Here is a 45869-nt window from a genome sequence, read left to right as displayed (position 1 = left end):
AGTCCTCCGCCCATTTTTATTAATTATATTGAAACACAAAAACCCGGAAAGGGCACTTTTTATCAGTGTCCGCTTTCCGGGTTACAGTTCAATGTAGCCATCCTCTTTTTTTACATTGTTCAATCAAACCTTTATACTTTTATCTGTTAATTTTTCCTCCTGCATAACATCTTTTCGTTTACCCTTTCCTCTTGTGGACAAGATAACCCCTGTTATAACAAGGAAACCACCAAATAGCTGCGCCCAAATAACTTTTTCCCCAAGGAATAATACCGCTCCAATAATCGTAAAGACTGGGAGCAAATTTAAAAATATGGATGCACGAGATGGCCCGATGTCTTGAACGCCTTTATTCCAGAACATAAGCGCAATAATAGAAGGAAATATTCCCAAATATAAGAGTCCTAATATTTTCTCAAGTGTAAATAAACTTTCTATCCCGCGAAGCCATTCCACTAAGGCAAAAGGAAACAAAACAACAACAGCCAAACTAAGCATGATGGTCAGCCCACCATATGCAGGATATTTGCTGTTATGCTCCTTTACGAGAATCGAATATATTGACCACATCAACATAGCGACTAACATAATAATATCGCCAATATTGAATTGCAGCCCAGTAATCACTTGCCATGAACCCTTTGTTATGACCCATATTGCACCGGTTAAAGATAGTACCATCCCGAAATATTGCAACTTGTTTAACCGTTCCTTCAAAAAGAGAGCACCAATAATGATGGTGAATATTGGAGCAGTTGTTTCAACAATCGCTGCATTTGTTGATGTCGTATAAACTAATGAACTGTAGACAAGAAGGTTGAATAATATAATGCCTGTAAATCCCATTCCGATAAGCGGTTTCCATTCCTTTTTAAACAGTTCACGCTTTGCTTTTAGTTGCTTTATTCCAAAAGGTAGTATAATCAATAAGGCAATAAAACATCTAAAAAATGTAATAGTAAAGGCAGGCAAGTCATTTATCGCTCTTCCTACTAATAAATTCCCAGCAAATATAATAACGGTAATAAGTAATAATACATATGATTTGAACATTTTAAACACCTACTTTACAAACTAGGTCGCTCCATTACTAGTTTTGCATTGCTAAAGTAAAAAAGCAAACCGATGAGGTTCGCTTTTTTCAATTAATCTAGTATATTACATAAACCCATGATTATTCAAATGTTCCCTTTACTACTGCCTTTCCATTTTGGACCATTACTTGCCCTTTGGCAATTACTGTATCAATGTTTAGTAGATTTTCATCTAATAAAACAACATCTGCATCTAATCCCGTTTTAATTTGGCCTTTTTGGCTAAGCTTTAATATGGCTGCTGGATTTTTTGTAACAACCTGAATAGCTTGTTCAATTGGAATATGCTCCTGTATTATGGCGTCGCGCACTTCTTCAAATAGACTATTTATTTTTGCAACCTTCAATCCAATAAAATTTCCCTGTTCATCAAAATCAGGCAGGCTACCTTGTGCATCGGAAGTAAATGTCACCTGATCGATAGAAACACCTTCTGCCAACATTCTTTTTAACGCCTTGCTGCTTTTCACGGTTGAGGTATCTAATCCTTTTGGTATTGTACTTGTTGTGAAATCTACATATCCACCCTTTTTTGCATATTGTAGGCCTGCTTCAAGTAGCCTTTCATTTCTATTTATATGTGTGGGATGAAACTGTTTAATTGGAATATCTGTAGTATTTACCACTTCCTCTAATAACGATAAACAGCTTTCACCTCCCCCAACATGAACATTAATGACGCCTGCTTTACCAGATAACATCCCTCCGACACGTGCTTGTGAGGCAAGTCTCGCAAACTCTTCAACTGTTGGTTGAGATGACCTGTGATCAGCAATTGCAATTTCTCCGCATCCAATAATGAGGTCAATTAAAATGATATCGTCTTCAATACTTCCTGTAAGGGTTTTGACAGGTACTTGATAGGAACCAGTATGGGCATAACAGGTGATCCCCTCTTCCGACAACGCTCTTGCCTTAGCCACTAAGTTTGTCATTGTCCTTGTTGTGCCGTCTGTACCAATAACACCTACTATGGTCGTTACACCGCTCAATGTTGCATCGGATAATTGTAATTCGGGGGTCCGAGTTTTATAGCTTCCTTCACCACCACCCCCTGTAATATGTACATGTGAATCAATAAAACCAGGAACTACAATTTTCCCCTTTGCATCAATAACTTCTATATTCACAAAATTATTTGGAACAGTTATTCGATCCTCTATATGCCCTATTTTGCTACCGATTAAAAGTAAATCCTTTACCCCTAAGTATTCAGGTGCATAAACTTGTCCATTTTTAATGAGTTTTAACATATTCCTTCCCACTTTCTCCTCTATAAGTATCCTTTCTTTCATTAAAACATGAAAAATTCTTATAAGAAAAGATATAACTATACATTTAAACATTTTATTAGGGTATTTTTCTAAAAACTTATCGACAAATTATTGTAATTTTCTGTTAATTCGGCAGTTTATTGTCTCTATTTTTTCTAAAGAAAATAACAATAGTAATTATTTGATACCAATACGGAGTACTTTTTAAGAAATTTACTTAAAAACCACATTTTTACAATTTTAGGACAACCTTTTCTTGTAAGAATTTGACTTTTATCAATCGACATACTTCTGCACAATGCTCCCCTGCTTTTATATATACTAAGTGAAACAAACAGATACATAGATAAAACTGTTTTCAATTATTTATTGAAGTGAAGCAGTTAAGGGCAAACCTATTGAAAAATAGGGACGCAAAGTCACAGGTCTAAGGTTTTACAACTAGGATGGCTGGACTGCCTGATATGCACTTGTATTTTAGGAGGGGAATACAGTGGAGCAAAAGGTGAGAGAGTCCTTAGATCAGGAGTGGGTTGTACTTATTTTGGAGGCGTTGCGTATGGGAATAAGTGAGGAGGAAATTAAAGTCTTCTTCGTCGAAAAAAGAACAGCTAGAAGCAGTTACCAGGACTAAACGATTATTTTTCGCAAAAATGTTCTTCATACAAAACAAAACCTTCTGTATATGTTATAATTATCAGGACAAGGAAGGTGAAGAACATGATCGGAGAACGTATTAAACAGCTTCGTTTACAGAAAAAAATGTCTTTGTCTGAGTTAGCGGAAGAAGCAGGAGTTGCCAAATCCTATTTAAGTTCTATTGAACGCAACCTCCAATCAAATCCTTCTATTCAGTTCTTAGAAAAGATATCCTCGGTTTTAGGTGTTTCTGTAAATACTTTTCTTTATGACAGCACGAAAGTATCTGATAATGACATGCTAGATACTGAGTGGGTTAATCTAGTTCAAGAAGCGATGAATTCAGGTGTTTCAAAGGATGAATTTAAAGAGTTTTTAGAGTTCAATAAATGGAAGCTCCAAAACAAGTAAAAACAAAGCTAGGTCCAAATAAGACCTAGCTTTGTTTCGTTTTAGTCAAGATCAGCAGGATACACAATTCCATTCTGCTTTCGAACTTGTTCAGATATTTTAGCTGTCAGGAGAGAATGGTTAAATGAATTACGTGTAGATTCTGTTTTGTGATGTTTTATTAAATCGATAAACTCTTTCGCTTCATAAAACATCGTATTGTCATGCTGAGTTTGTGTAATATCCTCTACCCTTCCATCCCGGTATTTTATTTCGACCTTCCCAAGGTTATTAATTTGATCAATGATGATATTTCCATCTTCCCCTTGTATTTCTGAAGATACATAGGAATCAGCTATTTTTGAATACATAATAATAGCATCCATCTCCTCATACTGTAGCAAGACACTTCCTTCACCATCCACACCTGAACTCAGCATTATCCCATTTGCCTTTATACTTTTTGGTTCTCCAAACAATACAACTAGTGGATATATACAGTAAACCCCAATATCCATTAGAGCTCCATTTGAAAACTTTGGATTAAAAGCATTTAACACAGTCCCTTGTTTATAAGCATCATACCTGGAAGAATACTGACAGTAGCTTGCAAAAAATCGTCTCACTTTTCCAATTTTATGTAAATTATCCTGAATACTTATAAAGTTTGGAAGAAAACTTGTCTTAAGAGCTTCCATTAACAAAACACCATTCTTCTTAGCTGCCTCAACCATTTTCACTACTTCTTTCACGTTAGAAGCTAACGGTTTTTCACACATGACATGCTTACCAGCATTCATACAAATTATCGCTTGTTCGGCATGGAAAGAATTTGGACTCGCAATGTAAACCGCATCTATTTCTTTACTTGCTGCAAATTTTTCTATACTAGTAAAGGTCAAAGTAGCTCCATGCTTTTCCGCAAACTCTTCTGCTTTTTGTTCTGTTCTTGAATAAACAGCAACCAATGAAAAATCTTCTATATTACTTGCTGCATCGAGGAATCTTGTTGTTATCCAGTTGGTCCCAATAACTCCGAAGCGTATCATCTTCACAATCCTCTCTCATCCGTTTTTTCTGCTTACTATTCATAGTAGCAGATTATACCGTGTCATGAATAGAATACATACCCCGTTATCAAACGTATATTTTTTATGTTAAAAAACAATTTTTTTTCATAAGCTATATGGAGTACTTATAAAACGGTAAAAATTACACCTAGGAGGTAATTACATGGCGTTAAATGTAACCCAAAAATTGATTAAGGATCACCTCGTTTCAGGAGAGATGAAACCAGGAGAAGAAATTGGGTTAAAAATTGATCAAACCTTAACACAGGATGCAACAGGTACAATGGTGATGCTAGAGCTTGAAGCAATGGGATTAAATTATGCAAAAACGGAGGCTTCAGCTCAATATGTCGATCATAACCTTATTCAAGTAGATAGTAAAAATCCTGATGATCATCTGTTTTTACAAAGTGCAACGAGAAGGTTTGGACTTTATTATAGCCGCCCCGGGAACGGTGTAAGTCATCCCGTTCACATGCAACGATTAGCGAAACCAGGTAAGACATTACTCGGCTCAGATAGTCATACTTGTGCGAATGGATGTATGGGTATGCTTGCAATGGGTGCAGGTGGTATTGATGTCGCCATGGCAATTGCCGGGGAGCCATTTTATGTGAAAATGCCAAAAGTTTGGGGAATTAAGCTAACTGGGGAGCTACCTGAATGGGTTGGTGCAAAGGATGTTATTTTAGAACTGTTGCGTCGGTATGATGTAAAAGGTGGCGTTGGTACCGTAATAGAATATTATGGTCCTGGATTAAAAAGCTTAGATGCAATGGACCGTCACGTTATCGCCAACATGGGGGCTGAACTCGGTGCAACAGGAACTGTTTTTCCATCGGATGGGGAAATCAAACGCTTTTTGAAAGACCAAGGACGAGAAGATGATTGGATGAAACTAGTAGCAGATCGTGGAGCTGACTATGATTTGCATGAAGAAATCAATTTGTCCGAAATAGAGCCAATGGTTGCCAAACCTTCTAGTCCTGGCAACGTAGTACCCGTAAAGGAAATAGCCGGGGAGCCAATATATCAATCTTATCTAGGGTCTTCAGCTAATCCTGGTTTTAGGGATTTTGCAATAGCTTCCGAAATTGTCAAAGGGAAACATATTGCTGACGGTGTTTCCTTTGATATAAACCCTACTTCTAGGCAAATGTTAATGGATCTTGTAAAGGAAGGACATATCGCAAATTTATTACAATCGGGAGCTCGTCTCCACCAAGCTGGATGTAATGGATGTATTGGAATGGGGCAGGCCCCTGCTACCGGTAGGAATAGCCTTCGTACTACACCGAGAAACTTCCCAGGTCGTTCTGGTACGAAAGAAGATAGTGTGTTTTTGTGTGGTCCGGAAACTGCAGCAGCATCTGCATTAACAGGAAAAATAACAGATCCTAGAACGTTAAATATGAAATATCCAAAGGTGAAAAACCCTAAAAATTCAACTATTGATGATCAACTACTTGATAAGCCATTATCACCAGAAGATGCCAAAAATGTAGAGCTTTATAAAGGACCTAACATTGCCTCTATACCTGAAATGGATGTACTACCTGATGAACTTACTCTTCCTATCTTATTAAAAATGGGCGACAACATATCAACGGATGAAATTTTAGCAGGTGGTGCACGCGTACTCCCATTCCGAAGCAACTTGCCAGAAATAAGTAAATTTACGTTTGAAATTATTGATGATACTTATTATCAACGAGGGATGGCTACACGTAATAAAGGTGGTCACGCAGTAGTCGGTGGATTCAACTATGGCCAAGGGTCTAGCCGTGAACATGCTGCTTTAGCTCCGCGTTATTTAGGATTAAGAGTCGCCCTCGTGAAGGACTTTGCACGTATCCACTGGCAGAACCTCGTTAATTTTGGGGTATTACCATTAACCTTTGCCAGCGAGGAAGACTACAACAAACTTGAACAGGGAGACGTTCTCCAATTTAAAGATTTAAGAGACAAGATAAAGCAAAGCAATGAATTTTCTGTTCGTGTGGAAGATAAAAATGTAGACATAAAAGTTAAGCATGCATTGTCCCCTAGACAAATTGATATTATGCTACAAGGCGGACTAATTAATTGGGTAAAGAATCGTCAAAATAGTACTATTTAAAATGGAATTTTTTTATAAAAAAAAGGAAAACTAATGGTAGTTAAGAAAGACAAGGAGAGATAGCAATGGTTGATCGAAATCATATTTGCAAGGCATGTGATGGAGTAGGGCTTTTAGCTGATGACGAAGAGTGGCAATATACGTGTACTGTTTGTGGCGGAGACGGTATATTTCTGCCTGGAGATAGCCCCGAACCTGATGCACCATTTTCTGTAGATGAAAATAATCGGGTTCTTGAATAGGGTATATCCCAATCGAAAAATCAGTTTTTTAATAAACTGTTCCGTTTTTGAGGTGCATATCATTTAAATGGATTAAAAAAGGCGTGCAAATTGACAAAAGATTTGGCACGTCTTTTTTTTTGAGTTTTTGACATCTAGATTTTAACTTCTTCAACTAAAGGACCGTTACTTGAATAAGAACCTAAACATTAAAAATTGCTATTGAATAGCTCTAAAATATGCTCCTTAATATCTTCCTTTTCCTGTTCCGTTAATTCATTTGCCATTGGTTCATTTTCACCAAACTGTTCGGACAATATAATAGTCATAGGTTCATCAATATATACCTCTTCATCGCCGTTTTGAGTTGTTGAATGTAGTAAACGGGTTTTAATATAATTGCCCTCTTTATCGTAGAAATCTTCAATGAGTCTAGCTTCAACTTTCAGATTTTCACCTGTTCCAAACATTGAAATTTGTGAATTAACTAATTTATAATCTCCTTCTTCGTGAGAAACAGTTTCTGCTTTATATGCCTCTACTTTTTCAGTTTTTTCTTCCTCATTAACTGAATTAGTTGAATTTTGATTTACAACACACCCCACCAGTAAAGCAATGATTAAAACAATAACAAGATATTTTATAATTTCTTTCATAACGCATCCCCCGATTTTATTCGATTGTTCAATTATCCTGCTTAGTTAGCGAAATAAGAGCTGCCAACCGACAACAACTCATTCAGTTTTTAATGTTTTTATATTGCTCTCTTTCAAATCTTTCTTCTAGCTCCCCTGTTATTGCGTTGAACAACAAGTAAATCATGGATTTCTTTGTTTTAGTCCATCCAATTACCATCACAAGTGGAATTTTTTTCTCAGAGTCTTTCTTGATACCAAAATTATATCCCTTAGCAAAAATGTCCCCTGGATATATCTTGGTGATTTTCTTTCCCTTTTTGAGTAATTCAGGTGTATCATACTTGAATTCTTCAATATCAGAGATAAAGTAGTTTTTAGGCATACTGTCTAATTCATTAGGGAAATGTTTTGTTTTCCACACTTCTCCATCACGAATAGATACTAAATACAAATCCTTTTTACCTGGTGTACCAAATTGGAAATTCCAATGTTTTCTTCTACCATCCATTCCTGTTGGCGTTTCATCTCTATCAACACTAATTCCAAGATATAACCTTGCTTCTTTATTCCACTTTAACGCCTCTTTTTGTGCGACTTCCATTGCTTCTTGTAATGTTAAACTCAATTCTGTATTAGAAATTTCTCTTGTTTCATTTTGACTTATTATTTTTCCATGGACTACAAAAGTTAAAGTAATTATTGATAATGCTAAAATTGAAATTACAGTAAAAAGTTTCATTTTATTCTCCTTTGATTTTTTATCAAAGGTTATTTTTCCCTACTATTTATTGGATATGTTGTTTGTTCCTTCTTCAACTCTTTTTGCGAAATGCGAGTACCCTTGTTCAACATTCGCTCCCTTTAGTGAAAAATGTTCAATATGCTTTTTTTAGTCTTCTTCTTTTTTCAAAGCTTTCTTTATACCCGATGAAATAAGTACACCTACACATCCAGCTACACTCAAAATTATAACAAGTTCCCAAGCTACTTTTTCATTAGACGAAATTGCCATAATTACTGCTGAAACGATTATCCCTATAATCCACGTAAGTAAAAATTTAATTGTATACAAATACTCCCCCCTAAAATTGATATAAACTCTTTATTAAATCCTTCTTCTTCGTTACTCTAACAAAGGAAGACTATTACCCTTGTTCAACATTCGCTCCCGTTAGTTGAAAAACTAATTCTCTTTAATTAGATTTCAATTTTTATCGTAATATTTATAATTCCGAAATTCGTAACTATTTATATTTTCATGAGGAAAATCAACCCAAGTAACAGTTGCTTGATAAGGAGTAAAATATTGTTCTAATGTTGTACCATTTATATCAACCTGCATTTTAGCAATTTTATTTTCATTATTCGTTACGAGCATTTTGGACTTCCCTTTAACGGTAAGAACATACTAAAAGAATCATTATTATGAGAACTAAAACGTTGCCAGACATAATTCCCCTTTTGATTTTTATTAAATTCGATATATGACGGACTATTATTAGATAGACCTACAATTCTTAAATCATCAACATCGTTTATATCTAATATTTCAATTTCCTTATTTTTAAAGCTATCAATAGAATTAATCACCTTAACAATAGATGCCTTATTATTTCCATATAGCACTTTTGAATTATAAAAATAATAGGCAGCCAATGAGATCAGTATTAATACAGCTAAAAATATTCCTGTTTTTTTCTTCCCCACCGTTCTTTCACCCCCATAATACTATTCCTTATTACACAATCCTGCCCATTAGTACAATTGGATGTGCCCAACTCGACATCCCTTGCTAAACTCTTGCACAGTTTGTTTAGTATAATGACTGAGGACTATCAGCCATCTATTAGAAAGAATTAAAGCACCAGTTAGTAAAATGAAGATTAGTCTGACTGCCAAAGGAGATATACCGAAATACTCTGCTATCCCTCCACAAACACCACTTATAGACTTATCTGTTGAAGACTTTTTAACTTACTTTTAAATTCAATCCCCCTCTTAACAGAACCTAATAAAAATCCTACTCATAACCAATACTTTTATTAAATATTACTGGTCATTAACACAGAATCCATATGATTAAATTTTAACATAAAATTCCAATTATCACTGTGAAAATCAAAATAAAAAGACCGTCTAATGACGATCCTCTTGTACCCTTTAACATTTTTTATTTTCTGTGCATAACAAATTGAGATTTACTAAACTTAAAGTTATTTTTCTCGTAAAAAGGGATTAAATCCTTTTCACACTGATAATATCAATATCTGAAAGTTCGTCTAGCAGTCGTGAAACAAGTTTTGTCCCTATGCCTGTTTTTTGGAATTCTTTATGTATGACAACATCCTCAATATATGCCCGAAAGCTTCCGTCTGATACAGCTCGTGCAAAGCCTATAAGAACATCATTTTTCCAAATACCAACTGAAATTACTCGTTGTAGCATAAGCTCAATATCTTGTTCTTTTCTTTCACCCCACCACCCTGCATCATGATAGAGTGTCATTAAATCATTAGCCTTAATTGGTCTTTCAGCAAAACTCATAATTTTGAAACTCACAACACCACTCCTTTTTTACTATATTTAATATATACTAGTTTTATTAAAAATGTCTTAAAGTTTACTACTCATTAGTTAAAAACAAGAAAAATGGCATGGGCAATTTCCATACCATTTTCTATGCCATTTTCATTATATGAACCCAAAATAGTTATTCTTTAAGAAAACATGGGTTATCTGAATTGAATAGTTTGTTACTATGATTTTGTTCGCCTAAAAATAAAGTAGACAACAAAACCTATTAAAGCTCCTACTGAGTTTAATATAATATCATCTACATCAAAGCTTCCTACCCGGAAATATAATTGAGACGTTTCCAATATAGTGATCCCTAGTAAAAAAACGACTAAAAAAGATAGGACATTACGCAATTTGATAAACAAACAAGGTAGAAAGATACCAAATGGTATGAACACAACAATATTTCCACCTATATTAATAATCCAGGTTAGGAACGGAAAATGAGAAAAATAAGTGAAATAATTTTTGATTGTAGAAAACGGTGTGAAATTGTATTTATATTCTTCACTTGGAATCCGGGAAAAACCGAAGAACATCCAATAAATGAGTAACGATGTATACATAAAAAATACGATCCAAACTATTTTTCTCACTATAATCACCTATTTAAAATCTATTTTAATTACGAGCAATTTATTTAATAAATTTATTTAACATATAGAAATTTCTTTATAAAAGATCTTTTCTACAATAGTTGTTGCTTGATTTCCTTAAACTGCGAAGTAACTATAGGTATGCATTTTGATGAGTGCTACACGACTGCTTCGGCAGAATACTTTGCTTTCCACGGCCTCAGCCTCCTCACGAAAAACCACCGCTGCGGGGTCTTCAGACACGTGCTATCACGTAGGAGTCTGCGTATTCTGCCTACGCTAAGATTGACTTTCTGATTCAAGGATAGTGGTAAACCATTTAGGCATGTTAGATAATTCTTCCCTACCTCTATGACTATATTTTTAACTTTCTTTTTCCCAATTCATCCGTACATTAAAGATAAGCACATGCTTAGCGAAGGAAATACACGTAGACTCCTGCGGGACAGCGAAGACGTTGAGACCCCACAGCGAGCGATTTTTGCGAGTGAGGAGGCTCAGCGCGAGCCCGTGGAAAGCGTAGTGTATTTCCGTAGCGGCCGTGATTCATACATATTAAGTTACGTCGCATTTTCCATCAACTCTGATACAATTGACAACAATCTTTACGTATAGTGCTTTATAAAAAATGTGCTTTTTCATTATACTGATTTTCATCCATCATTAATAGACGTTACCCTAGGTAAATTTATTCCAATCCTTCTATAAATTTAAGAAAAATAGCCAACTCCATTAACTGGAGTTGGCATCTATTTTAAAAGGAGTGTTCAATGGGTGCTACTAACGGGGAAACTTAAAAAATATTTAATTGTACAAGAAGTGCTACTAGAATTTGAACTAGTACTTGTAGGGAAACAGCTACATCTGTGTCGCGTGTTCTTACATCTACTTTTTCGCAGCCTTCAATTAAAATCTTTTGTTTATTTACTTGGTCGATTTCAGCACGTTGTAAAAGCTCCTTCGTTACAAGCTCTGCACGGTTGCTATCAGCAATAGAAATGTTTACTACTAGAGCAATTGCAACCTGAACTGCTGCCTGAATAGAAACAGCCACTTGGGTATCTGTTGATGTTACGTTAACATCACAAGAATCCCTGATTTCAATTATTTCAAATGAACCTTGAAAAGTTTCTGATTCCTGAACGTCCGTAGAAGCTAGTGCTGCATCACTGTTACCACCACAGAATGCATGGTCCTCAATAGGATCAATATCTCTTCGTCTTCTTCTCTTAGCCATTATTCACCACTCTCCTTCTCTTTCGTTTTGTTTAATAACTTACGAAGGGGACTTTCAACAGCCTGTAAATTTTCAGATATTTTTTCAGGCCCCTCATCATTTTGGGATACATAATCATTGACTATTGATTCTAGGTTTTTAGCTATTTCTCTTAATTCTTGCTTTTGTTCGTCGGATAAGTCTACTAAGCTTTGTTTATCACCAGCAATATTGTGCTTTTTCAAAACACTAGTAACAGTCATCCCCGCTAAACTTTTGGATAGCCTTGATAGCTCTTGGTTCATATCACTCAATATCTTTCACTCCTTTCTGTTATCTTCACTAACTACTATATTAATTTCTATTAATCCGGACAGGGCTGTACCCTATTCTATTGAAAAAAAGGTAGATGTCTTAGTAGATTTGACCCTATGCAAATTAGAAACTTGGCTATTTCGCCATTTAGCAAAATGAGAGTAATAAAAATACCTTAGCTTTTCAGCTAAGGTACATACTTATATGTCTTATATAAAACTATTTCGATTTAAAAACGGAACTCCAAAACCAAAACAAGTCATCTGTAGAAATACCTAAAAGGGATTATAAAAACGATTCCCATCATGAAAAGTAACAATGATTGATACGATAAACAACACCGTTAAAAAAGTAATGGCCATATAATCCCCTACCTTAAAGGGCCTTGCTCTATACCACGTTCTTTTTTTGTTTTTCCCAAACCCTCTTAGGTCCATACTGTTACTAATAACTTCAATTCGTTCTAAGCTAGAAAAAATAAGAGGCACGATAATAGCAGCCGCATTTTTCAGTCTTCGTGATAGCTTTTCTTTTCTGGAAAGATCAATTCCTCTTGCTTGTTGCGCAAGCGCAATGTTGCGATAGTCCCGCTGAATATCAGGAATATAACGCAATGCAATGGCGACAGAATAGGCAATTCGATAGCTTACTCCAATTCTATTTAAGGAGGAGGCAAATTCACTCGGTTGGGTTGTAACCATAAATAACAAGGCAGCAGGAATGACGACAAAATATTTTAATGTAATATTGATCTGATAAAATATTTGTTCTGCTGTTAAGTCATATCTCCCTGGTAGATCCCACAAAACATGTTTTGTACCGTAAATCCCAACGCCCTCTTGAGGAGAGAAAAGGTAAATAGCTATATTATTAAGCATTAAAAAAGTTAAGATTAACAGGAGGACAAAGGATACTTCCTTCAACTTTATTTTTGAAATTTTAAATATGACAATACTAGCTACAAATAAAAATAATAGAATTCTAGTATCGTAGGTGAGCATTGCCGTAAAGGACCATAACAGCAAACAAATTAGCTTTGTGGCACCTGTTAAGGAATGAATGGGAGATTTTTTATCAATATAGGACAACATTTCTACTGCCATCTATGTCGCACCTCCCGGTCATAATGAATAAACTGTTGAACAAATTCTCTTGGTTGTGAAATACCTGACCGTAAAGCTAGTTCGAATAAAGACGTTTCTTTTAAATTTGCCTTTTTGATTACTCTTTCATCTGTTAGAAGGTTTGCAGCAGTGTCATCTGCAATTTTTTCCCCATTTGAAATCGCAATTCCTCTCGGCGTATATTCCAGCATCAAGTGCATATCATGCGTAATCATCATAATGGTCACACCTAGTTTATTTAACTCGACGAGAAATTCCATTATTTCCGTATAGTGTCGGAAGTCTTGTCCAGCAGTTGGTTCGTCTAAAATAAGGACTTCTGGATTCATCACCAAAACAGAAGCAATAGTCACTCGCTTCTTTTGACCAAAGCTCAAAGCATTAATTGGCCACTTACGAAATGGATATAGCCCACATATTTTAAGTGTTTTTTCTACTCGTTCCTCTATTTCTTTTTCCGGAATCCCTCTAACTTTTAACCCAAAGGCTACTTCATCAAAAATAAGATGCTTGGAAATCATGTGGTTAGGATTTTGCATAACGATACCGATTTTTTCTGCACGTTCTTTAATAGAATCATCTGTAATATCTCGACCATTTAACAGTATTTTCCCTGTACTCGGTCTTTCGAAGCCACAGATTAACTTGGAAAGTGTTGATTTACCAGCACCATTTTTGCCTACTATACTTATCATCTCCCCTTTTTGAATCGAGAAGGAGATATTATGTAATATTTGTTTATCTGAATCATAACCAAATGATATATTTTGAAGTTCTAAAGCAATAGGCTCGTTTGAACTATGCTTTTTAGCGTTAATTGCTTCAAACCAACTTTGAAGCTTATCTTTACAGTTCTCCACCTTAACTTTATGAATATGTTCAGGTTCTATTTCCGGTGTCACTTCACACCCAGCATATTTCAGCGCTTTTACATACAATGGTTCCCTTAGATTATTTTCTTCTAATACAGTAGAAGATAAAAGCTCATTTGGGATTGCATCACATACAATTTTCCCTTCATTCACAACGATAATCCGGTCAACCTTTGAATGTAGTACATCTTCTAGCCGGTGTTCGATAATAACAATTGTTTTATTTGTTTCTTTTTGAATGTCATCAATTAAATCGATAGCGTGCTTTCCTGTAGCAGGATCCAGGTTTGCTAACGGTTCATCAAACAATAAAATGTCTACGTTGTCCACCATCACACCACCGAGAGAAACCCTCTGTTTCTGCCCTCCAGACAGATGATGAATAGAGGCTGATAGAAACTCATCCATTTCTACTAATTTTGCCACCTGGCTTACCCGATTAACCATTTCGTCTTGAGGTGTACAATCATTCTCTAAAGAAAAAGCGATGTCTTCGGCTACTGTAATCCCTATAAACTGACTATCTGGATCTTGTAATACAGTGCCCACCATTTTTGAACGCTCAAAAATACTTTGGTTATATACTTCCTGCCCATTCATTTTCAAACTACCCGTTTTTTCACCTTTATAAGAATGAGGAATTAAACCATTTATGCAATGAGCAAGTGTGCTTTTTCCTGATCCAGAAGGACCAACAATTAACACCTTTTCCCCTTCATAAATGGTTAAATTAATATCATGTAGTGTTGGCTGTGCCTGACTACGATACTTGAATCCAAAGTTTTCAAATTGAATGATAGGTTTTTTCATTATGTATCCCCTGCCGTTACTATCTATTGATATATCATTCTATCATTTTTTTGCTAGAAAGGTAAAAACCGGAAGCTAGAGCCTCCGGTTGATGAGGAAATTTAAGCCTCTATATCTAGGCTATTACTTTTACTGCGCGTTTTAGCATATGCAAGTAATAAGATTGTACCAATTACACCTACTGTTACGATGTTTGACGTACCTGCAATCAAACCTTGAACAAAGACTTTATTCGCTGGTTCTGCGTAAATGAGAATATCTAGTATTGGGGCCAATAAGAACCAACCAACCCCTTGTGCAACTACTTGACCAATATTGAAGGAAATAATTTGCTTACGGCCAAATTCTCCCTCTTCAATGTTGACACTTTTTGAGAATAATCCGATGACTAAACCGACAAAAGCAGAAACAACTACCCAGCTCCACCATACAGATCCCCAAACGACAAAATCAGTTAGAGCGTGACCAATAAGACCGATAAGTAATCCAGCTAAAGGCCCGAACACGATAGCCATTAAAGCTAAAAAGGCATAGGAAGTTTGTATGTTTGTATTAGGTATACCAGACGGAATTGCTGCAAAACGGTTTAAAATGACAAATACGGCTGTTCCAATCCCAATCGCTACAATTGTTTTCGTTGCTAATTTTGCATTCATTTATATAACCTCTCCTCTAATTATAAATAATTTTAGGTGCTTTACGTATAGAAATTCGCCAGTTTGATCCAGTTCCGATGTTGTATGCATTGGCAAAAGAACCTTGGTTGATGGCAACTGCCATATTGTCTAACGAATTAACATAAACAAGCGGTTCTCCAACATTAATATCCGCAAAAGAACGACCATACGTCATAATGTTTTTATACACTTTTCTCGTATCATTTTCGATTGTCACTTCCATCGTGTCCCCGTACTCAATACCAAGTGTTAAAAATAATTCTCGGCTTACATTTGTCCAAAGGTTTCCAAAACGAATATCTAATATATCAATAATTCCTGTTAAAACTTCATCCTTTATACGGGCTTCGAAAAAGGGTAAGTTGACAATAGCTTCTAATGATAACGATGGTCCGACTTCTTCAAAGCTGATCACTCCTGCAGCTAACCTCGCACCTGTGTAAGCATAAATGTCTCGCCCATGAAACGTGTGAGATGCTCCAGATTTCGGGAGGCGATTTACTTTTTCATCAATAATTCTCGCTTCTACAATTCCAATACTGTTGTTGATATGTGTGAGTGTACCGTTATCTGGTGTAACGATGTATTGGTCAGACGCAGTTTTTACGACAACACTATTACGGTCTGAGCCTACTCCCGGGTCTACAACAGAAACAAAAACTGCATTTTTTGGCCAATATGTAATGGTTTGTAATAGTCGATAGGATGCTTCCCAAATATTGTACGGGGGAATATCATGTGTTAAATCAAATATTGGAATAGTTGGATCAACAGAATGCGCTACTCCATACATGGCACTCACAGCCCCATCACTCAAACCAAAATCAGATTGCAATACCAATGCATGACTCAAAAAAATACTCCCCTTTCATGATTGTTTTTTGTTACTTGATTTTTTCATTCTTTGTTACCAAAGTCTGTAGTTGAAATACGCTTCGCTTTCCGCTGCTTCCCAATGAACCTCCTCGACTTCGTCTGGTGGATTTCATTTGGGCACGCATCCCGAAGGAGCCTTCGTTTCAACTACTTAGTTGCGTTTTACAAAATAAATAAAAGAAATAAAACCAGTACGTTTTCTTTTTAACCTATCCCAAAAGCTTTCTGTTCCTTTTCATCAATCGCCCCCTAATTAAAATTAAAAAAACCACGCCCTTATCTTTAATAGATAAGGACGCGGTTTTAATCGCGTGGTACCACCTTAGTTCACTGTCAGTTCACACAAACAGTCTCATCAAGTACAAAACATCCTAACACTTTCATCGGTTTTATACTGTGGTATTGATAACGAGTACCAAATCTCGTCGAAACCTACTAATATCTGAAGATACGTTCAGTCCGCAGCTCAGAGCCCATTTTCAAATCAGCATTTTTGCTTCTTTTCAGCTACCGAAGCTCTCTGTGAAAAAATAACTTGATTTTACTTTCTCTCTTCATTGCCTTTATTTGTTATGAGTAATAATACATGAGCTTTAATTAAAATGCAATAATTATTTTTCTAAAAATTCACTTAATAAGGTTAATTTATCATTATTGGGTTATTATCCCTTTATATTTACATACAGATTGATAAATTCTTCCTTTAGCATCGACATTGTAATTGCGTCATGATAAGCAAAATCATAGTATAAGCTTTGCCTTTTTACCCCTTCTTTTTTAAAACCGAGTTTTTCATAAGCTTTTATTGCTCTAGCATTATAAGAAAAAACCTCTAGTTCTATTCGGTGAAGGTTAAGTGTTCCAAATCCATGCTTTAACATTAACTGCATCGCTTCTGTCCCATATCCATTCCCTAGATAGTCTTCGTTGTGAATTTCAATTCTAATGTTAGCGTTTCGGTTAAATGTATCAATAGAATTAATTTCTACATCACCAATTATTGTGTCATTATCTGATGTCACAATAAGTAAAAAGACTCTGCTTGCATCATTCGAAATCTTTTCTGAATACTCATCCATAAAATTTTTGGTGTAAACCCTTTGAAGTCCTGTAAGCTTCCGTATTTTCTCATTGCAAATACCATCATATACGACCTCTATATCCTCTTTTTCAAATGGTTTTAAATATACTTTCTCTCCAATAAACAGTTTTACTTTCTTCGTTTGCATGTCGTACCACTTCTTTCCACTCTATTTTTATAGTTCAATAATAATTGAACAACTTATTAATAGTCAATGGTTTTAGAACAAATATTTTTGTTCTTCATTTGGTGAATGCAAAATGATATACTCATTATATCTATAGGAGGTTGATTTAATGAATTTTCACATCCACTTAAAATATTCACCAATCCACGAGTTAATCATTAGTTTTCTTTTATATAAAAGACAGTCTAAATTAAAGTACATAAATGTCGGGAAAGAATGGACACACGAAATTCGGGAGAAAGTAAGTTCTTCCTTATTAAATAAAATAGATAATTTAACGGATCTGCAGTTATTTGATCTGCTAGATGTTTTGGTTGAATCTACGGATGAATCATCTAGTATTGAAGAAGTTCTACAAAGTATTCAACAGCAAACTCCTGGTGAGCTATACGAACAGCTTGCTCCGTCTTTAATGGATAACGAAAGTCTCCCAAATAATCTTGCAGAAGCTCGAGATGAATTAGTAGAAATATTATCGGGTTGGCATACACAATACTTTTCTAATAAAGAAGGGGACATTTCTCATAAGTTATTAGGGGAATTAGCTAAGGCAAAGCTTTTAGCAGTGGAGAATAATAAAGAAGAGCTACTAGATGCCTTAACGAACGGTGTAAAACTGGAAACAGAAGCGTTTAAGGATGTCTATTTGATTCCAACGTACCATTTCAAACCGTTGGCAACCTATCATACTGTACGAGGAAAATTGTATTGTTTATTCCCAGAACAGCCTGATAACACTACTAGGTTACTAAGTGTCGGGAAAGCAATTTCGGATCAAAAAAGGGTAGACATTTTGCAATTGCTGCTTCATAAAAAATTAACTTTCACGGAAATAGCAAAATGCATTGGCGGCTCTAAAGGTAATGTCCATCACCATCTGATGATTTTACGCTCAGCAGGATTATTGCATACTCATTTTACTAATCAAGATGGTCCTTTTGTCTTTAGTACGAGGACAACCCCTCTTCGACACATAGAGTCATGCCTAATATAAAAACAATTTGTATAAGCCCAAAACTAAGAACGGTTATTTCCATTACCCTATGCCAAAAGACACCCCCAATTTTCTATCGTAGTGGGAGTGTCTTTTATCTATTTCTTATTTTGCTAATTCGTAAATAGCTCTTGCATAAATGGCTGTTGCTTTTAATAAATCCTCTACTTCGATATACTCATCCTTTTGATGGGCTGTCATTTCTTTTCCAGGAAAACATGCACCAAACGCAACACCTTTTTCCATAAAACGAGCATAAGTTCCTCCACCTGTAGACAATAGTGTTGGTTCTAAACCAGTTTCCTCCTGATAAGCTTTTTGAAGAGCATGAATCATAGGATGATCACCATCCACATGGTGAGGATTAGATTGTCTTAAGTCTGTAATACGAAAACCTTTTTCTTCTATTGTAGCTTTTAATTGATTTTTTGTTTGTTCATAATTAGTCGATACCGGACAACGGATATTGAGATAAACAACATTTTCACTGCCTTTTTGATAACTTAGAATTCCTGGATTTACTGTTAAGGGACCTGTTAGGTCATCACAGTAAGTTATTCCAAGATTATTTCCTTCATAATCCTTGTGAAGCGTTGCTATAAATTGAAGAAACGTGATTGCATCCTGCTGAACATCATAATTTTGCAAAAATGTTGCAATCGTTGTCCCTGCATTTAGTCCGATGTGAGGCTCCATGCCATGTGCAGAAACCCCAAATAAAGTAAGTTCTAATTCAGAGTCTCCGGAATCAATATTATATTGTAATCCTTCTTGATCACAAAAAGCCATAAAGTCTTTATGTAATTGCTCCGTAGCTCCTTTAAGTACTACCTTCGCTCTTTCTGGTACCATATTAATTCGGTTACCCGCTTCAAAGGAAACTAGTTCAATTGATGATTGCTCTGCCGATCCGTCGTTTGCCACCGTTAGCTTAACATTAATTTGTCCCTTTTCTGCATGAATAATAGGGAAATCAGCATCCGGAGCAAATCCAACTGCAGGCATATTCTCCACTTCTTTATAGTGACGCATACAGCTCATGCCACTTTCTTCATCAGTACCAAAAATGATCCGGACGTTTTTGCTTAAAGGTAAACCTAGTTCCTTCACTATTTTAAGTCCATAAAACGCAGCTATTGTTGGGCCCTTGTCATCAATGGCACCTCTTGCATAAATTTTCCCAGCTCGAATAGCCGGTTCAAAAGGTGGGCTCGTCCAGGTACCAGTAGCTGGTACGACATCAACATGGCATAAAACACCAATATTAGTTGCATTATCATGACTACCATACTGTCCGTGACCAGCGAATCCATCAATGTTCTTTGTATCAAATCCCGCTTTTTCTGATAGGTTCAAAACGTATTGAAGTGCTTCTCCTATCTTTGCCCCCATTGGATGTTCAGCAGTTTTCGTTTGTTCATCCTTTACACTTTCTATTTGTAATAACCCAAATAGATCATTTATTAGTTCATCTTTTCTTTTTACTACTTCCTCATGCCAGTTAACCATCTTTTCACCTCTTCAATTACTTTCTAATTATTGTTTCCGCCTCCATGTAGAATAACTATTGTAACTTACTAAAAAATGCTATACTACACTCATAACCTAATAATGGAGGATGAATATATGCTCTGTCCAGTTTGTGATTCAGTAAATTTAAGAGAAATTGAAAAACATAATATTCTAATTGATACGTGTCCTAGTTGTAAAGGAGTCTGGCTTGATCGTGGAGAATTAGATAAAATTATAAATGAGCTCCAAGATGACTCGTATGTTGAACCACAAGTAGAATCTAGACGCGAACAAAAACCTTATTATAAAGAGGATTACCCTCAAAAAAGTTCCGATTATTATAAACATCCTAAACATAAAAAGAAAAATAAAGTAGTCGATATTATCGGCGATTTGTTCGGTTAAGAAAAAGCTATCCAGAAGTCATATTCTGGATAGCCTTTTTGTTATCATTACGAGCATTTACAATCCTCCACAGCTTTTGGGAGAACTTTGCTTTTTAATGATTTCATCTCTAATGCCACCATCAGAAAGCTCTTCAGAAAATGCATGATCATTATTTTTCTCCTGATCGTTTTTTCTTTCCTTTTTCTGTCTATCCATTCTGATGATCCTCAGTACCAGTTAAATAACTATTCTCTCCTGGCGCAAAATTAACATTTTGTAGATTTATTTCAGCATCATCCGGGTGTTCGGTTTGATGTTCTATTTCTGGTATTTCAACCTGTTCTATTTCCACATTCTCAACATTTTTCTTTTTCAAGTTAACACAACTCCTTTCACCAATTAGTTTCCCAAGATATGTTTCAATTAATTGGTGGAAATAATTGGTCCAAAAGAAAACCCTTCAAATGAAACTATTTCCACTCCGCATAATGAGTAAGAAGAATTTAGGGGATGCATAATAAAAATAAGATGTGAAGAAAGGAGTACTCCTATGAATAACTTATCGAGAGAGCAATTAATTAATGAGATCCAAGATTCCTTTGTTACCTTAATGGATCAATATGATATAGACGAAATTGGGATTTTTGAAGAAGAAGGACAAGAAAATCAATATTACTTAGGCTATACGGTTAGAAAAGATGGAAAAGCCTATATGATTCATCATCCATATCAAAAGAACCGTCAAGGGGAATTAACCCCTCTATCTGATGAGTGGACTGTAGAAACAGATGAGCCTGATTTAGAGGATAAAAGAGGCTATGATAACTTAGATGAAGTTTTTAATGAGCTTCTTTAAAAATTATTAAAAGCAGGAATTGTTTCCTGCTTTTAATTTAACTTTCGGCAAATAATCTAATAAGCTGTAAACGATCTTTCAATTCTAATTTGTATAATATGTTACTTACATGATTCTTCACCGTATGTTCACTAATAAATAGCTCATTCGCAATTTCTGTATTTCTAAACCCTTTTATAATCAGTAAACAAACTTCTAATTCTCTTTTTGATAATTTTTTAAACAGATCGTCTTTACTATCTAAAACTGTTTGATTAATCTTTCGGTCAGCCTTAATCTTACTTGTACTGGAATCCTTTCTCAAAAAATAAACCTCTTCGTTTTTAACTTCCTGACTTTCTAAAAAGTTTTTCTTTACTAAGCGATTAAGCACCTCATTAACAGTTCCTTCACTCCTACCAATTTTCAAAGAAGTGCTAAAAACGGTTTCATACGAATTTTTATTCTTCTTAAAATAGTCAATACATTCTCTTTCAATGTGTTTCTTTTCTACTTTTTCCATCTTTTCACCCTATTTTTAAGATAGCTCGATAAAAGGATACTCATTTATTGTTTCAATAATAAATGGTTTAGAATTAATATTAAGAGGTGATTTTATTATTTGTAAGTATTGATACCTAACATCAGACCAAATTTTAATAATCCCATCAGATTTACTTTCTAACAATGAAAGTATTTCTTTGTCCACTGTATCTACATTACAATGCATAAGAGTTGTTATAGATAGGGACTTTACTAGAGCTAAAAGCTCCCCATAAATAGAATATAAAAATTCCTTACCTCTTTTTATTAAAATGGTATTTATATCATAGCTCGTAAACCAATACTTATCTTCTAATTTATCCTTATTAACTTCATATCTAATATGTTCATTTAAAAAATTCCAATACTCCTCATTAGTCATTGAAGTCACATTGGCAACTTTTGATTCTATTTCTTTTAAAACCGATCGCCTAAAATGCTCTATAAATAGTCCTTGATCATTTTCTAGCTCTTTTACTAAATCAATGTTATACCGTTTAAATATGTTAATGAATTCTTCAATGGTAGTTGCAATAGATAGGGAATATAAAAACTTTTCACCCTTTTTGATTCTCTGACTAGAAATCGAAACAAGAATTAACTTATATAAAGTCGTTAAACTGTCTGTTTCAATAAGAAATGTTTCTCCCCGAGCAACTCCACCTAACAGTAATTCATCTAGTTTCTGTATCCCCGTCGGTATAATTTCTTGAGGCTTCTTTCTTAAGTCCCGATCAATTTCACCCGAAACATAGGATGGAATTATATGAATCCCCTTATCAGTTAGGAGATAATTATGTTGGTAATTTGATATTTTAGTACCACGCATTTTGATGACTTCTAAAACATATGACCTTATGTTTTCATTTAAGAATTGATAGGACATTTGTATAATTCCATCAACAACAAAATTCTCTATGGAATGGATATTAATATTTGTATCAATCTCTTCGTTAATTAATAAAGCAGTTAAAGAATGTTTGTGGAGAATGTTACGTAATGAATAAATTAATTCTCTGACGTTACTTTCTTCCTTATTAAGATATTTAATTAAGCTAATACTATCTATGACAATACGCTGGCAGTTAAAAGAACGAATCATTTTTTCAAATATACCAGAAGTACTTAACATATCTTCATGCACAATTTGAGGAGAAAAAGAGACTATCTTTATTAAATTACTCTCCTCCAATATATTTATATCCCACTCATAATTACTCATGTTTTCTGCTATCTGTTCAGGTGTTTCTTCAAAAGTTATGTAAATACCAGGCTCATTTTTTTGGGCACCTTTTATTAAATATTGCATGCCCATTGTAGTTTTTCCTGTTCCCGGTGGACCCTCAACCATCACAACATTTCCCTTTGGAATCCCACCATAAAGGATATCATCAAGACCTGCAATTCCTGTTTCCACCTTCGCACGCAAAAAACCACCACCTATATATGTATTTGTAACGTTAATTATGTATTCAATACTATTAAAGTATTTGTTTATTGCTAAGTTTTATTCAGCTAGGTATATGACTTACAATTTAAATCTTTTTACTGCATCTTGAAGCTGGTTGGCCATAGTAGATAAACTTGTTATAGATGTTTTCATATCTTCAATGGATGTTGTTTGGTTTTCAATTGAAGAGGCAACCTGCTGAGAACTTGAACCTGTTTGTTCCGTAATTTCATTAACACTTTCAATAGACAGAACTAAATTGTTATTTTTTTCTGTAATAACGTCAACTGACTTTGTAATTTCCTTCATTTGATTAGCTATATCCTGTATGGAGGAAGAAATTCCTTTAAACAGGTCTCCCGCACCATTTACTAATTCTTTCCCTGTTTTAACAGCCTTTTTTCCTTTATCAATTGACTGTACAGCTATATTCGTATTTTCCTGGATATCTGAAATGATACTGTAAATGTTTTGGGTTGCCTTACTTGATTCCTCTGCCAGTTTACGAACTTCCTCGGCAACAACTGCAAAGCCTTTACCTAAATCACCTGCTCGAGCAGCTTCTATTGATGCATTTAAAGCTAAAAGATTAGTTTGATTCGATATGTCAGTTATTATTGAAAGTATGCTTTCTATATCACGTGATTTTTCACTTAACGTTTGGATGATCATATCCGTATCTTCGGTATTTAAAATAATAATCTCCATTTGCTCCATTGCATTCTCTACAACTGAAACACCGTTATCAACCTGTTTTGATGTTTTCATGGAACTTTCGTTAGTATTTTGAACGTAATTTGATATATGATTGGAATCTTGTGAGACATCTAACACTATTTGTGTTGCACTAGCTACACTTTTCGTTTGGTGATTAGTTCCTAATGCAACTTGTTGGATAGAATCTAAAATTTGTTTGGATGCTTTAAATGTTTCTTCAGAACTTGTTTTTAATTGTTCGGCAGAAGAAGCTACTTGTTCTGATGTTTCGTTAACACTATTTGTTAGCTCCCTTAAATTAAAAATCATGTTATTTAAGACAGAAGAAAGTTGACCAATTTCATCCTTAGAATGGTGGTTAATAGAAACCGTTAAATCTCCGTTCGAAACTTTTTCTAGAGTTTCTCTTGCAGTCTTGATAGGTTTGATTATTGTAAAATGGATAATCATTGTAATAATACCTGTCGTAATAAACAGGCTAATTATCGTATTAATGTATACACCAAAATTACCATCAATCCATTGTTGTACGTATTTATTTATCATTGCAGAAAGTGGAGAACTGATAATTAAACTTATAATTACTGTCAAAATAATTTTTAACCTCAACCCTATTGTTACACGTTTTACTACATTATTTATTAATACATTTTTCTTCTTAATCATTGTTTTTCACCTCTAAATATAAATTCATGCCACTTGAAGGTTTACCAAAATAAAACCCTTGAATGTTTGGTACTTTAAGTTGTTGTGCAACCAAAAAATCATTGCGAGATTCTATTCCCTCTAAAATGAACTTTATATTTTCTTCCCTACAAAATTCCACAAAAAATGAAATCACTCTTTGCTTTTGTTTTGAATGCGACAAACCGGCAGAAAAATATTTATCTAATTTGATATAATCAGGTTTAAATTCTAATACTCTTTGTAATGAAGATTGTCCTGCCCCTACATCATCTAATGCCCATTGAATATTTAATTCCCGCATGGATTGTAATCTTGATTTAAATTCAGGCTTATTCCAAATTAATGAATCGTCATTTGTTTCATTAATTTCTAAAATTATATTTTCTTTATTTTTAAACTGAGACAATAGGTTAATGAATTGATCACTGAGTATAGTCATGGGGAATACATTAATAAATGATTTTACCGTTTCCGTTTTCATCTTTAAATAAGCCAATTTAATTGATTCTAAGTCATAGTTAATTAAATTACCTTCTTCTCTTGCATTTTTAAAAAAGATTAATGGATTAGGTTCATTCACAGATCTTAATAAAGCTTCAAAACCTAAGATCTGATTTGTTTCACAATTTATGATGGGGTGATAAAGATGGTAGAAATGTGGTGTAGTATGAATAATAGCACCTCCTATCAGGGTTATTATTATTTTCTTACAGAAAAGAGTTTCATAATAGGCTCTTCCCTTCCTATTTTCCACTTCTTAGCATAAATCCATAGGACTTTACTCTCATTTATTTGTTGGGGGGTGTCTAGGTAGTAGTAACAATCTTTTTACCATACATAAAAAGACCTCACCAATTAGTGAGGTCTTTAGTAAATGTAGTGGTTTACACCTAATCTTCATCTTTTATATCAATATCTTCAGGAATCGGTTCATTCAAAAATTCCTGCATTTGTTTTCTCCACTTTTCCATTTGATCTAAGTGTGTATTAAATTGCTCCTTGTATACTAAATATTGATCGCCATCATGTACAGCCCTGATTCTTTTTTGCACGATTAAATTTTCAATATAGTCAGGAGGTAAAGATAAATATTCCGCTGTTTCTTGTATAGTGAGATACATCATTCATCAGCTTTCCTTTTTTGAAATATACGTTTTAAGTAAGTCCTTTAATTCTCTCACTTCGTTTTTTAATTCCCGTATTTCTATCGTGTCTTCCTTAATATTATCCGTTTCTTTTTCAATTTCTTCCGAAAGTTTTTGAGCGTTATTCACAATTTCCCCGACGATTAAATTAATCATAATAAAAGTTGCAATGACGATAAAGGAAACAAAATATAACCATGACCAGCCTATTTCCGAAAATACTGGTCTGAATACTCCACTTGCCCATGACTCAAGCGTGAACACTTGGAACAGAGTAATAAGTGTAAGTTGAATGTTTCCAAAATACTCTGGTGATACTCCCGCAAAAAAAGAGGTCCCTATTACCGCATAAACATAAAAAATAATACTCATTAAAACGACAACACTACCAATGGTTGGAATAGCCATAAATAAGGCACTCACAATTCTTCTTAACGATGGCACTGAAGAAATAGTTCGCATTACCCGAAGAACTCTAAAAATACGTAACACGCTCACAAACGGCGTACTGTATAAAACGACGCTTCCAACAATAATTAAAAAATCAAAGTTATTCCAACTATTTTTAAAGAAACTCATTTTATAAACCCATAGCTTTAAAAGAACCTCCACTACAAAAATAAAAAGAATAATATAATCAGCTATTAAAAACATAGACCTGTTCGGTTCATAAATAGTAGGATATGTTTCTAGACCTATTAAAATTGCGTTAATAATAATAAGGGTAGTAATAAAAACATTAAAATACTTATGCTTAATGAAGCTAGCAATTCCTGTATCATCAGCATGAGTCCTATGCTGAACACTCATTCTAGTTGACCCCTTTACTTTCTCAATTTTCACTATGATTAATATAGCATTTTCTACTATGATGTTAAAGAATGAAGTTATGTAACTTGTCCTCTTGCATCTACTGGCCATGTAGTCATTACTCTACCATTTTTATGAACTACATAATGGTCAAATAAGTTGGCGACGGTACATGCATGATTGGGAATTATTTGCACCCTATCATTTAATTTTAACTCTGTTCGGGTTGGAAAAATGGCTACTCCATGCTCTTCTGATAATCTTTCTAATGTAATGTCTGGATGACCAACTATTTTCCCAAACCCTTTAACAGTGTCGTTACCGTGTGCTCCTTTATCTAAAGCAAGCGATTTGCTACCCGTATCTAATACTAATCTACTTTCCTTATAAACACCTACTACTGAAGCGAGTAATGTAAGGGCACATTCCTCCTCCTTTGCTACCCCAAGTCCTACTTGTATGGCATCAAAGAAAGCTGCATTTCCAGGTCGAACTTCATTTACACCCTCGACTTTACCAGCTATCTGATAGGTAGGTGTAGAACCTACACTACGAATAGGTACTGGAATTCCGATATTTTCACAATCAGCTGCACTTTCCGCTATGGCTTTTCCTTCATATACACCAATGTTGTGAATCTCTTCAAATGATTTTGAGGCATAGGAGTGACCGGCATGTGTAAAAATTCCACCTAGCGTTACATTCTTCGACATGGAAATTTCTTTCGCTAACTCTAGTACATCTTTTCCGGGTTCAACTCCACAGCGATTTAGTCCAGAATTTACTTTTATCCATACTTCTAGCTCGAAAGAATCATTCGCAAAGGCTTGTTGAAGTATACGCAATTGCTCTATTTGATCTACAGCAAGCTTTAGACTCACACCACGGTTAATAAGCTTTTTAACTCTAGAAATTTTTGTTTTATTGGCGATTGGAAAAGCAATTAATATATCGTTTATTCCCGCTTCCACCATTACTTCCGCTTCTCCAATTTTCGCTACCGTTATTCCAGTAGCGCCCATATCTAATTGCATTTTAGCAATATGAATAGATTTATGCGTTTTAATGTGGGGTCTTAAGTGCACATTATTATCCTTAGCAAAGCTTGTCATTTTGTTTATATTTTTCTTTAAACGATCTATGTCTACTAGTAAGGTAGGCGTATCTAAATCGGTAATCATTTGATTACAACTTTTCATATTCTTTAACCCCCTTCTACACTTTGTAGTGCTTGAGAGACATCATAGTTTTTTAATGTTAACTCTGTCTCACGACCAAGCACCAGTTTTGTTAGTTCCGCTCCAAGATATGGACCACTAGTCAATCCGGATGCACCAAGTCCATTTGCAACAAAAATACCTTCATAGCCCGGTAAGGGTCCAAATATAGGAAGAAAACCAGGTGTAAATGGACGAAATCCAACTCTTGTTTCTAGCAAGGTGCTTTCTGATAGACCTGGAGCCACTCCCATTGCCTTTTCTAGTATTTCATTTATTCCACCAGCTGTTACTCTATGGTCAAATCCAACATCATCTTCATGAGTTGCTCCAACAACGACTCTATCGTCTTCGAACGAAAGAATATACTGGTTATTTGGTGGCATCACAACTGGCCAATTTCCTGTACTTTTATTGAACACTTCAAGGTGTACAATCTGTGCCTTTTGAGGACTTACAGGAAAGAAAAGATCTAAAGGTTCATATAGTTGCTTAGACCAAGCACCACCTGTATCAATCACTTGATCTGCCCTAAGTCTTTCTTCTTTCACTTGTACACCATTAATCTTGTAACCGTTATGTATAAGCTTGGCATCTCCTTTGATAAAAGTTGCCCCATTTTTTCTAGCGCCATTTAAAAGTGCATTCCGAACTTTTCTTCCATTCACACGAGCCCCACCACTGACGAAAACAGAACCATATTCTTCTGCAAGTGGCGGAAACAACTTTTTCGTTTCCTCTGGTGACAAAATCATGATGTCGCCAATTTCTGGTGCATCTTTACGGCGCTTCCTTGCCCGTTCGGCCATTTTTTCCAGCTTATCCTTCTCCGTATGTAGGCAAATGGCACCGACCTGTTTGTATCCAGTATCCATCTCACCGTCAGCTTCTAGCTGCTTTATTAGTGTAGGGTAATATTTTGCCCCACCTTTTACCAGCTCGTACCAAGCTTTATTTCGACGTTGGGAAAGCCACGGACAAACAATCCCTGCCGCTGCATCAGTTGCCTGCCCTTTATCAAATCGATCCACTATGGTAACGTCCTCACCAGCTTTCGCAAGGTGATAAGCAGTAGAAGCACCTAAAATACCGCCTCCAATGACGATAACCTTTGACATTTACATCACCCTTCATTTTTAAAAAAAGTTACAATTGACAACGATTATAACACGTTCACAGAAGAAAATGGCCTGTAATGGTTTGATTAGAAACTTCTTGTCATGGTTTGTCCCCTATCATGAATATGATTTAGTAAAGGAGGGATAAACATGTACTTTCAATCACTTTCTACATTTAAACTTTTACGTTATGCAGTTGCTTATGTTTTCATATGTTCTGGAATCATGAAATTAGTTAGTGAGAATTTAGGAACTTTTTTTATTTCCCTAGGATTACCTTTTCCGCTTCAACTAATGGTGATTGTCGCCATAGTGGAAATTGCTTGCGGAGTACTTTTGTTGTTAGAAAAGAGTGTTTCTTATGCAACGATACCGTTGATTGTCATTATGATAACTGCCTTTTTATTAACAAAAGTACCAGTATTACACACCGGCTTCTTGCCTTTTGCGTTTGAAGCTCGATTAGATATTGTTATGTTAATTTTACTGTTTATACTATTTTCTCATTATCATAAAAAATAACCAGGTTCAAAAGGGACCTGGTTATTTTGACTCCATCATTCTGTTATTATTTTCTCCTTATCCTTAAACCACTTCTTATACATTAGAATGATAAAAATAACAAAGAGAACATATACACTAAGGCCAAAAATAAACATTCCTATTGATTCAAAAAGCTGGCTTCCACTAAATGCGTAGAAAAACATACTAGGAATTTTACCAATACCAGTTGCTAAAATATATACCTTAAAAGGCATTCTGCTTAATCCTGAGTAAATATTGACAACAGGTGGAGGAACTAGTGAAATAAGACGAACTAAAAGTACAGCTACAAACGCATTTTGTTCAATCATACGTGTGAATTTTTCTAACCCTTTATAATGCTCTATCTTTTTTCTGAAGTTTTCCTGAAAGCCATACCGAGCTAGTAAAAAGAAAAGAGCTGCCGCTGAAACTCCCCCAAACCAATTAATTGCCATTCCCAACACTGCACCATATTTCACTCCCATAACACCTGCGAATAAAGTGAAGGGTACAATCGGGAAAACCGATAGTAACACTGAGGTGAAAAACATAATGGGTAATTGTGAAAGTGTACTTTCCTGAATCCAGGCTAAAATGAGTGCTTTATTTTGAAAACCAACCACTATTGTGATGATGTAAAAAACACCTAGAAAAATCCATTTTTTCAATTCGGACACCCTTGCCTTTACATATGTAATAAAAAAGTAACGTTATAAACTAGACAACGTTAAAAGTAGTATTTTCTGTTCCTTCTTAATCCATTCACAACACCCATCAATAATTTCTTACAATGTAGCCCTCATAGATGGCTTCTATATTTATTTCCCCATCATTATTTGATGCTAGTGTAGCAATTTTTGATAGAATGTTTTCTTCCATCATGGAATGGATATACAATACCTCTTTTTTACCTTCCTCTGTATCATGTAGCTTTTCAGCAGAATTTAATTGATAGTAATGGATCCCTTGCTTAATAATATCTTTTATATCCTGATAGTTATGGGAGTTATAATTCTTTTTTTCTAGTATCCTCTGTTGTACAAACTGATCAAATGAACTTTTTTTATTCATCAATAAAACACTCCTTCAAACTTTTTCTATACGTATAATAGCTCGTTAGGTAAAGAATAATAGGAATGGATTTATTTTCTTTACCAAAATAATTAATTATGCTTTTACTTTTTTCTATTAATGTTAAAATTGACCGGTAAGTAATCCCACCTAATTCATACTATTATTCATGGAAGGAGCTGTTAATTATGACATCTAAACGTCCTATTACTATTGCTCGAGGTGATGGAATCGGGCCAGAAATTATGGATGCCACACTAAAAATACTCGAACATGCAGGAGCTAATATTGAGCCAGAATTTATCGATGTTGGGGAAAAAGTATACCTATCTGGCAATTCTTCTGGTATTAGTGATGATGCATGGGAATCACTTCGCCGTACAAAGGTGTTCTTCAAAGGGCCAATCACCACTCCTCAAGGCGGAGGTTATAAAAGCTTAAATGTTACAATCCGAAAAACACTAGGTTTATACGCTAACGTTAGACCGAATGTTTCTTATGCACCATTTGTGAAAACGAAGCATCCTGATATGGATATTGTTATTATTCGTGAAAATGAAGAAGACTTATACGCAGGAATTGAACATCAACAAACACCTGAAGTTGTTCAATGTTTAAAGTTAATTACTCGCCCAGGGACGGAAAAAATTGTCCGTTATGCTTTTGAATATGCGAGAAAAAATAATCGTAAAAAGGTAACGTGTTTTACGAAAGATAACATAATGAAGTTAACGGATGGTCTTTTTCATAAAGTATTTAAAGAAATCGCAAAAGAATACCCTGATATTGAAACGGAGCATTGGATTATTGATATTGGGATGGCAAAAATAGCCGATTCACCACAAGATTTTGATGTAATCGTAATGCCGAATTTATATGGAGACATCGCATCTGATGTGGCTGCTCAAATAACAGGAAGTGTTGGTTTGGCCGGTTCAGCAAATATTGGGGATCAAGTAGCTATGTTTGAAGCGATTCATGGTAGTGCACCAGATATCGCTGGAAAGGGTATTGCAAATCCATCTGGTTTAATTAATGGTGCTATCATGATGCTCGTTCACATTGGACAAGCTGAAGTAGCAACACGTATACATAATGCGTGGCTCAAAACGTTAGAAGATGGGGTTAACACTGGTGATATTGCAAAAGGTGGTGCCTCTGTTGGAACGATGGAATTTGCTGAGGCTGTTATTGAAAGATTAGATCAAAAACCTAAAACGTTTACAGCTGTAGAATACAAGAATAGTGAACCAACTGATGATTATCAGTTTAAGCTTGAACCTTTAGTAAAAGATCGACCTAAATTAGATGTTGTTCGGGAACTTGAAGGTGTTGATGTATTCTTATTTAATAATGAACTTACATCTAATGAAATTGGCCAAAAGCTAGAGGAACTTGCAGGACAAGAATTTAAGTTAGCTGTAATTACTAACCGTGGGGTAAAAGTTTATCCAGGTGGATTCCCGGAAACGTTTACCACTGATCACTGGCGTTGTCGTTTTGAGGCAGTAAATGGGGTAGGCAGCATTTCAAACAAAGATATTATTACACTACTGACTCGAATCGATGATGCTGGATTAGATTCGATCAAGACAGAAAATCTATATCGCTTTAATGGCGAGCGTGGATATTCTTTAGGTCAAGGACAATAAACCTATTGAAAGTTTATTTAGAAAAAATACAAATGGTAAAAGGCAACGATATTAAAATCGTTGCCTTCTCTACTTCGTTAGCTTTTTCTCTAAATAATACTGTTGCAGTCCATTGTCAGGATAATCTTCCACTATTCCCACTACTTGATAACCATATTTCTGATAAAACTTTGGAGCCTGAAAGCTGAACGAATCTAACTGAATAAGTCTACACTTTTTCTCAACAGCAACTTCCTCAATCTTCTTTAACAACTCGCTTCCAAGACCTTGTCCGCGCAAAGATTCATCAACCCATAGGAAATCAATATGTAAACAATACCACATAATTGTCCCCGTAATACCTCCTACAATTTGCTCTCTTTCCTTCTTAACGATAAAACTAATTTTTTCTATAGGATGCATCACATCATCCGGAACCTTAGACAAATTGTGCTCAATTACTTTTTTGCGAATCAATTCACCATTCTCTGGACTTGTATCACGAATAATTTTCATATGGACTCCACTCCCTTTCACACTTTACGGAATATAACATATATCGCATTCGTTATTCAACAAAAGGAAACCAATTCACTAACCTATATACAAAAAACAGAAGCATGAACCCCAAAAGATTCACACTTCCTGTTAGCTAGCTTCTTATTCTTTTTTCTGAAACTGTTTCACTAATCATATCATACATGATCTCGACACCTTTTTTGGATGACTCGAAATTAAATACATTGTCAGCATCGATTCCAAGATTTTCTCCTTCCTTCGCCACATCTATATTTGCTCCTAAGAAAATAAATTCCCAGTTATGCTTTTCTTTTTGATGAGTAATTAGTTCTTTGACTTTCTCATATGAAAATTCTTTACTCGCGTTTTCCATTCCGTCTGTCGTGATGACAAAAATAACTTTATCTGATTTTCTTTCTTCACTACTTTTTGCTAACCTATTACCTACATCTAAAATTGTTTTTCCAACCGCATCTAATAGAGCCGTGCAACCTCTAACGTAGTATTCTTTCTCCGTAAGCTTTACGTTATTAGCATCGATCCCATTCCATAACACTTCATATTCGTCATCAAAAAGTACAGTCGTTAAAATTGTCTCTCCCTTTAACTCACTTTGCCTTTTCACAAATGCATTAAAACCTCCTACAGTATCACTTTCTAATCCCGCCATTGAGCCACTTCTGTCCAAAAGAAATATAATTTCTGTTACTGATTTACTCATCTAAAAACATCCTCTCTTCATTGTCATGCTATAATAATAACTAGAATTATAGTCGGTGTGGTCGCTTATAAGGCGACATTTTTTGGGGAGGCTTTTTAGATGCTTAGCAAGAAAATGATAGAAGAATTACAAAAATTTATAGATCAACACTCCGTAATTTTAGAATTTAATTTTAGTGAATCTGAAAACTTATATTCTTATGATGATTTAGACCCTCAAGATATAGAAGAATTTATGGAAGAAAACCGTGAACCTTCCTTTGCCGAGGTATTATTTGGCTTTATTGACAAACGTGGTTATAGTGACACAGAAGTTTACAAGAGGGCTGGTATGGATCGTAGGCACTTCTCAAAAATACGTTCAAATCCTGATTATAAACTTCGTAAAAGTACAGTTGTAGCTCTGGCTTTTGCTTTAGAATTAAATAAAAAAGAAACCGAACAACTGTTAGAGTCAGCCGGTTTCTCTTTAAATCATCACGATACTTTTGATTTAATTATCCAATTTCACTTAAAGAAAAAAATATATGATCTAGATCATGTAAATGAAGCGTTGGAATATTTTAGTGTAAAAACTTTGTTCTAGTCCTTAGTTTGTGTTTTCTATTTAACTACCCTGGATAATTATCTTAATATAATCGGATTGCAAATAGAAGCCTACGAGCTTCTATTTGCAGTCAAACCCTTTTACTAATTATAACCATAGAAGCTCTAGTGAAGTGTCTTTTTAAACGCTAGTGTTGTTTCTAAAACCACAAAAAAGAACTGCCCAGATATCAGTTTTTCTGACCCTTGAGCAGCCCTTTTCCATCAATCATATATTTATTTTAATGCTTCTATAACTTCTTTAATTTTTGCAAGTTCAGATTGTAAACCACCGCCACTTAAGTACCATAGTCCGCCATCTAAATAGACGATTTGATCGTTTTTGTATGCAGTAGTTTTCTTGATAATTTCATTTTCCATATCCTCATTTATGTTTGATTCACCATTAACTGCTGCTGTGCGGTCAATAACGAATAATACTTGCGGATCGAATTCTAATATTGCCTCAAAACCGAAATTAGATCCATGACTTGAAGCTTCAATATCCTCTGTTACAGGTTTAAATCCATAAATATCATAAAGGTAACCAAAACGTGAATTTGTTCCAAAGCCTGCTAAACTTCCTTCATTATACATAGTCACTAAGCTGGTTTCATAGTCACCAGCTAAAGCGTTCACTTCTTCTAAAGCAGAATCAAATTGAGTGAGGTATTCTTCTGCTTCTGCTTCTTTACCAAACATTTTAGCAGCTATATCAACTGATTCTAAGAATGTATTCCAGTAGTCATCTTGCGTAGTACCAATGAAAACTACATTTGGAGTGATTTCTTTCAATTGATCATAGAATGCGGATTGACGACCAGAGATAAAAATTGCATCCGGCTCTAAAGCAGCTATATCTTCTAATAATGGTTCTTTTAAGGTACCAATGTTTGTGTATTCATCTGAATTATATTTTTCTAAGTGAGATGGTAGAGTACTTCCATTTGCTACACCTACAATCCCTTCCACACCTAAAGCATCTAATGTATCTAAGAACCCATAATCAAATACAACAATATTTTCTGGTGCTTTTTCAAATTCAACTTCTGCAAAATTATAAGCAGTACCATCTCTTCCTTCAGTTTCAGAAATCGTAGGTGCAATGGTCATAGGATAAGCAGCATTTTCACTTGCAGTGCTTTCTCCTTCTGATTCGTTACTTTGTTCACCTTGATCTGCAGACGCAGAAGCTTCTTCAGCTCCTTCTTCATCTGCACCACATGCCGCAAGTACTAATGCAAAAACAAAAAGTAAAATAGCAATTTGCCATTTTTTCATTATAGTCTCTCTCCTTATTTATGTATTATTAATAATGATAATCATTATCACTGAGAACAATTATCATTATAGAATCAATAATCTTTCTCGTCAACACTTTTTAAAGTTGTTTACAACAAGTAGTTTATTTAAAAAATATCAATTAGGTGTTATTGCGTGTGTTTAGAAAAACTTGGTTTGTCGCCAAGTCCTTATGGCGAAAGCCTTCGTTTTTCTTATACTTTAATCCTTTAACATAGTTAAACTTTCTTAAAGTACAAAAAAAACAAAGAGGAAGCATATAAAACACTTCCTCTTTGTTCGTAAAAGTGGTGATATCATGGTGTTTGGGAATTAAAGTACACACAGATGCGGCACCCATCTTGTTCTTGAATCGGGATATCCATATCATAAATCTCTCGTAAAGCTTCTGAATTAATAATTTCATTTGTCGGCCCATTTTTGACAAGTTTACCATTTTTTAATGCCACAATCCGATCAGAATAGACAGACGCAAAATTAATATCGTGTAAGACGATGACAACTGTCTTATCTAATTCATCCACAAGCCTACGTAATAATTTCATAATTTGTACAGAATGCTTCATATCCAAATTATTTAATGGCTCGTCGAGTAAGATATAATCAGTATCCTGAGCAATAACCATCGCAATAAAAGCACGCTGCTTTTGTCCACCAGATAGCTCATCTAAAAATTGATCCTGCATTTCCGTTAAATTCATATATTCAATAGCTTGTTCAACATATCGATTATCTTCATCAGTTAAACGACCTTTTGAATAAGGATACCGTCCAAATGAAACTAATTCATGGACCGTTAAGCGAACATTTATAAAGTTTGCTTGTCTTAGAATGGAAACACGTTTGGCAAATTCTGTTGACTTCCACTTTTTCACATTATTTTTATCGAGTAGCACTTCTCCAGTATCCGCATCTAATAACCTACTAACCATAGATAATAGTGTAGATTTCCCAGCACCATTTGGTCCAATGAACGATGTAATCGTACCGGGTTGAATAGAAACAGATACATCATCAACGACAGGCTTCTTATTAAATTTTTTTGTTAATCCTAAAATTTCTATCATGCAGCAGCCCTACTTTCCCTTAGTAATAAGTAAATAAAGTAAATTCCACCGACAAAATTAATAATGACACTAATCGTCGTACGCAAGTCTAATATATGCTCCACAATAAATTGACCACCAACCAACGCTACAATACTAAATAGACTAGCACCGAGAATTAAGGTCGAGTGCTTATATGTTGCAAAGAATTGATAGGATAAATTGGCGACAATTAAACCAAAGAACGTAATAGAACCTACTAAAGCAGTAGATGTTGCAATCAATACTGATGATAAGATAAGAACATTCATTACCATGCGATCATAATTTATGCCTAAATTAATTGCATTTTCACGGCCAAGTGACATTACATCGAGTTTTTTCATAATAAAAGCACCATAAATAAACGACAGTAACAAAATACCAAAGGCAATATACAACAACTCAGCCTTTACTTTAGAAAAGGAAGCAAATAAAAGTGATTGAAGGCCTAGATATTCAACTGGGTCGATTAGTACTTGCAAAAACGTTACTAAACTTCCTAAAAGTGTTCCAATAATCATACCAATTAGCAATAATAAGAAAATCGGATATTTATCTGCACGAAATAGAAAACGATATAACAAAAAGGCAAATATAACCATCGCTGCTAATGCCACACCAAAATTTAAATATTTATTTAAAATCCATATAGACATGGACCCTGCAAAGAAATAAATAACGGTTTGAACTACTTCATACATAGAGGCAATACCCATTATAGAGGGGGTTAAAATTCGGTTTTGTGTAATTGTTTGGAAAACAACTGTTGCATACGATATGGCAACACCTGTAATAATCATGGCAGCTACACGAATCATTCTTCTAGGAAAGGCATAATCAAATCCACCTTTAATATCGTAAAAACCATATAGCAAAATACTGAGGACTACTAAAATGAATAATAATATTAACTTTGTCCTATTTCGCATATGCTCTACCCCTAAATAACATAATTAAGAAGATCACACTACCGATTACTGCTACTGTAACATTTACCGGGATTTCATAAGGGTGAATAATCAAACGACCTATAATGTCACATATTAGTAAGAAAACAATACCTAGAAAAATAGTATGTGGAATAATTTTACGTAAATTGTCCCCCAAATATATTGATACAATATTCGGGACAATTAAACCTAAGAAAGGAATGACCCCTACAGTTAAGACTACTGTTGTAGCAATAATTGCAACAAGGATAAGTCCAATATTTAAAACAACTTTATACTTTAGTCCTAAATTTTTAGCGAATTCCTCACCCATTCCAGCAACGGTAAATTTATTCGCATACAAATAAGCCAAGATAATAGCAGGAATACTAATATACAACAATTCATACCGGCCAGATATAATTAATGTAAAACTTCCCATTAACCATGCAGAAATATTTTGGATAAGATCTGCTTCATAAGCAAAGAATGTCGTAATGGACGACAAAATATTTCCATACATAATCCCAATTAACGGCACAAAAATAGCATCTTTAAATTTGATTTTGTCAAGAATTTGCATGAACAATAAGGTTCCTAATAAAGCAAACCCAAAACTAAAAATAACTTGTTGTGTATATGTAACGTTTGTAATAAATAACATAGAAATTAAAATTCCTAGCTTAGCTGCATCAAGGGTACCAGCAGTAGTTGGTGAAACAAATTTATTGCGACTTAATGATTGCATGATAAGCCCAGCAATACTCATTCCCGCACCTGCTAGGATAATCGCTATCAATCGGGGTACACGGCTAACAAAGAAAATATGTGCTTCGTCAGAATTAAAATCTAATAAGTCACTTATCTTAATATCAATTGCACCTATAAATAAGGATATAAATGATAGAATAATAGCAGCTGTAATCAAAATCCACAGTTTCATATGTACTCCTCATAACCTATCATATTCTCAGAATCATAATTGAAAATGATTATCATTCCAAGTGATTATAAAGTATAAGCATAGTCGATATCGATGTCAACATCAAATTCGATTAGAATTAAGCGAATCCTAGAAGCTTCAATTTCTGTTTAAAGTTGTTCAGGAACTGAGAAATCTATTAAAGTAATCGCTCTGGCTATTGCGTTAAAATTAAATAAAAAAGAAACCGAATAACTATTAAGTTCAGCCGGTTTTTCGTTAAATCATCATGATACTTTTGATTTGGTTTTTCATTTTTGCTTAAAGAAAAAAATATATGACATAACTCATGTGAATCAATCTTTTAAGTTGATTAGTTGTCTAACATGAAACCTGATAAAATAGAACGGTAAGTATAGAATTGCTTCTTACTTGCCATTCATTATTTACTTTTTGATTCGCAGTTTTCCTTTTTTCGTTACAGCACTTTTTCTAGTCATCTTATTAATTTTATCAACAGGTTTGAAACGTAATGCAGACCAATCTTCATCAATAGCTACTTGACGAACTGGCTCAAAGCCCTCATCAGCTAATAAAGCAGCGACTGTCTCACGGCTACAATTTGATCCTTTATACATCTTTGATGATTTCTTAGGATAACAAAGCCATAATAAGCCGTCTTCTTCCACAACTTTTACACCCTTCTTCACATATGTTTGAATCTCTTCATTAAAAGATCCGAATACTTGTACGAATGGATACAAATCTAACCCAAAGTCTTTATGTACTTCTGCTTCAAAAGCATTTATAACTTCTCCATATTCCTTAGGTGCATTTATTATCAATATTGGTTTACTCTGATCTTTTAATTGTAGCTTCTTAATGATAGCAGCCTGCTCTAACATTATTTTTTCCTCCCTATACCACTATAAAACTGTTGGAGTATTATGTCTTAATTAATCATCATTATTTCCGCAAAATCTTCTCCATCGCTTTTCCCTTTGCCAATTCATCAATCAGCTTATCCAAATAGCGAATTTCCTGCATAGTTGATTCTTCAATGTCTTCCACTCGGACACCACAGACTACACCTTTGATCAAAGCACGGGAAGGATTAAGTTGGGGGGCTTCCGAAAAAAAGGTTTCAAAGTCTGTCTTTTTTTCCAGTTGCTCTTCTAACTCATCTTGGCTATACCCCGTCAACCACCGGATGATTTCATCTACTTCTGCTTTCGTGCGACTTTTTTTCTCTGCCTTCGTAACATAATGGGGATAGACACTCGCGACACTCATTGTATAAATTTTATGTTTGTTCATGATACACATTCTCCCTAATATGATTTTCTTCATTATAGTAAGAAAAATATTTTGGTTCAAACATGTCACCAAGAATGCAGGTGTTGATTATTTATCTAAACGATAATCCTCATGTGATAAATATGTAATATCTTTCTGTTAAAAAGTAATAAAAAAATCCCTCAAACCATTTGTCCGAGGGAAATCAAGTTTTCACCTAACCTATTTCAAGCTTTTTTCAGCTCTAACAATGCTACACATTCGATGTGACTGGTTTGAGGGAACATATCTACTGGCTGAACTTCTTTTAAGACGACACCCGCTTCGCTTAGAATTTTCAAGTCTCTAGCTAATGTGGATGGATTACAAGAAACATACACTATTCTTGTTGGCTTCATGTCAACCATCGCATGAAGCAGTTCTTCATCACAGCCTTTACGTGGGGGATCAACAACGATTACATCAGGACGTAAGCCTTGTGACTTCCACCACGACATTACTTTCTCAGCAGCACCTACAACAAATTCAGCGTTATCAAAACCGTTTAATTTTGCATTGTTCTTCGCATCCTCTATCGCTTCGGGTACAATTTCAACACCGTAAACTTTTTTTGCTTGTTGAGCTAGAAATAATGAGATTGTCCCAATTCCACAATAAGCATCTATTACCGTTTCATTTCCACTCAAATTAGCATATTGTAATGCTTGATCATAGAGCTTTTTCGTTTGAACAGGATTTATTTGGTAGAAGGACTTGGCAGAAATCGCAAACTTAATATCCCCAATTGTATCGTGGATATATTCTTCCCCCCATAATACCTTCGTTTTATCCCCAAGGATTACATTTGTTCGCTTAGAATTAACGTTATGAACGATCGATTTGACGTTCGGATATGCTTTATGGATTTCTTCCACGATTTTTTCTTCATAAGGTAACTTTTCTGTTCTCGTCACAAGTACTATCATAATTTCATTTGTAGCTTGTCCATTTCGAACCATTATGTGACGCAATGTCCCTCTATGACTTTCTTCATCATAAGGAGTAATCCCAGCATCCTCCGCAATTCGTCTAACAGCCTCTACCATTCGATCATTTTGCTCATCGGTTATTGGGCAAGTATCCATATTAATGATTTCATGACTTTTTTGCTTGTAAAAGCCTGTTTCAAGTCTACCTTCAATTCCACGCACAGGAATTTGCACCTTATTTCGATAACGCCAAGGATCCTCCATACCTATGACTGGATGGATAGAAATGTTTTCTACATCTATATTTCCGAGCTTACGCAATGTATCTTTTACTTGTTTATGCTTCATTTCTAACTGCATTTCATAACTCATATGCTGTAGTTGACAGCCTCCACACTGATAAAACACGTCACAAGGTGGTTCAATTCTTTCCGGACTTTGCTCTGTTACTTCCACTAGCTTACCAAAAGCAAAATTTTTCTTTACCTTTATTACTTTAACCTTTGCTTTTTCTCCCGGTAAACCGTATGGAACAAAGAGTGGATAACCATTTATTTTACCAACTGCAGATCCTTCATGTGTTAAATCTTCAAACTGTAATTCAACCATTTGGTTCTTTGTAACTGGGGGTTCTACTTTAGGCATGTACATCTTCCTTCATTTCAAATTAACTATGTATAATTAGTTTTGCCATTTTACTAGGGATAACACATAACAATTACATCTTACTATTGTATATTGCCCAATGAAAGAGAAAAGACAGCATTTTAACATGCTGTCTCATTTTGTTTAACCTTAGTTGATCCATAGGTTAGCTAGGGCAATCAAGGCCTTGCTCTTTTTTGAAGGCTCTTTTTGTAAAGTAATAGCCTTTACTTAAAATCTTCTGGTACGAAAAACTCGATGTGTTGATATAAATTGACAAATTTCCCGGGCAATAATCCGCCAAATTCGCCGTCTAAATTGAGTTGCATCTTTTCTTCGGTTTCAACAGATACAGAATTTGTCCTTGTATAAATAACTTTGTCGTTATCTAAATGATTACCCCGAAGAACCAATGTTACAATTCTAATAAATTCTGCAATATTTGTTTTTTTCAAGATGAGTAAATCAAAAAGTCCATCGTCCATTCTTGCTTCCGGTGCTAGTTTTTCAAAACCACCCACAGAATTAGAATTCGAAACGAGAAAGAGCATGATTTCTTCTTCTATTACTTGATCATCAAAGGAAATTTTAACCTTTGATGGTCGAATGGATGGAAGCATTTCCATCCCTTTTAAATAGTAGGCGAGTTGACCAAGAACGGTTTTCATTTTACTTGGAACTTCATAGGTAAGCTCTGTAATTTTGCCTCCACCTGCTATATTAATAAAATACTTATCGTTTACCCTGCCGACATCAAGGTTTCTTGTATTATTCTGAACGATAATATCCACTGCTGCTTGAATATTTCTAGGGACATGAATGGCTCTAGCAAGGTCATTTGTCGTTCCAACAGGTATAATTCCTAACTTTGGCCGATACGATTGTTCTGCTAATCCATTTATTACCTCATTAATGGTACCGTCTCCACCTGCAGCAATGACCACTTCATATCGTCTTTCCACAGCAATTCTCGCTGCATCAATAGCATCACCTTCACACGTTGTTGCATGTGCGGAAGCCTCATACCCAGCTTGCTCTAGCTTTTGTAGCACATTCGGTAGTTCCTTCTTGAATGCTTCTCGTCCAGATGTTGGATTGTAAATAATTCTCGCTCGTTTCATTAAGGTCACCTTCATAACTAGGATATATATTACTATCATAATATTTAATCTAATATAAATTATATTACGAAAACAGAAATATAGCACGACTTATTCGTCATTCAAATTGTCTATTTTCTCTTTGGATGTTTCCCAAAAGACTTTTCTTTTGATCACAAAATATTTAAAACGCTATGCCATTTAATCTGTGTGAAACCACCCGCTATCGAGGCTGAAGCTTTGTCTATGAAAGAGAAATATTATGCCATAGCATTGAGGTAGTATCTATTAATGTAGTATTATTTATGTTTTTTTCTAATTTTAGCAACAATCTATGCGAAAAAGTATTATCACAAATTACTCCTACTATATATATCAGTTTCCAAGTTAGAATACAAATAAAGATTAGCACTAAAAAAGTGCTAATCTTCTTCTTTACCTCTTATTCATTTCGTCCATTAAGATTTTATTTACCATTTTAGGGTTGGCTTGACCTTTTGTTGCTTTCATTACTTGCCCTACTAGGAAACCAAGAGCACGGTCCTTACCATTTTTAAAATCCTCTATAGATTGAGTGTTTTCATCAAGAATTCCTGTTATAATTTCTGTTAGTTGACCTTCATCTGAAATTTGCACAAGACCTTTATCCTTAACGATTTTTTCAGGATCCCCGCCTTTTTCTACGAGTTCACTAAATACCGTTTTAGCAATTTTAGAAGAAATAGTACCATCTTCTATTAATTGAATCATTTTAGCTAAAGATTCTGGGGTTAGCTTTATTTCGTGAAGTTCCTTATAATGCTTGTTTAAATAACCTGAAACTTCGCCCATCAGCCAGTTCGATGCAAGCTTCGTATCTGCTCCGGCTCTTATCGTTTCTTCAAAGAAATCAGACATTTCTTTCGTCAGTGTTAATACCTCTGCATCGTAAGCGGGTAGTTCAAGTTCTTTAATATACCGCTCTTTTCTAGCATCCGGAAGCTCTGGAATTTGCGCACGTACTCTGTCCTTCCATGCTTCATCAATATATAAAGGAACGAGGTCTGGCTCTGGGAAATAACGATAATCGTCTGAACCTTCTTTTACTCTCATTAAGATGGTTTCTTTTGTTTGCTCATCGTAACGGCGAGTTTCTTGAAGAATTTCTCCCCCTGATAGAAGGACTTTTTCCTGTCTCTTCTCTTCAAACTCAAGACCTTTTTGTACGTAGTTGAAAGAGTTTAAGTTTTTAAGCTCTGCTTTTGTTCCAAATTCCTCCTGACCATAAGGACGCAAGGAAATGTTCGCATCACAACGTAGGGACCCCTCTTCCATTTTACAATCAGAAACTCCAGTATATTGAATGATGGATTTAAGTTTTTCCAAATATGCATATGCTTCCTTCGGCGAACGAATATCTGGCTCCGAAACAATTTCAATCAATGGCGTACCTTGACGGTTGAAATCTACTAGAGAATATCCGTCATTACTATGTGTTAATTTACCCGCATCTTCTTCTAAATGTAGACGAGTAATACCGATACGCTTTGTTTTGCCGTCTACTTCAATTTCAATCCAACCATGCTCACCAATTGGTTTATCAAACTGAGAAATTTGATACGCTTTTGGATTATCTGGATAGAAGTAGTTTTTACGATCAAACTTTGTATCTGTAGCTACTTCACAATTTAAAGCCATTGCCGCGCGCATTGCGAAATTAACAGCCTCTTCATTTAAAACAGGTAGTACACCTGGATAACCAAGGTCAATTGGATTTACATTTGTGTTCGTATCTGCACCAAATGCATTTGGACTTGGGCTGAAAATTTTGGAGTTTGTTTTTAATTCAACGTGCACTTCTAATCCAATAATTGTTTCAAAATTCATTAGTTGGCACCTCCAAGCGTTGGCTTTTTCTTATGGTGGTCAGTCGCTTGTTCAAATGCATGTGCGGCACGATAAACGGTTCCCTCATCAAAATGCTTCCCAATTAACTGAAGTCCGATTGGTAGACCTTCTGAAGAGAATCCACATGGGATAGATATCCCTGGAACACCAGCAAGGTTAACTGGAATGGTTAAAATATCATTTGCATACATCGTAAGTGGATCTGCTATTTTCTCCCCCACTTTAAATGCTGGAGTAGGAGTTGTCGGTCCTAGAATAATATCGTATTTCTCAAATACGTTATCAAAGTCTTGTTTGATCAACGTCCGTACTTTTTGTGCTTTCTTATAATACGCATCATAATAACCTGAACTTAAAGCGAAAGTTCCAAGCATAATACGGCGTTTTACTTCTTCTCCAAATCCTTGACTACGAGAAAGTTTAAACATTTCTATCATATTTTTAGCTTCTGGTGATCTTACACCGTAACGAACACCATCAAAACGAGCTAAATTTGCAGATGCTTCAGAAGAAGATAATAAATAGTAAGTAGCCACTGCATACTTTGAGTGAGGTAAAGATACTTCTTCCCACTCTGCACCTAATGCTTCATATTTTTTTAATGCTTCTAACACAGCATTTCTAACTTCTTCTGTGACACCTTCACCTAAATATTCTTTAGGCACGGCAATTTTAAGTCCTTTTACGTCTCCAGTAAGAGATTCGGTATATTTCGGTACATCTATATTTGCGCTTGTAGAATCCATTTTGTCATGCCCAGAAATAATTTCCAAAACTCTTGCATTATCTTCTACTGTTCTTGTTACTGGACCGATTTGATCTAAAGAGGATGCAAAAGCAACGAGGCCAAAACGTGAGACACGTCCATAAGTAGGTTTCAACCCTACTACACCACAAAAAGCAGCAGGCTGACGGATAGATCCGCCCGTGTCAGATCCTAAAGCAAATAGTACTTGACCAGAAGCAACTGCCGCTCCAGATCCACCACTAGAACCACCAGGAACATGCTCCGTATTCCATGGATTTCGTGTCGTAAAATAGCTAGAGTTTTCATTGGATGAGCCCATTGCAAATTCATCCATGTTTAGTTTCCCAACAGTAATTGATTTTGCTGCATTAAGCTTTTGAATAACCGTTGCATCATATAAAGGATCATTAAAATTACTTAAAAATTGACTGCCACAAGTAGTACGAAGGCCTTTTGTGACAATGTTATCTTTAATCCCTGCAGGTAAACCAAAAAGAGCTTCACCAGCTTGTCCACTTTCCTCTAGTGCTTTAGCCTGAGCTCTAGCTGCCTCTTCATTTAACGTTAAAAATGCTTTTACTTTATCATCAACTTCACTAATTCTTTTGTATGATGTATCAACTAAATCTGAAACGGTAATTTCTTTGTTATGTAGCTTTTGTTGTAGTTCAGATATGGAATGATCAAATAGTGACATCTTTTTACCTCCTTACTCCAAAATAGATGGTACACGGAATTGTCC

Annotated in this window: 54 protein-coding genes, 1 riboswitch and 1 other annotated feature (1 of these 56 only partly in view); of the genes, 10 read left to right on the top strand and 44 right to left on the bottom strand. The window is 35.0% G+C overall.

The window, feature by feature from the left end; all coding sequences use genetic code 11:
* Positions 1-123: 123 nt before the first annotated feature.
* Together HNQ94_RS16970 and iadA are read right to left on the bottom strand one after the other, a co-directional pair.
* The gene (locus HNQ94_RS16970) at positions 124-1053 is read right to left on the bottom strand and encodes a DMT family transporter (RefSeq protein WP_174497236.1); all 930 of its coding nucleotides are present in this window, start codon (positions 1051-1053) and stop codon (positions 124-126) included.
* Between the two features lie 121 nt (positions 1054-1174).
* Positions 1175-2347 carry a beta-aspartyl-peptidase gene (gene iadA / locus HNQ94_RS16965; RefSeq protein WP_174497237.1) on the bottom strand — a complete coding sequence of 391 codons (1173 nt, stop codon included), beginning with the start codon at positions 2345-2347 and terminating at the stop codon, positions 1175-1177.
* Between the two features lie 399 nt (positions 2348-2746).
* Positions 2747-2831, top strand: a riboswitch (cyclic di-GMP riboswitch).
* Positions 2832-2861: 30 nt separating this feature from the next.
* Here iadA and HNQ94_RS19480 point away from each other — a divergent pair.
* On the top strand, positions 2862-3002 hold the full coding sequence (locus HNQ94_RS19480) for an anti-repressor SinI family protein (RefSeq protein WP_174497238.1): 141 nt from the start codon (positions 2862-2864) through the stop codon (positions 3000-3002).
* An 86-nt stretch (positions 3003-3088) separates the two neighbouring features.
* Positions 3089-3418 carry a helix-turn-helix domain-containing protein gene (locus HNQ94_RS16955; RefSeq protein ID WP_174497239.1) on the top strand — a complete coding sequence of 110 codons (330 nt, stop codon included), beginning with the start codon at positions 3089-3091 and terminating at the stop codon, positions 3416-3418.
* A 41-nt stretch (positions 3419-3459) separates the two neighbouring features.
* On the opposite strand, the gene HNQ94_RS16950 is transcribed toward HNQ94_RS16955, so the two are convergent.
* The gene (locus HNQ94_RS16950) at positions 3460-4446 is read right to left on the bottom strand and encodes a Gfo/Idh/MocA family protein (protein ID WP_174497240.1); all 987 of its coding nucleotides are present in this window, start codon (positions 4444-4446) and stop codon (positions 3460-3462) included.
* Positions 4447-4630: 184 nt separating this feature from the next.
* Between HNQ94_RS16950 and HNQ94_RS16945 the strand changes: the two genes are divergently transcribed.
* Positions 4631-6586: an aconitate hydratase gene (locus HNQ94_RS16945; protein ID WP_174497241.1), complete on the top strand. Its 1956-nt coding sequence runs from the start codon at positions 4631-4633 to the stop codon at positions 6584-6586.
* A gap of 65 nt (positions 6587-6651) precedes the next feature.
* The gene (locus tag HNQ94_RS16940; RefSeq protein WP_174497242.1) at positions 6652-6828 is read left to right on the top strand and encodes a hypothetical protein; all 177 of its coding nucleotides are present in this window, start codon (positions 6652-6654) and stop codon (positions 6826-6828) included.
* 188 nt (positions 6829-7016) lie between these two features.
* On the opposite strand, the gene HNQ94_RS16935 is transcribed toward HNQ94_RS16940, so the two are convergent.
* The 15 genes from HNQ94_RS16935 to HNQ94_RS16865 all read right to left on the bottom strand — a co-directional run bounded on the left by HNQ94_RS16935 (position 7017) and on the right by HNQ94_RS16865 (position 17737).
* Positions 7017-7463 carry a hypothetical protein gene (locus HNQ94_RS16935; RefSeq protein ID WP_174497243.1) on the bottom strand — a complete coding sequence of 149 codons (447 nt, stop codon included), beginning with the start codon at positions 7461-7463 and terminating at the stop codon, positions 7017-7019.
* An 82-nt stretch (positions 7464-7545) separates the two neighbouring features.
* Entirely contained in the window at positions 7546-8184 is a 639-nt protein-coding gene (locus HNQ94_RS16930) for a hypothetical protein (RefSeq protein ID WP_174497244.1), read from the bottom strand.
* Positions 8185-8334: 150 nt separating this feature from the next.
* Positions 8335-8517: a hypothetical protein gene (locus HNQ94_RS16925; protein ID WP_174497245.1), complete on the bottom strand. Its 183-nt coding sequence runs from the start codon at positions 8515-8517 to the stop codon at positions 8335-8337.
* A gap of 132 nt (positions 8518-8649) precedes the next feature.
* Positions 8650-8823: a hypothetical protein gene (locus HNQ94_RS16920; protein ID WP_174497246.1), complete on the bottom strand. Its 174-nt coding sequence runs from the start codon at positions 8821-8823 to the stop codon at positions 8650-8652.
* Complete coding sequence (locus tag HNQ94_RS16915; RefSeq protein ID WP_174497247.1) at positions 8814-9152, bottom strand: hypothetical protein; 339 nt, start codon at positions 9150-9152, stop codon at positions 8814-8816. Before HNQ94_RS16915 ends, HNQ94_RS16920 begins: the two co-directional genes overlap by 10 nt.
* Before the next feature lie 48 nt (positions 9153-9200).
* The gene (locus HNQ94_RS16910; RefSeq protein ID WP_311771637.1) at positions 9201-9371 is read right to left on the bottom strand and encodes a PspC domain-containing protein; all 171 of its coding nucleotides are present in this window, start codon (positions 9369-9371) and stop codon (positions 9201-9203) included.
* 309 nt (positions 9372-9680) lie between these two features.
* A complete protein-coding gene (locus HNQ94_RS16905; RefSeq protein WP_311771636.1) occupies positions 9681-10004 on the bottom strand; it encodes a GNAT family N-acetyltransferase in 324 nt (107 codons plus the stop codon).
* A gap of 197 nt (positions 10005-10201) precedes the next feature.
* Entirely contained in the window at positions 10202-10618 is a 417-nt protein-coding gene (locus HNQ94_RS16900; protein ID WP_246200042.1) for a VanZ family protein, read from the bottom strand.
* A 793-nt stretch (positions 10619-11411) separates the two neighbouring features.
* Entirely contained in the window at positions 11412-11855 is a 444-nt protein-coding gene (locus HNQ94_RS16895; protein ID WP_174497248.1) for a spore coat protein, read from the bottom strand.
* The gene (locus HNQ94_RS16890) at positions 11855-12148 is read right to left on the bottom strand and encodes a hypothetical protein (RefSeq protein ID WP_174497249.1); all 294 of its coding nucleotides are present in this window, start codon (positions 12146-12148) and stop codon (positions 11855-11857) included. Before HNQ94_RS16890 ends, HNQ94_RS16895 begins: the two co-directional genes overlap by 1 nt.
* A 276-nt stretch (positions 12149-12424) precedes the next feature.
* Positions 12425-13252, bottom strand: coding sequence for an energy-coupling factor transporter transmembrane component T family protein (locus HNQ94_RS16885; RefSeq protein ID WP_174497250.1), 828 nt, complete (start codon positions 13250-13252; stop codon positions 12425-12427).
* A complete protein-coding gene (locus HNQ94_RS16880) occupies positions 13243-14955 on the bottom strand; it encodes an ABC transporter ATP-binding protein (RefSeq protein WP_174497251.1) in 1713 nt (570 codons plus the stop codon). The genes HNQ94_RS16885 and HNQ94_RS16880 overlap by 10 nt, the downstream gene beginning before the upstream one ends.
* 101 nt (positions 14956-15056) lie before the next feature.
* Positions 15057-15611, bottom strand: a complete 555-nt coding sequence (locus HNQ94_RS16875; protein WP_174497252.1) for an ECF-type riboflavin transporter substrate-binding protein — start codon at positions 15609-15611, stop codon at positions 15057-15059.
* A 16-nt stretch (positions 15612-15627) separates the two neighbouring features.
* Positions 15628-16425 (bottom strand): SAM hydrolase/SAM-dependent halogenase family protein, encoded by a 798-nt coding sequence (locus HNQ94_RS16870; RefSeq protein ID WP_246200047.1) that lies wholly within the window; start codon positions 16423-16425, stop codon positions 15628-15630.
* 371 nt (positions 16426-16796) lie between these two features.
* Positions 16797-17075: a binding site (T-box leader), on the bottom strand.
* A 95-nt stretch (positions 17076-17170) separates the two neighbouring features.
* Complete coding sequence (locus HNQ94_RS16865) at positions 17171-17737, bottom strand: GNAT family N-acetyltransferase (RefSeq protein WP_174497254.1); 567 nt, start codon at positions 17735-17737, stop codon at positions 17171-17173.
* A 148-nt stretch (positions 17738-17885) separates the two neighbouring features.
* On the opposite strand from HNQ94_RS16865, the gene HNQ94_RS16860 reads away from it, so the two are divergent.
* Entirely contained in the window at positions 17886-18770 is an 885-nt protein-coding gene (locus HNQ94_RS16860) for an ArsR/SmtB family transcription factor (RefSeq protein ID WP_174497255.1), read from the top strand.
* Positions 18771-18875: 105 nt separating this feature from the next.
* On the opposite strand, the gene pepV is transcribed toward HNQ94_RS16860, so the two are convergent.
* Positions 18876-20279 (bottom strand): dipeptidase PepV, encoded by a 1404-nt coding sequence (pepV, locus tag HNQ94_RS16855; protein ID WP_174497256.1) that lies wholly within the window; start codon positions 20277-20279, stop codon positions 18876-18878.
* A 117-nt stretch (positions 20280-20396) separates the two neighbouring features.
* On the opposite strand from pepV, the gene HNQ94_RS16850 reads away from it, so the two are divergent.
* Complete coding sequence (locus HNQ94_RS16850) at positions 20397-20687, top strand: TFIIB-type zinc ribbon-containing protein (protein ID WP_174497257.1); 291 nt, start codon at positions 20397-20399, stop codon at positions 20685-20687.
* 57 nt (positions 20688-20744) lie between these two features.
* On the opposite strand, the gene HNQ94_RS16845 is transcribed toward HNQ94_RS16850, so the two are convergent.
* Both HNQ94_RS16845 and HNQ94_RS16840 read right to left on the bottom strand, forming a co-directional pair.
* Positions 20745-20885, bottom strand: a complete 141-nt coding sequence (locus HNQ94_RS16845; RefSeq protein ID WP_174497258.1) for a hypothetical protein — start codon at positions 20883-20885, stop codon at positions 20745-20747.
* The gene (locus HNQ94_RS16840; RefSeq protein WP_174497259.1) at positions 20878-21045 is read right to left on the bottom strand and encodes a hypothetical protein; all 168 of its coding nucleotides are present in this window, start codon (positions 21043-21045) and stop codon (positions 20878-20880) included. Before HNQ94_RS16840 ends, HNQ94_RS16845 begins: the two co-directional genes overlap by 8 nt.
* Before the next feature lie 174 nt (positions 21046-21219).
* Between HNQ94_RS16840 and HNQ94_RS16835 the strand changes: the two genes are divergently transcribed.
* Complete coding sequence (locus HNQ94_RS16835) at positions 21220-21525, top strand: DUF5634 family protein (RefSeq protein ID WP_174497260.1); 306 nt, start codon at positions 21220-21222, stop codon at positions 21523-21525.
* A gap of 37 nt (positions 21526-21562) precedes the next feature.
* Here HNQ94_RS16835 and HNQ94_RS19765 read toward each other — a convergent pair whose 3' ends face one another.
* The 8 genes from HNQ94_RS19765 to HNQ94_RS16795 form a co-directional block, all read right to left on the bottom strand.
* Positions 21563-22027, bottom strand: a complete 465-nt coding sequence (locus HNQ94_RS19765; RefSeq protein ID WP_174497261.1) for a LuxR C-terminal-related transcriptional regulator — start codon at positions 22025-22027, stop codon at positions 21563-21565.
* A 15-nt stretch (positions 22028-22042) separates the two neighbouring features.
* Positions 22043-23476, bottom strand: a complete 1434-nt coding sequence (locus HNQ94_RS16825) for a DUF7125 family protein (protein ID WP_174497262.1) — start codon at positions 23474-23476, stop codon at positions 22043-22045.
* Positions 23477-23575: 99 nt separating this feature from the next.
* Complete coding sequence (locus HNQ94_RS16820) at positions 23576-24880, bottom strand: methyl-accepting chemotaxis protein (RefSeq protein ID WP_174497263.1); 1305 nt, start codon at positions 24878-24880, stop codon at positions 23576-23578.
* Complete coding sequence (locus HNQ94_RS16815; RefSeq protein WP_174497264.1) at positions 24873-25655, bottom strand: EAL domain-containing protein; 783 nt, start codon at positions 25653-25655, stop codon at positions 24873-24875. The genes HNQ94_RS16820 and HNQ94_RS16815 overlap by 8 nt, the downstream gene beginning before the upstream one ends.
* Positions 25656-25791: 136 nt before the next feature.
* Positions 25792-26022 (bottom strand): excisionase family DNA-binding protein, encoded by a 231-nt coding sequence (locus HNQ94_RS16810; RefSeq protein ID WP_174497325.1) that lies wholly within the window; start codon positions 26020-26022, stop codon positions 25792-25794.
* Between the two features lie 6 nt (positions 26023-26028).
* Positions 26029-26856, bottom strand: a complete 828-nt coding sequence (locus HNQ94_RS16805) for an ion transporter (protein WP_174497265.1) — start codon at positions 26854-26856, stop codon at positions 26029-26031.
* Positions 26857-26933: 77 nt separating this feature from the next.
* Positions 26934-28055, bottom strand: a complete 1122-nt coding sequence (locus HNQ94_RS16800; RefSeq protein ID WP_174497266.1) for a D-TA family PLP-dependent enzyme — start codon at positions 28053-28055, stop codon at positions 26934-26936.
* A gap of 5 nt (positions 28056-28060) precedes the next feature.
* Entirely contained in the window at positions 28061-29191 is a 1131-nt protein-coding gene (locus HNQ94_RS16795; RefSeq protein ID WP_174497267.1) for an NAD(P)/FAD-dependent oxidoreductase, read from the bottom strand.
* A gap of 150 nt (positions 29192-29341) precedes the next feature.
* Here HNQ94_RS16795 and HNQ94_RS16790 point away from each other — a divergent pair, with 150 nt between their 5' ends.
* Complete coding sequence (locus HNQ94_RS16790; RefSeq protein ID WP_174497268.1) at positions 29342-29713, top strand: DoxX family protein; 372 nt, start codon at positions 29342-29344, stop codon at positions 29711-29713.
* Positions 29714-29748: 35 nt separating this feature from the next.
* Here HNQ94_RS16790 and HNQ94_RS16785 read toward each other — a convergent pair whose 3' ends face one another.
* Positions 29749-30384 (bottom strand): TVP38/TMEM64 family protein, encoded by a 636-nt coding sequence (locus tag HNQ94_RS16785; protein WP_174497269.1) that lies wholly within the window; start codon positions 30382-30384, stop codon positions 29749-29751.
* Positions 30385-30490: 106 nt separating this feature from the next.
* Positions 30491-30787 (bottom strand): DUF6407 family protein, encoded by a 297-nt coding sequence (locus tag HNQ94_RS16780; protein WP_174497270.1) that lies wholly within the window; start codon positions 30785-30787, stop codon positions 30491-30493.
* Between the two features lie 188 nt (positions 30788-30975).
* Between HNQ94_RS16780 and HNQ94_RS16775 the strand changes: the two genes are divergently transcribed.
* Positions 30976-32439 carry an NADP-dependent isocitrate dehydrogenase gene (locus HNQ94_RS16775; RefSeq protein WP_174497271.1) on the top strand — a complete coding sequence of 488 codons (1464 nt, stop codon included), beginning with the start codon at positions 30976-30978 and terminating at the stop codon, positions 32437-32439.
* 69 nt (positions 32440-32508) lie between these two features.
* Here HNQ94_RS16775 and HNQ94_RS16770 read toward each other — a convergent pair whose 3' ends face one another.
* Together HNQ94_RS16770 and HNQ94_RS16765 are read right to left on the bottom strand one after the other, a co-directional pair.
* Positions 32509-32934 carry a GNAT family N-acetyltransferase gene (locus HNQ94_RS16770; protein WP_174497272.1) on the bottom strand — a complete coding sequence of 142 codons (426 nt, stop codon included), beginning with the start codon at positions 32932-32934 and terminating at the stop codon, positions 32509-32511.
* A gap of 136 nt (positions 32935-33070) precedes the next feature.
* Positions 33071-33658, bottom strand: coding sequence for a vWA domain-containing protein (locus HNQ94_RS16765; RefSeq protein ID WP_174497273.1), 588 nt, complete (start codon positions 33656-33658; stop codon positions 33071-33073).
* A gap of 99 nt (positions 33659-33757) precedes the next feature.
* Here HNQ94_RS16765 and HNQ94_RS16760 point away from each other — a divergent pair, with 99 nt between their 5' ends.
* Entirely contained in the window at positions 33758-34243 is a 486-nt protein-coding gene (locus HNQ94_RS16760) for a hypothetical protein (RefSeq protein WP_174497274.1), read from the top strand.
* Positions 34244-34479: 236 nt separating this feature from the next.
* Here HNQ94_RS16760 and HNQ94_RS16755 read toward each other — a convergent pair whose 3' ends face one another.
* The 11 genes from HNQ94_RS16755 to gatC all read right to left on the bottom strand — a co-directional run.
* Positions 34480-35523 (bottom strand): siderophore ABC transporter substrate-binding protein, encoded by a 1044-nt coding sequence (locus HNQ94_RS16755; RefSeq protein WP_174497275.1) that lies wholly within the window; start codon positions 35521-35523, stop codon positions 34480-34482.
* Positions 35524-35840: 317 nt separating this feature from the next.
* Positions 35841-36611 (bottom strand): iron ABC transporter ATP-binding protein, encoded by a 771-nt coding sequence (locus HNQ94_RS16750; RefSeq protein ID WP_174497276.1) that lies wholly within the window; start codon positions 36609-36611, stop codon positions 35841-35843.
* Positions 36608-37561 carry an iron chelate uptake ABC transporter family permease subunit gene (locus HNQ94_RS16745; RefSeq protein WP_174497277.1) on the bottom strand — a complete coding sequence of 318 codons (954 nt, stop codon included), beginning with the start codon at positions 37559-37561 and terminating at the stop codon, positions 36608-36610. Before HNQ94_RS16745 ends, HNQ94_RS16750 begins: the two co-directional genes overlap by 4 nt.
* Positions 37551-38504 carry an ABC transporter permease gene (locus tag HNQ94_RS16740; RefSeq protein WP_174497278.1) on the bottom strand — a complete coding sequence of 318 codons (954 nt, stop codon included), beginning with the start codon at positions 38502-38504 and terminating at the stop codon, positions 37551-37553. Before HNQ94_RS16740 ends, HNQ94_RS16745 begins: the two co-directional genes overlap by 11 nt.
* A 425-nt stretch (positions 38505-38929) precedes the next feature.
* A complete protein-coding gene (locus tag HNQ94_RS16735) occupies positions 38930-39388 on the bottom strand; it encodes a DUF3052 domain-containing protein (protein ID WP_174497279.1) in 459 nt (152 codons plus the stop codon).
* A gap of 61 nt (positions 39389-39449) precedes the next feature.
* Positions 39450-39800 (bottom strand): DUF2200 domain-containing protein, encoded by a 351-nt coding sequence (locus HNQ94_RS16730; protein ID WP_174497280.1) that lies wholly within the window; start codon positions 39798-39800, stop codon positions 39450-39452.
* Positions 39801-40006: 206 nt separating this feature from the next.
* Positions 40007-41392 (bottom strand): 23S rRNA (uracil(1939)-C(5))-methyltransferase RlmD, encoded by a 1386-nt coding sequence (gene rlmD / locus HNQ94_RS16725; RefSeq protein WP_174497281.1) that lies wholly within the window; start codon positions 41390-41392, stop codon positions 40007-40009.
* Positions 41393-41619: 227 nt separating this feature from the next.
* On the bottom strand, positions 41620-42513 hold the full coding sequence (locus HNQ94_RS16720; RefSeq protein ID WP_174497282.1) for a diacylglycerol kinase: 894 nt from the start codon (positions 42511-42513) through the stop codon (positions 41620-41622).
* A 414-nt stretch (positions 42514-42927) separates the two neighbouring features.
* Complete coding sequence (gene gatB / locus HNQ94_RS16715; protein ID WP_174497283.1) at positions 42928-44358, bottom strand: Asp-tRNA(Asn)/Glu-tRNA(Gln) amidotransferase subunit GatB; 1431 nt, start codon at positions 44356-44358, stop codon at positions 42928-42930.
* Entirely contained in the window at positions 44358-45824 is a 1467-nt protein-coding gene (gene gatA / locus HNQ94_RS16710) for an Asp-tRNA(Asn)/Glu-tRNA(Gln) amidotransferase subunit GatA (protein WP_174497284.1), read from the bottom strand. The genes gatB and gatA overlap by 1 nt, the downstream gene beginning before the upstream one ends.
* 12 nt (positions 45825-45836) lie before the next feature.
* Positions 45837-45869 carry the final stretch of an Asp-tRNA(Asn)/Glu-tRNA(Gln) amidotransferase subunit GatC gene (gene gatC / locus HNQ94_RS16705; protein WP_174497285.1) on the bottom strand. The gene runs 258 nt beyond the window's last position, so only the last 33 of its 291 coding nucleotides appear in the window; its start codon lies off the right edge, out of view — the gene reads right to left on this strand; its stop codon occupies positions 45837-45839.

The sequence above is a fragment of the Salirhabdus euzebyi genome, from assembly GCF_014207435.1.
Taxonomy (GTDB): Bacteria; Bacillota; Bacilli; order Bacillales; family Alkalibacillaceae; genus Salirhabdus; species Salirhabdus euzebyi.
The sequence above is the reverse complement of the archived record's forward strand: the minus strand, read 5'-3'. Positions and strand labels throughout refer to the sequence as shown.

Bases quoted from the DNA above. Each gene is read 5' to 3' on its own strand.
- HNQ94_RS16970 (WP_174497236.1), bottom strand. From the start codon at position 1,053: ATGTTCAAATCATATGTATTATTACTTATTACCGTTATTATATTTGCT.
- pepV (WP_174497256.1), bottom strand. From the start codon at position 20,279: ATGGTTAACTGGCATGAGGAAGTAGTAAAAAGAAAAGATGAACTAATA.
- HNQ94_RS16835 (WP_174497260.1), top strand. From the start codon at position 21,220: ATGAATAACTTATCGAGAGAGCAATTAATTAATGAGATCCAAGATTCC.
- gatB (WP_174497283.1), bottom strand. From the start codon at position 44,358: ATGAATTTTGAAACAATTATTGGATTAGAAGTGCACGTTGAATTAAAA.
- HNQ94_RS16805 (WP_174497265.1), bottom strand. From the start codon at position 26,856: ATGAGTGTTCAGCATAGGACTCATGCTGATGATACAGGAATTGCTAGC.
- HNQ94_RS16795 (WP_174497267.1), bottom strand. From the start codon at position 29,191: ATGTCAAAGGTTATCGTCATTGGAGGCGGTATTTTAGGTGCTTCTACT.
- HNQ94_RS16740 (WP_174497278.1), bottom strand. From the start codon at position 38,504: ATGAAACTGTGGATTTTGATTACAGCTGCTATTATTCTATCATTTATA.
- HNQ94_RS16955 (WP_174497239.1), top strand. From the start codon at position 3,089: ATGATCGGAGAACGTATTAAACAGCTTCGTTTACAGAAAAAAATGTCT.
- HNQ94_RS16895 (WP_174497248.1), bottom strand. From the start codon at position 11,855: ATGGCTAAGAGAAGAAGACGAAGAGATATTGATCCTATTGAGGACCAT.
- HNQ94_RS16940 (WP_174497242.1), top strand. From the start codon at position 6,652: ATGGTTGATCGAAATCATATTTGCAAGGCATGTGATGGAGTAGGGCTT.
- HNQ94_RS16790 (WP_174497268.1), top strand. From the start codon at position 29,342: ATGTACTTTCAATCACTTTCTACATTTAAACTTTTACGTTATGCAGTT.
- iadA (WP_174497237.1), bottom strand. From the start codon at position 2,347: ATGTTAAAACTCATTAAAAATGGACAAGTTTATGCACCTGAATACTTA.
- HNQ94_RS16820 (WP_174497263.1), bottom strand. From the start codon at position 24,880: ATGATTAAGAAGAAAAATGTATTAATAAATAATGTAGTAAAACGTGTA.
- HNQ94_RS16930 (WP_174497244.1), bottom strand. From the start codon at position 8,184: ATGAAACTTTTTACTGTAATTTCAATTTTAGCATTATCAATAATTACT.
- HNQ94_RS16800 (WP_174497266.1), bottom strand. From the start codon at position 28,055: ATGAAAAGTTGTAATCAAATGATTACCGATTTAGATACGCCTACCTTA.
- HNQ94_RS16875 (WP_174497252.1), bottom strand. From the start codon at position 15,611: ATGAATGCAAAATTAGCAACGAAAACAATTGTAGCGATTGGGATTGGA.
- HNQ94_RS16945 (WP_174497241.1), top strand. From the start codon at position 4,631: ATGGCGTTAAATGTAACCCAAAAATTGATTAAGGATCACCTCGTTTCA.
- HNQ94_RS16880 (WP_174497251.1), bottom strand. From the start codon at position 14,955: ATGAAAAAACCTATCATTCAATTTGAAAACTTTGGATTCAAGTATCGT.
- HNQ94_RS16870 (WP_246200047.1), bottom strand. From the start codon at position 16,425: ATGTATGGAGTAGCGCATTCTGTTGATCCAACTATTCCAATATTTGAT.
- HNQ94_RS16865 (WP_174497254.1), bottom strand. From the start codon at position 17,737: ATGCAAACGAAGAAAGTAAAACTGTTTATTGGAGAGAAAGTATATTTA.
- HNQ94_RS19765 (WP_174497261.1), bottom strand. From the start codon at position 22,027: ATGGAAAAAGTAGAAAAGAAACACATTGAAAGAGAATGTATTGACTAT.
- gatA (WP_174497284.1), bottom strand. From the start codon at position 45,824: ATGTCACTATTTGATCATTCCATATCTGAACTACAACAAAAGCTACAT.
- HNQ94_RS16775 (WP_174497271.1), top strand. From the start codon at position 30,976: ATGACATCTAAACGTCCTATTACTATTGCTCGAGGTGATGGAATCGGG.
- HNQ94_RS16850 (WP_174497257.1), top strand. From the start codon at position 20,397: ATGCTCTGTCCAGTTTGTGATTCAGTAAATTTAAGAGAAATTGAAAAA.
- HNQ94_RS16755 (WP_174497275.1), bottom strand. From the start codon at position 35,523: ATGAAAAAATGGCAAATTGCTATTTTACTTTTTGTTTTTGCATTAGTA.
- HNQ94_RS16745 (WP_174497277.1), bottom strand. From the start codon at position 37,561: ATGCGAAATAGGACAAAGTTAATATTATTATTCATTTTAGTAGTCCTC.
- HNQ94_RS16735 (WP_174497279.1), bottom strand. From the start codon at position 39,388: ATGTTAGAGCAGGCTGCTATCATTAAGAAGCTACAATTAAAAGATCAG.
- HNQ94_RS16810 (WP_174497325.1), bottom strand. From the start codon at position 26,022: ATGTATCTCACTATACAAGAAACAGCGGAATATTTATCTTTACCTCCT.
- HNQ94_RS16750 (WP_174497276.1), bottom strand. From the start codon at position 36,611: ATGATAGAAATTTTAGGATTAACAAAAAAATTTAATAAGAAGCCTGTC.
- HNQ94_RS16720 (WP_174497282.1), bottom strand. From the start codon at position 42,513: ATGAAACGAGCGAGAATTATTTACAATCCAACATCTGGACGAGAAGCA.
- HNQ94_RS16885 (WP_174497250.1), bottom strand. From the start codon at position 13,252: ATGGCAGTAGAAATGTTGTCCTATATTGATAAAAAATCTCCCATTCAT.
- HNQ94_RS16845 (WP_174497258.1), bottom strand. From the start codon at position 20,885: ATGGATAGACAGAAAAAGGAAAGAAAAAACGATCAGGAGAAAAATAAT.
- HNQ94_RS16935 (WP_174497243.1), bottom strand. From the start codon at position 7,463: ATGAAAGAAATTATAAAATATCTTGTTATTGTTTTAATCATTGCTTTA.
- HNQ94_RS16860 (WP_174497255.1), top strand. From the start codon at position 17,886: ATGAATTTTCACATCCACTTAAAATATTCACCAATCCACGAGTTAATC.
- HNQ94_RS16730 (WP_174497280.1), bottom strand. From the start codon at position 39,800: ATGAACAAACATAAAATTTATACAATGAGTGTCGCGAGTGTCTATCCC.
- HNQ94_RS16920 (WP_174497246.1), bottom strand. From the start codon at position 8,823: ATGCTCGTAACGAATAATGAAAATAAAATTGCTAAAATGCAGGTTGAT.
- HNQ94_RS16780 (WP_174497270.1), bottom strand. From the start codon at position 30,787: ATGAATAAAAAAAGTTCATTTGATCAGTTTGTACAACAGAGGATACTA.
- HNQ94_RS16760 (WP_174497274.1), top strand. From the start codon at position 33,758: ATGCTTAGCAAGAAAATGATAGAAGAATTACAAAAATTTATAGATCAA.
- HNQ94_RS16950 (WP_174497240.1), bottom strand. From the start codon at position 4,446: ATGATACGCTTCGGAGTTATTGGGACCAACTGGATAACAACAAGATTC.
- rlmD (WP_174497281.1), bottom strand. From the start codon at position 41,392: ATGCCTAAAGTAGAACCCCCAGTTACAAAGAACCAAATGGTTGAATTA.
- HNQ94_RS16765 (WP_174497273.1), bottom strand. From the start codon at position 33,658: ATGAGTAAATCAGTAACAGAAATTATATTTCTTTTGGACAGAAGTGGC.
- HNQ94_RS16770 (WP_174497272.1), bottom strand. From the start codon at position 32,934: ATGAAAATTATTCGTGATACAAGTCCAGAGAATGGTGAATTGATTCGC.